The sequence below is a fragment of the Vibrio sp. 10N.261.51.A3 genome, from assembly GCF_041471965.1.
Lineage (GTDB): Bacteria > Pseudomonadota > Gammaproteobacteria > Enterobacterales > Vibrionaceae > Vibrio > Vibrio crassostreae_C.
This window is the reverse complement of record NZ_JBFRPK010000015.1, coordinates 1-57,671: the sequence shown is the minus strand read 5'-3', so window position 1 is coordinate 57,671 and position 57,671 is coordinate 1. Positions and strand designations below refer to the sequence as shown.

At 45.9% G+C, this 57,671-nt stretch carries 35 protein-coding genes and 1 pseudogene (1 of these 36 running past the window's edge); 14 read left to right on the top strand and 22 right to left on the bottom strand.

Going from position 1 to position 57,671, the window contains the following annotated elements:
• The 5 genes and pseudogenes from lon to AB4371_RS04270 all read right to left on the bottom strand — a co-directional run.
• On the bottom strand, positions 1-1,335 hold the 5' portion of the coding sequence (lon, locus tag AB4371_RS04290) for an endopeptidase La (RefSeq protein ID WP_017060619.1). 1,017 nt of this gene lie to the left of the window's left edge; the window shows 1,335 of its 2,352 coding nt (coding positions 1-1,335); the start codon lies at positions 1,333-1,335; its stop codon lies off the left edge, out of view.
• Positions 1,336-1,467: 132 nt separating this feature from the next.
• Complete coding sequence (clpX, locus tag AB4371_RS04285; protein WP_009847283.1) at positions 1,468-2,748, bottom strand: ATP-dependent protease ATP-binding subunit ClpX; 1,281 nt, start codon at positions 2,746-2,748, stop codon at positions 1,468-1,470.
• A gap of 81 nt (positions 2,749-2,829) precedes the next feature.
• The gene (clpP, locus tag AB4371_RS04280) at positions 2,830-3,456 is read right to left on the bottom strand and encodes an ATP-dependent Clp endopeptidase proteolytic subunit ClpP (protein ID WP_004736080.1); all 627 of its coding nucleotides are present in this window, start codon (positions 3,454-3,456) and stop codon (positions 2,830-2,832) included.
• A 105-nt stretch (positions 3,457-3,561) separates the two neighbouring features.
• On the bottom strand, positions 3,562-4,860 hold the full coding sequence (gene tig, locus AB4371_RS04275; protein ID WP_017106221.1) for a trigger factor: 1,299 nt from the start codon (positions 4,858-4,860) through the stop codon (positions 3,562-3,564).
• Between the two features lie 294 nt (positions 4,861-5,154).
• Positions 5,155-5,337: pseudogene (locus AB4371_RS04270) on the bottom strand (hypothetical protein); the annotation flags it as partial.
• Positions 5,338-5,500: 163 nt separating this feature from the next.
• On the opposite strand from AB4371_RS04270, the gene AB4371_RS04265 reads away from it, so the two are divergent.
• The 3 genes from AB4371_RS04265 to AB4371_RS04255 all read left to right on the top strand — a co-directional run bounded on the left by AB4371_RS04265 (position 5,501) and on the right by AB4371_RS04255 (position 8,952).
• Entirely contained in the window at positions 5,501-7,321 is a 1,821-nt protein-coding gene (locus AB4371_RS04265) for an ATP-binding protein (protein WP_372149089.1), read from the top strand.
• Positions 7,322-7,350: 29 nt separating this feature from the next.
• A complete protein-coding gene (locus tag AB4371_RS04260; RefSeq protein ID WP_102393527.1) occupies positions 7,351-8,700 on the top strand; it encodes a sigma-54 dependent transcriptional regulator in 1,350 nt (449 codons plus the stop codon).
• A gap of 78 nt (positions 8,701-8,778) precedes the next feature.
• On the top strand, positions 8,779-8,952 hold the full coding sequence (locus tag AB4371_RS04255; RefSeq protein WP_017060624.1) for a hypothetical protein: 174 nt from the start codon (positions 8,779-8,781) through the stop codon (positions 8,950-8,952).
• Positions 8,953-9,006: 54 nt separating this feature from the next.
• Here AB4371_RS04255 and AB4371_RS04250 read toward each other — a convergent pair whose 3' ends face one another.
• The 3 genes from AB4371_RS04250 to AB4371_RS04240 form a co-directional block, all read right to left on the bottom strand.
• Positions 9,007-10,368: a TRAP transporter large permease gene (locus AB4371_RS04250; RefSeq protein ID WP_017060625.1), complete on the bottom strand. Its 1,362-nt coding sequence runs from the start codon at positions 10,366-10,368 to the stop codon at positions 9,007-9,009.
• 2 nt (positions 10,369-10,370) lie between these two features.
• The gene (locus AB4371_RS04245) at positions 10,371-11,126 is read right to left on the bottom strand and encodes a TRAP transporter small permease (RefSeq protein ID WP_029235189.1); all 756 of its coding nucleotides are present in this window, start codon (positions 11,124-11,126) and stop codon (positions 10,371-10,373) included.
• A 64-nt stretch (positions 11,127-11,190) separates the two neighbouring features.
• On the bottom strand, positions 11,191-12,186 hold the full coding sequence (locus AB4371_RS04240; RefSeq protein ID WP_016788636.1) for a TRAP transporter substrate-binding protein: 996 nt from the start codon (positions 12,184-12,186) through the stop codon (positions 11,191-11,193).
• A gap of 346 nt (positions 12,187-12,532) precedes the next feature.
• Here AB4371_RS04240 and AB4371_RS04235 point away from each other — a divergent pair, with 346 nt between their 5' ends.
• Positions 12,533-12,940, top strand: coding sequence for a thioesterase family protein (locus AB4371_RS04235; protein ID WP_004736070.1), 408 nt, complete (start codon positions 12,533-12,535; stop codon positions 12,938-12,940).
• A 75-nt stretch (positions 12,941-13,015) separates the two neighbouring features.
• Here AB4371_RS04235 and AB4371_RS04230 read toward each other — a convergent pair whose 3' ends face one another.
• Positions 13,016-13,828 (bottom strand): 4'-phosphopantetheinyl transferase superfamily protein, encoded by an 813-nt coding sequence (locus AB4371_RS04230; RefSeq protein ID WP_372102858.1) that lies wholly within the window; start codon positions 13,826-13,828, stop codon positions 13,016-13,018.
• A 709-nt stretch (positions 13,829-14,537) separates the two neighbouring features.
• On the opposite strand from AB4371_RS04230, the gene AB4371_RS04225 reads away from it, so the two are divergent.
• From AB4371_RS04225 to pfaD, 4 genes are read left to right on the top strand one after another with little or no spacing between them, the layout of a single operon-like run.
• Complete coding sequence (locus tag AB4371_RS04225) at positions 14,538-22,412, top strand: phosphopantetheine-binding protein (protein WP_372149088.1); 7,875 nt, start codon at positions 14,538-14,540, stop codon at positions 22,410-22,412.
• Positions 22,412-24,460, top strand: a complete 2,049-nt coding sequence (locus AB4371_RS04220) for a PfaB family protein (RefSeq protein WP_372102817.1) — start codon at positions 22,412-22,414, stop codon at positions 24,458-24,460. The genes AB4371_RS04225 and AB4371_RS04220 overlap by 1 nt, the downstream gene beginning before the upstream one ends.
• A complete protein-coding gene (locus AB4371_RS04215; protein ID WP_372149086.1) occupies positions 24,457-30,417 on the top strand; it encodes a beta-ketoacyl synthase N-terminal-like domain-containing protein in 5,961 nt (1,986 codons plus the stop codon). Before AB4371_RS04220 ends, AB4371_RS04215 begins: the two co-directional genes overlap by 4 nt.
• Before the next feature lie 38 nt (positions 30,418-30,455).
• Positions 30,456-32,093, top strand: a complete 1,638-nt coding sequence (gene pfaD, locus AB4371_RS04210; protein ID WP_372149083.1) for an eicosapentaenoate synthase subunit PfaD — start codon at positions 30,456-30,458, stop codon at positions 32,091-32,093.
• A gap of 108 nt (positions 32,094-32,201) precedes the next feature.
• Here pfaD and hflX read toward each other — a convergent pair whose 3' ends face one another.
• The 10 genes from hflX to prmB form a co-directional block, all read right to left on the bottom strand.
• On the bottom strand, positions 32,202-33,569 hold the full coding sequence (hflX, locus tag AB4371_RS04205) for a GTPase HflX (protein WP_136982091.1): 1,368 nt from the start codon (positions 33,567-33,569) through the stop codon (positions 32,202-32,204).
• Between the two features lie 279 nt (positions 33,570-33,848).
• Positions 33,849-34,961 (bottom strand): ABC transporter ATP-binding protein, encoded by a 1,113-nt coding sequence (locus AB4371_RS04200; RefSeq protein WP_372149080.1) that lies wholly within the window; start codon positions 34,959-34,961, stop codon positions 33,849-33,851.
• Positions 34,962-34,967: 6 nt separating this feature from the next.
• Positions 34,968-35,825 (bottom strand): carbohydrate ABC transporter permease, encoded by an 858-nt coding sequence (locus AB4371_RS04195; RefSeq protein ID WP_372149077.1) that lies wholly within the window; start codon positions 35,823-35,825, stop codon positions 34,968-34,970.
• Positions 35,822-36,760: a carbohydrate ABC transporter permease gene (locus AB4371_RS04190; protein WP_017060634.1), complete on the bottom strand. Its 939-nt coding sequence runs from the start codon at positions 36,758-36,760 to the stop codon at positions 35,822-35,824. Before AB4371_RS04190 ends, AB4371_RS04195 begins: the two co-directional genes overlap by 4 nt.
• 181 nt (positions 36,761-36,941) lie before the next feature.
• A complete protein-coding gene (locus AB4371_RS04185) occupies positions 36,942-38,189 on the bottom strand; it encodes an ABC transporter substrate-binding protein (protein ID WP_017066147.1) in 1,248 nt (415 codons plus the stop codon).
• 111 nt (positions 38,190-38,300) lie between these two features.
• Positions 38,301-39,746, bottom strand: coding sequence for an ATP-binding protein (locus AB4371_RS04180; RefSeq protein ID WP_372149074.1), 1,446 nt, complete (start codon positions 39,744-39,746; stop codon positions 38,301-38,303).
• Between the two features lie 45 nt (positions 39,747-39,791).
• On the bottom strand, positions 39,792-40,520 hold the full coding sequence (locus AB4371_RS04175; RefSeq protein ID WP_372149071.1) for a response regulator: 729 nt from the start codon (positions 40,518-40,520) through the stop codon (positions 39,792-39,794).
• 159 nt (positions 40,521-40,679) lie between these two features.
• On the bottom strand, positions 40,680-42,137 hold the full coding sequence (locus tag AB4371_RS04170; RefSeq protein WP_372149069.1) for a protein adenylyltransferase SelO: 1,458 nt from the start codon (positions 42,135-42,137) through the stop codon (positions 40,680-40,682).
• Positions 42,138-42,672: 535 nt separating this feature from the next.
• Positions 42,673-43,314 (bottom strand): LysE family translocator, encoded by a 642-nt coding sequence (locus AB4371_RS04165; RefSeq protein ID WP_017060639.1) that lies wholly within the window; start codon positions 43,312-43,314, stop codon positions 42,673-42,675.
• 253 nt (positions 43,315-43,567) lie between these two features.
• Positions 43,568-44,500 (bottom strand): 50S ribosomal protein L3 N(5)-glutamine methyltransferase, encoded by a 933-nt coding sequence (gene prmB, locus AB4371_RS04160; protein ID WP_017060640.1) that lies wholly within the window; start codon positions 44,498-44,500, stop codon positions 43,568-43,570.
• Between the two features lie 62 nt (positions 44,501-44,562).
• On the opposite strand from prmB, the gene smrB reads away from it, so the two are divergent.
• Positions 44,563-45,093, top strand: coding sequence for an endonuclease SmrB (gene smrB / locus AB4371_RS04155; protein ID WP_017064096.1), 531 nt, complete (start codon positions 44,563-44,565; stop codon positions 45,091-45,093).
• Positions 45,094-45,204: 111 nt separating this feature from the next.
• Here the strand turns inward: smrB and sixA are convergent, their stop codons facing one another.
• A complete protein-coding gene (sixA, locus tag AB4371_RS04150; protein ID WP_019824826.1) occupies positions 45,205-45,669 on the bottom strand; it encodes a phosphohistidine phosphatase SixA in 465 nt (154 codons plus the stop codon).
• A 305-nt stretch (positions 45,670-45,974) separates the two neighbouring features.
• Between sixA and AB4371_RS04145 the strand changes: the two genes are divergently transcribed.
• On the top strand, positions 45,975-48,752 hold the full coding sequence (locus AB4371_RS04145) for an insulinase family protein (protein WP_102320194.1): 2,778 nt from the start codon (positions 45,975-45,977) through the stop codon (positions 48,750-48,752).
• Positions 48,753-49,055: 303 nt separating this feature from the next.
• On the opposite strand, the gene fadJ is transcribed toward AB4371_RS04145, so the two are convergent.
• Together fadJ and fadI are read right to left on the bottom strand one after the other, a co-directional pair.
• Positions 49,056-51,272, bottom strand: coding sequence for a fatty acid oxidation complex subunit alpha FadJ (gene fadJ / locus AB4371_RS04140; RefSeq protein WP_102332825.1), 2,217 nt, complete (start codon positions 51,270-51,272; stop codon positions 49,056-49,058).
• Positions 51,272-52,579, bottom strand: coding sequence for an acetyl-CoA C-acyltransferase FadI (gene fadI / locus AB4371_RS04135; RefSeq protein ID WP_017060645.1), 1,308 nt, complete (start codon positions 52,577-52,579; stop codon positions 51,272-51,274). The genes fadJ and fadI overlap by 1 nt, the downstream gene beginning before the upstream one ends.
• 552 nt (positions 52,580-53,131) lie before the next feature.
• Between fadI and AB4371_RS04130 the strand changes: the two genes are divergently transcribed.
• The 4 genes from AB4371_RS04130 to AB4371_RS04115 all read left to right on the top strand — a co-directional run bounded on the left by AB4371_RS04130 (position 53,132) and on the right by AB4371_RS04115 (position 57,562).
• Entirely contained in the window at positions 53,132-53,680 is a 549-nt protein-coding gene (locus AB4371_RS04130) for a sigma-70 family RNA polymerase sigma factor (RefSeq protein WP_017060646.1), read from the top strand.
• Entirely contained in the window at positions 53,673-54,401 is a 729-nt protein-coding gene (locus AB4371_RS04125; protein WP_017060647.1) for a DUF3379 domain-containing protein, read from the top strand. Before AB4371_RS04130 ends, AB4371_RS04125 begins: the two co-directional genes overlap by 8 nt.
• A 297-nt stretch (positions 54,402-54,698) precedes the next feature.
• The gene (locus AB4371_RS04120; RefSeq protein ID WP_372149067.1) at positions 54,699-55,961 is read left to right on the top strand and encodes an outer membrane protein transport protein; all 1,263 of its coding nucleotides are present in this window, start codon (positions 54,699-54,701) and stop codon (positions 55,959-55,961) included.
• Positions 55,962-56,257: 296 nt separating this feature from the next.
• On the top strand, positions 56,258-57,562 hold the full coding sequence (locus AB4371_RS04115) for an outer membrane protein transport protein (protein WP_017068971.1): 1,305 nt from the start codon (positions 56,258-56,260) through the stop codon (positions 57,560-57,562).
• The last annotated feature ends 109 nt before the right edge of the window (positions 57,563-57,671 follow it).

Here is a 57,671-nt window from a genome sequence, read left to right as displayed (position 1 = left end):
TGGATCTAGAACTTCTAGAAGTGCTGAAGATGGGTCGCCACGCATATCAGAAGACATCTTATCGATCTCATCTAATAGGAACAGTGGGTTCTTAACACCAACTTTAGACATCTTCTGGATCAGTTTACCCGGAAGTGAACCGATGTACGTACGACGGTGACCACGAATCTCAGCTTCATCACGAACGCCACCAAGTGCCATACGCGTGTACTTACGACCCGTTGCCGCAGCAATCGAACGACCTAGCGAGGTTTTACCTACACCAGGAGGACCAACAAGACAAAGGATTGGGCCTTTTAGCTTGTTGATACGGTTTTGTACTGCCAAGTATTCAAGAATACGTTCTTTAACACGCTCTAAGCCGTAGTGGTCTTCGTTTAAGATCTCTTCCGCTTTCGCTAGATTCTTTTTCACTTTTGAACGCTTAGCCCAAGGAACGCCCACCATCCAATCAATGTAGCTACGTACTACTGTTGCTTCAGCAGACATTGGCGACATCATTTTCAGTTTTTGCAGTTCTTGCTCGGTTTTTTCACGAGCTTCTTGAGGCATCTTAGAGTCTTCGATCTTCTTCTTCAGAGTCTCGAATTCATCAGGAGCGTCGTCCATCTCGCCAAGTTCTTTCTGAATCGCTTTCATTTGCTCATTCAGGTAGTACTCACGCTGAGATTTTTCCATTTGCTTCTTAACGCGGCCACGAATGCGTTTTTCAACTTGCAAGATGTCAATTTCTGACTCCATTTGGCCCATCAAGAATTCCAGACGTTCAGTCACATCTAAGATTTCTAGAACGTGCTGCTTGTCTACCAGTTTAAGTGGCATGTGTGCAGCAATCGTATCAGCAAGGCGAGCTGCCTCATCAATACCGTTCAGAGATGTTAGAACTTCTGGTGGAATCTTTTTGTTCAGCTTAATAAAGCCTTCGAATTGATTGATCGCGCTGCGAACAACCACTTCTTGTTCTTTTTCGTCAAGTTCTGAGGTTACAACGTATTCTGCGTCCGCTAAGAAAAACTCACTTTCTTTGAATTGGTGAATTTTTGCACGCTGCTGACCTTCGACAAGCACTTTAACAGTACCATCAGGGAGCTTTAGTAACTGAAGAATGGTAGCGACAGTTCCTACTTTAAATAGGTCGTCAATTGAAGGCTCATCAGTGTCCGCTTCTTTCTGCGCTACAAGTAGTACTTGTTTGTTAGCTTCCATTGCCGATTCAAGGCAAGTAATCGATTTTTCACGACCAACAAACAATGGAATAACCATGTGTGGGTAAACCACTACATCACGTAGAGGTAGCACGGGGATTTCGATACGCTCGGAACGTTCCAAGTTCATATATTTCTCTCTTCCGCTTTAACTTATAAAGCAGTATATGGGGCTTAAACGACTGGATTCAATGGAAGAATAAAAAAAAGGAGGTAATTGCTTACCTCCTTTTTCAATTTGAGTGACTTGTCTAAAAAAGACCTACTCTGCAACAGCTGCTTGGTTATCTGAGTTGCTGTAAATTAATAGTGGTTCTGACTCACCATTAATTACCGACTCATCAATCACAACCTTGCTTACATCAGTTGAAGATGGCAGTTCGTACATAGTTTCTAGTAGAACACCCTCCAAGATAGAACGTAGACCACGAGCACCTGTTTTACGGTTCATTGCTTTCTTAGCAATGGCACGTAAAGCATCTTCACGGAATTCTAACTCTGTATCCTCAAGCTCAAATAATGCTGCGTACTGTTTTGTAAGTGCATTCTTTGGCTCACATAGGATTTGGATTAGCGCTTCTTCATCAAGCTCTGTCAGTGTTGTTGTCACAGGTAGACGACCAATGAATTCTGGAATCAGACCATATTTCACTAGATCTTCAGGTTCTACTTGAGTGAACAATTCACCGATAGTTTTGGTTTCATCTTTTGAACGCACTTCTGCGCCAAAGCCGATACCTGAACCTGTTTCTACACGCTGTTCAATCACTTTATCTAGGCCTGCAAACGCACCACCACAGATAAATAAGATCTTAGACGTGTCCACTTGCAAGAACTCTTGCTGTGGATGCTTACGACCACCTTGAGGTGGAACTGAAGCTACTGTACCTTCAACAAGTTTTAGTAGAGCTTGCTGTACACCTTCACCAGACACGTCACGCGTGATTGATGGGTTTTCAGCTTTACGAGAAATCTTGTCGATTTCATCGATGTAAACAATGCCGCGTTCCGCTTTCGCTACGTCGTAATCACATTTCTGAAGCAACTTCTGGATGATGTTTTCAACATCTTCGCCCACGTAACCCGCTTCGGTTAGTGTTGTTGCGTCTGCCATTGTGAAAGGAACGTCTAGGAAACGAGCCAATGTTTCAGCCAGTAGTGTTTTACCACTACCAGTAGGACCGATAAGAAGAATGTTACTCTTACCTAGCTCTACGCCTTCAGCTGTCGTATCACCATTACGTAAACGCTTGTAGTGGTTATAAACTGCAACTGCTAGCACTTTCTTCGCGTATTCTTGACCGATTACATAGTCGTCAAGATGCTCACGAATCTCACGCGGCGTTGGCAGCGATTCCGATTCTTTCTTAGGAAGAACATCTTTAATTTCTTCACGAATAATGTCGTTACAAAGATCGACACATTCATCACAAATGTAAACAGAAGGACCTGCGATTAACTTGCGAACTTCGTGTTGGCTTTTGCCACAGAAAGAGCAGTAAAGCAGTTTACCGCTACCACCCTCTTTGCTTTTATCTGTCATTCGCTAACCTCTTAGCCTTAACTCTCTATGCTTGAGTGTATATCAATTTGAATCACTTTGCGTTAAACAATTGCCCTGCAATTATTGACCGCGGTGATTAAGAACTGAATCCACCAAGCCGTATTCTACTGCTTGATCAGCAGACATGAAGTTATCACGATCTGTATCGCGCTCAACAACTTCTAGAGGCTGACCTGTGTGCTCTGCCAATAGTTTGTTTAGCTTTTGTTTGATCGTTAGGATCTCTTGCGCGTGAATTTGAATATCAGACGCTTGGCCTTGGAAGCCGCCAAGTGGCTGGTGAATCATTACACGTGAGTTTGGAAGCACGTGACGCTTACCAGGAGTACCACCCGCTAGTAAGAATGCACCCATAGAGCAAGCTTGACCCATACATACTGTGCTCACGTTTGGCTTGATGAACTGCATTGTGTCGTAGATAGACATGCCTGCTGTTACGCTACCGCCAGGTGAGTTGATGTAAAGATAGATATCTTTGTCTGGGTTTTCTGATTCCAAGAAAAGCAGTTGAGCCACGACAAGATTTGCCATGTGGTCTTCCACTTGACCTGTTAAGAAAATGATACGTTCTTTTAATAGACGAGAATAAATATCGTAAGAACGTTCACCACGGGAAGTCTGTTCAACCACCATAGGAACTAGTGCGTCCATAATCGATGGCATTGTATTTTTTTCTTGGTAGCTCATATTCTTATGTCCCTAAAATAAATGGCCCGAATGATTAAATCATACGGACCATTGTTAGCAGAATTGTTGACCGTACGTCAACCCTCTACGTCAGATATTACTATATTAAGCAGGTTGCTGATTCATTAGCTCGTTGAAGCTAACTTCTTTATCAGAAACTTGAGCTTTAGCGATGATTGCATCAATAGCTTGCTCTTCTAGAGCAACATTGCGCATGTTGTTCATCATTTGCTCGTTTTGCTCGTAGTAAGCAATAACTTCTGTTGGATCTTCGTATGCTGTAGCCATCTCTTCGATGATAGCTTTAACTTTCTCGTCGTCAGCTTTTAGCTCTTCAGTCTTGATTACTTCACCAAGAAGAAGACCTACAACTACGCGACGTTTAGCTTGCTCTTCGAACAGCTCACGTGGAAGTTGGTCAGCAGCTTCAGTGTTGCCACCGAAACGTTGAGCAGCTTGTTGACGTAGAACACCGATTTCTTGATCGATAAGAGCAGAAGGTACGTCGATGTTGTTTTCGTTAACTAGACCGTCGATAGCTTGCTCTTTGATGCGGTTCTTAACAGCTTGCTTAAGCTCACGCTCCATGTTCTTACGAACTTCAGCTTTAAGACCTTCAACGCCGTCAGCAGCGCCGAACTTAGAAACGAATTCTTCGTTTAGTTCTGGAAGTTCACGAGCTTCAACTTTGTTCAGCTTGATAGAGAACTTAGCTGCTTTACCTTTTAGGTTTTCAGCGTGGTAATCTTCTGGGAAGTTTACGTCGATTTCGAATTCCATACCTGCTGTTTTACCAACGATACCGTCTTCGAAGCCAGGGATCATGCGACCAGCGCCCATCTCTAGTGGGAAGTTCTCAGCTTTGCCGCCTTCAAACTCTTCACCGTCGATAGAACCAACGAAGTCGATAGTTGCACGAGAACCAGCGTCAGCAGCAGCTTCAACTTCAGTCCAAGTTGCTTGTTGCTTACGTAGAGTTTCGATCATCTCTTCAACGTCAGCTTCTTTAACTTCTACTGCTGGTTTCTCAACAGTGATGTTTTCTAGACCTTTCAGCTCAACTTCTGGGTAAACTTCAAAAGTTGCGTTGAATACTAGGTCAGCGCCTTCGTTGTTTTCAACTGGTGCGAAAGTAGGTGCGCCAGCTGGGTTGATTTTCTCTTTAACGATCGCTTCGATGAAGTGACGTTGCATTACTTCGCCCATCACGTCTTGACGTACTGCTTTGCCGTACATTTTAGCAACCATCTTCATTGGCACTTTGCCTTTACGGAAACCATCGAAACGACGGTTTTTCGCGATGTTGCGTAGTTCAGCTGTAACTGCATCTTCGATGTTAGCAGCAGGAACAGTAATATTAAGACGGCGCTCTAGGCCTTCTAGCGTTTCAACAGTAACTTGCATTATATAAACCTCAAAACTGGCTCAGTAATCTGAGCATATGAGCCGTAACTTAGCTTTAATTCAAAAGCAGACGTTGTTGGCTGCATCCTTGTGTAGTGCTCTATCCGAACACCTAATTTAAAATCGAGCATTGATGTCTGAATTGATTATTCAACCAAACACCAGACTAATCAGCGATATCTTCGTTCTTCACACGTCGATTAAAACGCAATAAAGCTTGTTTTCAGAAACAAGAAAGGTATCTCCGATTAGCCTCAGGACAGAAATTTTAGACGCGACATTCTAGCGATCTGTTTAATCTCTGTCGAGCCGTTCACCTCTGCATGATGATGAATGCTCTAAATTCGTCCAACTAAGTGATACAAAAACGATCAAATCATCACTTAGCACAACAGAAATGGGGACAATAGCGACTTTTTCAAGGGAATCGAGGGCTTTTTTTGCTAAAAACCTTAAAAAGAGATCTTGCTCTTGTTTTACCCCTCAGAGTCGATAACTTTTTCAACAATCCCCGTTACAAACCCTTAACCTACATCCATCTGTTCACTCTCTGCTTTCAGCAAAAACTACCGCTATTTGCTACCATAAACGAGAGAAGACAGGCTTGATTGTTTACCAAAGAAATCAGCGGAGAGCCTTCATGTTTCAAGCTTTTAAAATCCCAATACTGTTAATGGTCACATACAGTTTACTGATGGTGTTTGGCGGTCATTGGGTGTGGAGCACGAGCCATGAAAGTTTGTTAAATGATCATCAATCTAAGCTGGACCGCTTTTCTGTTCATATTTCAAGCCAATTGGATAAGTTCGCGCACATTCCCGAGCTGCTTTCAAAAGACAAAGAGCTGGTCGATGCCCTGCACTCTCCAAGTAACTCTGCGCAAATCGAACTCACTAATCGTTATCTAGAGCACGTAAACTCGGTGATTCAAGCATCCGACACCTACCTACTAGACAGTATCGGCACCACCATTGCAGCCAGTAACTGGAATCAACCGCGTTCTTTTATTCGTCGTAACTTTGCTTTCCGCCCCTACTTTCAAGAAGCGATTATTGGCAATGAAAATCAATATTTTGCGCTAGGTTCAACCTCTGGAAAGCGAGGCTATTATTATTCTTACCCCGTCTCCTATGCCGCCGAGATTATTGGCGTCATTGTCGTAAAGATGGATTTATCGCTGATTGAAGCAAGTTGGAAAGGCAAACAGAGTTTTTTTGTTGCTGACGATAAAGATCAAATTGTATTTATGTCGAGTAACCCTGAGTGGCTGTTCAAAAGCCTTCAGCCGCTAAGCGAAGTACAACACACTCGAATTCAAGAAAGCAGGCAGTATCTCGATACAAAAATAGAAAGCCTGCACTTCTCCGGCGATTTAGACAGTGCCACCAGTCGTATTGAGTCGCCACACAAACTCGTCCAAGAGCAGTTCTTTAGTTCTTCGCGTTTCCTAGCCGAACCAAGACTCACCATACGGGTATTTTCTCCAACCCACTTAGTTTGGTGGGACTTGGTTGCTTACCTTGTGGTTTTGAGCCTAATCTTTGCGATTATTTATCTAACAATGCAGCTCAACCACCATAGACAACAAAGACGAGCACAGATAGACAGGCTGCAATCCGAAGCCAAGCAAAAACTCGAATTTCAAGTGCTTGAACGTACATCGGAGTTACATGTTGAGATCAAACACCGTATCGAAACCGAGCATGTTCTGAGGCAAACCCAAGACGAGCTCATCCAAGCCGCCAAACTAGCAGTGCTAGGGCAGATGTCAGCGAGCATCAGTCACGAACTGAATAACCCGCTTGCCGCGATTCGCAGTTATGCCGACAACGGCCGATTGTTTCTTGCCAAAGAAAAAACCGATCGTGTCGATGACAATCTATCGCGAATCTCGGCACTCACTGATCGTATGGCGAAAATCAGCCACCAGCTTCGCTCGTTCGCCAAAAAATCTACTGCGGAAGAGCTACACACCTTACAAATACTCCCAGTTTTACATTCATCGAAAGAGCTGATGAAGCCACAACTCAAGAGCGAGCGAGTTAAGGTCAACGAACTCCCTGAGACCTTTGATGCTTGCGTGCTCGCCAACGCCATTCAACTGGAACAGGTGATCATTAACCTGCTGACCAACGCGATTCAGGCGGTGGAACAACAAGATGACAAACAATTAGCTATTCTGTTAGAGATTAGAGAGTCCGACCATCAACAAGCCCAGACCTTGCTGATTCATGTCGATGATAATGGTCCCGGCTTCACCTCCCCTTCGAACGGACACTTTTTTGAACCCTTCCATACCACCAAGAAAAACGGACTTGGACTTGGGCTATCGATTTCTCAACAAATAATCAACGGAATAAATGGCAAGCTCGTTACCGGTAGTAGCCCTCAAGGCGGTGCTCGAATCAGCATAGAGTTGCCCATTGTTGGACATGAACAGCAAACAAAAACTCAGCAATAACCAGAATACAAAGAAGTAAAGGAATCACTATGTGTCACGTCTATTTCATTGATGATGAATCCGATCTAAGAATGGCGATTGAACAGAGCTTCGAGCTCGCCGACATTGATGCCGAATTCTTTCCCGATGCGGAGTCTGCTCTGCTCGCGATTCAAGAAAACGGCTTACCTCACGTGATCATCACTGATATCTGTCTACCAGGTCTATCCGGGCATGATCTGCTCAACACCGTGATGCACAAAGACAAAGAGATCCCCGTGATCATGATTACTGGTCACGGCGATATTTCAATGGCCGTTCAAGCCATCCAATACGGCGCCTATGACTTCATTGAAAAACCTTTCGCTAATGAACGCCTAATCGAAACCACTAAGCGAGCGATAGAAAAACGTCAGCTCACACTAGAGAACCTTGAGTTAAAACGTTCACTCAAAGCCAGCCAAGCGCTCGGCCCTAGAATCATTGGTGATACGCAATCCATGACTGAGCTGCGCTCCATCATCACCCATATTGCCGACACCAATGCCGATATATTATTGTTTGGCGAGACAGGTACAGGTAAAGAGTTAGTAGCACGTTCTCTGCATGAACAAAGCAGCCGTCGAGAGCAAAACTTTGTCGCGGTCAACTGTGGTGCTGTTCCTGAAAACCTGATTGAGAGTGAACTGTATGGCCATGAAAAAGGGGCATTCACGGGCGCAGAAAGCAAGCGAGTGGGTAAATTCGAGTTTGCTCAAGGCGGAACTCTATTCTTAGATGAAGTTGAATCCATGCCGATGCAGGCACAAATTCGCCTATTACGCGTCTTACAAGAACGCGTTATTGAGCGAGTTGGTTCAAACGGTTTAGTGCCACTAGATATTCGAGTGATAGCAGCAACCAAAGTCGACCTAAAGAAAGCCGCTGAAGAAGGCTCTTTCCGCCAAGATCTCTATTATCGACTCAATGTTGTGACCTTAGATTTACCGCCGTTAAGAAGCCGACAAGAAGATATCCCAGCACTCTTCCACCACTTCTTACTGGTCGCTGCGGCGCGTTATGGCAAGACTGCCCCTGCCCTTCCACAAAAGGAGCTGCACGCACTTTTGGCTCATGACTGGCCGGGAAATGTTCGAGAATTACGTAATACTGCAGAGCGTTTTGTACTTTTAGGTAAGCTTTCTCACTTATCAGACAGCGCCACTGAAACTACTCAAGAACTGTCTTTGGCAGAATTGGTATCTGACTTTGAAAAAAACACGTTGAAGCAGGCACTTATTGAATGCAATGGCAGTATAAAAGAGACCATGGAGAGGCTGCAATTACCGAGGAAAACCCTCTACGATAAGATGCAAAAGCACCAGCTAACGAAAGAATCTTATAAGGTAGAACCAAACTAAATTAGATTTGGGAGCAAGATCACCTATACTTATTTCGACAACAGGATGTTATGCAATAAATATTATAAGGAAGTGGTTATGGGTGAGAAAACAAAAGTGCCATCGATTACCGATACTTTCGAGATAGATGGTATTTTTTATGCTGACAATCATGTCGATCTACACACGCCAGAATTAGAGGCAAAACGCGCTTTGTATGAGCAGATAAAGCCTCATTCAAATCGTGGCAGAAATATAGATGAGGAGGTCTAGCGACCTCCTCATTTTTTATGGATTAAATTCCATGTCAGTGAATGACTCAAATAGCTACTTGGTTATGATCTCTGGTCCCATCAAGGTGGTTGGTAACCATGTTGATACCCAAGGTACGTAAGTGACGATAATCAGGAATAAGAACATCACCCCAACCCACGGCAATGCGGCTTTTACCACGTTCATCATCGACATCTTCGCGACACCTGCGGTCACAAACAAATTGAGCCCGACAGGCGGCGTTATCATCCCTATCTCCATGTTCACCACCATCATGATACCTAGGTGAATTGGGTCGATACCGAGCGCAATTGCAATTGGGAATACCAAAGGAGCAACGATGATCAGCAAGCCTGATGGCTCCATGAACTGCCCACCAATCAAGAGTAAAACGTTTACTACAATCAAAAAGGTGATCGGACCCAAGCCCGCAGATAGCATAGACTCAGTGATCATTTGAGGAATGCGTTCTTCGGTCAGTACATGCTTAAGAATCAGAGCATTGGCAATGATAAACAGCAGCATGATCGTCAGCTTGCCTGCATCGTAAAGTGTGTCTTTGGTGTCTTTATGGAAAAACGTTTGGAACACCTTAACCAAAGCAGGCTTTGTATTGTTCTTGTCAGCGAAAGGCCCCATATCTTTATAGATAAAGTTGGCAATGAAGAAGGCATACACCGCAGCCACTGCCGCCGCTTCTGTCGGAGTAAAGATGCCGCCGTAGATACCACCTAGAATGATGACAATCAGCAGCAAGCCCCAGCTCGCATCTTTCGCAGCTGCGAACATCTCGCCCCAGCCCACAAATGGCTGTGCCGGAATCTTCTTAATACGTGCTGCGATGTAGATAGCAATCATCAACATCACACCCGCCAGCAAACCAGGAATAACGCCACCTAAGAACATACGACCTACCGATACATCGGTCGCCGCCGCGTATACCACCATCACGATGGACGGCGGAATCAAGATACCCAAAGTACCCGCGTTACAGATAACCCCTGCCGCGAACTCTTTTGAGTAACCGTTTTTGATCATACCTGCGATAACTATACTACCGATCGCCACTACCGTTGCAGGAGATGAACCAGAAAGGGCTGCGAACATCATACATGCCACAACCGACGCCATCGCCAAGCCGCCGCGGAACCAACCTACCATCGCGATAGCAAAACGGATAATACGTTTCGCCACGCCACCAGTAGACATGAAGCTAGAGGCCAAAATAAAGAAAGGAATCGCTAAGAGTGTGTAGTGGCCTGCAAATGCATTAAACAGCGTTTGTGCGACTGAAGCTAATGACGCATCTGAGTGCATCAATAAGAATATTACGCTCGATAAACCGAGGGAAATTGCAATTGGTACACCGACCAACATGAAAGCAATTACCATTAAAAATAGAAATAACATTGCCATGATTAGTCTTCCTTACCGTTAGATTTTGTACTCGACTCATTCGCTTTGTTCTGCGGAGTCGAATTCAATACCGCTGTTGCATCTTCGTCAGGGCCCGCTAGCACGTCTGCTTTCAGCGCATCCAGCTCTTCTTCGGCTTCGTGTCCTGCAATCATGCGGTCAAGCTTGCCTGTGACGACTTGGTAAGCAACTTGAGCAAAACGGAACGTTAGCATTGCCATACCAATCGGCAGCGCCATATAAGGAATAAAACGTGGCAGTTTCTCGTATCGCTCGCCTTCATTCAGCCAGTCAGCAAGAAACTGAAGCATCTCTGGCATTGGAATATCGTCGGTCTCGTACCATGCGCGATCGGTCGCGAATGGGTACCAATAATTCCAAGAACCGATAAGAAGTAAGATTGAAAATGCTAGGCAGCTTGTCACGGCGATGAGCGCATACACTTTGCGTAGCTTTTCTGGGGCAAGGTTGATGATCACATCAACACCAATGTGGAAGTGTTTTTTAACGCCATAAGATGCGCCCACTAACACCATCCAAGCAAACATGAACACGGTCAGTTCCAGTGCCCATAAGATGTTGTCATTGAATGCGTATCGAAATACCACGTTGGCAAAAGTAAGTAGCGTCATTGCGCCAAGGAAAAATGCGATTAGTGACTCTTCAATCACATCCGTAACTCTTCCGACTTTGGAAAAAAGAGAGGTTTCCAGTGCTGATTCGCTAGAATTTGGTTGTTCCATTTGAGGCTTTTCCATAATTGACTCCGCTTATAATTGTTTTAATAAGGAGTGACGAATACTCGCCACTCCCTTAGCGGTGTTATTGGTTTGAAGCTAACGCTGCATCGATAAGGTCTGAACCGATGTCTTTTTCAAACTTCTTCCATACTGGTTGAAGTGCAGCTACCCATGCTTCACGCTGTTCAGGCGTAAGTGTACGAACCTCACCACCCGCTTCGATGATGTTGTTTTTGTTCGCTAGGTTAACTTTTGAAGATTCTGCGTTACGCGTCTCAGACACTTCTTGAACGATAGTGCCAAGCTGTGTGCGTACATCTTCAGGTAGGTCTTTCCAGAAGTCGTTTGACGTTACAACTAGGTAATCCAAGATACCGTGATTAGTTTCGGTCACGCCGTCTTGTACTTCAAAGAACTTCTTACCGTAGATGTTTGACCATGTGTTCTCTTGACCATCGATAACTTTAGTTTGCAAGCCACCGTACACTTCTTTGAAAGACATCTTCTGTGGGTTAGCGCCTAGTTGTTCAAACTGAGCCACCAATACATCCGATGCTTGAACACGGAATTTCAAACCTTTTGCATCTTCAGGGCTGATAAGAGGTTTGTTCGCCGACATCTGTTTCATGCCATTGTGCCAAAACGCAAGACCTTGCAGGCCACGACGCTTCATCGCGTTCTTCAGCTTTTCACCAGATTCTGAGTTTTGGAAACGGTCAACGGCTTCTACGTCTTCAAATAGGAAAGGAAGGTCAAAAATGCGGTATTTCTTAGTGAACTTCTCAAATTTTGACAGCGATGGCGCCGCCATTTGAACATCACCATTTAACAGGGCTTCCAGTACCTTATTATCATCGTAAAGTGTTGAGTTAGGGAAAACTTGCATACAAGCTTTTCCATTCATTTCTGTGTTTACTCGCTCTTCCAGTAAAGAAGCGGCGATGCCTTTCGGGTGCTTATCGGTATTGGTTACATGACTGAATTTAATCACGATTTCACCAGGGTCACAGTTTGCAGCAGCATTAAAACTTGTGAGCGCCAGAGCAGATACAGACAGCAGGGTAAGAGGCTTAAACATTATTATTCTCCTTAGTAAACAAAGCAGCCCTTCAATGGGAACTGCGTGCTTTCACTAAGGCAATTAGCGCGCCATATTGACACAATTCATTAACAAGCCTTTAACCGCAAGGCTTCATCAGATCTGCCTGCAGTTGTCGCTAACTCGCTACAAAAATTAATGGGTGGAAAATGACACATAGAATATTTGTAAATGGGTGGGAGTTGACCAAAGCATCAGTGATAAATGAGGTCTGACCAAAAGCCCCTTTCACGATGATGCCTTGAAGTAATTTCAACCTATCCTGTAGAGTGCTGCACAACTTAGTCAGATTTACTGATCCACTACTTACCAAGAGTTGCTACCCATGAGTCAGATCTACCATCACCCAGTACAGATTTACTACGAAGATACCGATCACTCAGGTGTGGTTTATCACCCTAACTTTCTTAAATACTTTGAGCGTGCGCGCGAGCATGTGTTGGGCAGCGATAAACTGGCAGAGTTGTGGAATGAACATGGACTGGGGTTTGCGGTGTATAAAGCCAATATGACCTTTCAAGACGGCGTTGAGTTCGCAGAGATCTGCGATATCCGAACCTCTTTTGAGCTCGATGGCAAATACAAAACCTTATGGCGACAAGAGGTATGGCGTAAAGATGCAACCAAACCTGCCGTGATTGGTGATATCGAGATGGTTTGCCTAGATAAAGACAAACAACTTCAGCCTGTACCCGCAGAAGTATTAAAAGCGATGCTTGGCGAAACGAGTTAGCCAATATTACGAATGGCTGAGAGCGAGCCGTGTTCAAGATTAGAAGCTAAAGGTTCTAGTGTAACGAACGTAAACTCAGCCAAGTAGCTTCGATTTGGGGAAGCACTTAATCTCTAATTGCATAGGAAGCGTTGCACCACCAAGCGTCACGGCAAATCGAAACTGGTTATCCAGCCTTCCTAAACTGCATTGCCAATCTGTTGAAGTATTGTCATTTTCAGCAGCATCCAACCCTACACCGTTATGGACAATGATTCCTCCATGTAACTCTGGTCGTAAACCCGACGAATGAACTGGCAGCGTTTGTTGAGTTAGATTGGAAAAATCGAACGAAAAACTTTTCAATGATGTGGCCAACCCCTTACCTGTCGCTTTGATATACGACTCCTTCAGCGCCCAAAGATCGAAAAAACGCTCTCTCTGCAGCTCTTTACTAAGTTCAAGTAAATCCGCCAATTCTTTATCTGAAAAATAGTGCTTCATGATCGAGTCGATATTGGTCGAGCTTCTTGCATGTTCGATATCGACACCCAGTTGGACTGGCTTCCCTTCTCGTTGGCAAACTGCAATCAACAAATGTTCTTTGCTATGACTGATATTGAAGTTTAACCCCGTCATGAGTTGCTGTTCGGCGACTAAACTGGGCTTTCCTTTCTCGCCATATTCAAAGCACCACGCTTCGGGCATTAAATCAGAATAGCTAGACAACACCTTTCTTAGGTAGTTGCGAACATATAGGGCTTGAACTTGAGATGAGGGCATTCGATACCGCTCGACCTTCGCTATTTCATCAGCTGTGAGTGTCTGTTTGAGGTGTGACTTACTGCCTACATCATCACGCAAATTACTCAAAGAACATAGCCACAAATCAACGATTGGATTTTCCAATTTACTCACGCTCACTTCTTCAAACCACTTATCAAAAAACCATCAAAACGAACAAATTTAAGTCACCTATGATTTGAGATAAACATAGAGAATCTGCGCAGGAAACACCCTTCATATGCGGACTTAAAACTAATTTTTCAAATAATAACAAATTAAAACACAGATCACACTTAGCCTTACAGAACAGGCATCTATTAAATGTTACTTACAAAAATCTGACATAGATCTCACCAAGTCAAAAAATAGAGCATAAACACTAAAAAATCACTCGTACCCATTAATTATCAATAAGTTAATTCCATTAAAAATACAAAAAACAAAAGTTCCGTGAAATCATCTGGTCTGAACAGATCATAGTGGCCTCTGGGAGCATTGTATCGGCCACTCACCTCGGGTAGCCTGCTCAACCATTAAACAAATTCACACGTTTTTATTGCGGATACCTGCTTTGCATAAAGCAGTACTTTGGACAGGATTTAAATGGACATTAACCTCACATTCGAATGCCCTCTTCTCGCATGAAAAACGTAATCAACCCCTGCAAGTCACTGTACTTCGCACCCCCTATTTCAGTCAGGTGGCCGACTTTCGGTAGCCTTACTCTTAAGCTGCGTTTGCCCAAATCTGTCTCAGATTTATTTTCGATTTATTTAAAAGCGCAGCCTCAAAACACGACATCGCCCTCAGTGATTTCAAGTGGAGACTCATAATGAGCCAACCCGAAAAAAATACACCGGAATCAGTCGACGACACTCGACTTAATAAACGCCTAAAAGACATGCCAATTGCTATCGTTGGTATGGCAAGCATGTTTGCGAACTCTCGCTACCTAAACAAATTCTGGGATTTGATCAGCGAAAAGATCGATGCAATTACCGAAGTGCCTAATACACACTGGCGCCCAGAAGATTACTACGATTCAGATCGTACTACGCCAGACAAGTCTTACTGTAAGCGCGGCGGTTTCATCCCAGAAGTTGACTTCAACCCAATGGAGTTCGGCCTTCCGCCAAATATCCTTGAACTGACTGATACGTCACAGCTGCTATCTCTGATCGTGGCAAAAGAAGTACTTGAAGATGCGAAACTTCCTGAAGGTTACGATCGCGATAAGATCGGTATCACACTCGGTGTTGGCGGTGGTCAGAAGATCGCTCAAAGCTTGAATGCTCGTCTCCAATACCCTGTTTTGAAAAAAGTCTTCAAGAGCAGTGGCATCAACGATGAAGACAGCGAAATGCTGATCAAAAAATTCCAAGACCAATACATCCACTGGGAAGAGAACTCATTCCCTGGTTCATTGGGTAACGTAATTTCAGGTCGTATCGCTAACCGCTTTGACCTTGGTGGCATCAACTGTGTGGTAGACGCTGCGTGTGCTGGTTCTCTAGCCGCAATGCGCATGGCACTGAGCGAGCTGGTTGAAGGCCGCAGTGAAATGATGATTACAGGTGGTGTGTGTACTGATAACTCACCAACCATGTACATGAGCTTCTCTAAAACCCCAGCATTCACTACCAATGAAACCATTCAACCTTTCGACATCGATTCAAAAGGCATGATGATTGGTGAAGGCATCGGCATGGTTGCTCTTAAGCGCCTTGAAGATGCTGAACGTGACGGCGACAGAATCTACTCAGTGATTAAAGGTGTCGGTTCTTCTTCGGATGGTAAGTTCAAGAGTATTTACGCGCCTCGCCCTGAAGGACAAGCAAAAGCACTCAAACGTGCTTATGATGATGCAGGTTTCGCACCGCACACGCTTGGACTACTAGAAGCGCACGGTACAGGTACTGCAGCAGGGGATGTTGCTGAATTTGGTGGCTTGAACTCGGTATTCAGCGAGAACAATGAAGAGAAGCAACACATTGCGTTAGGCTCTGTGAAATCTCAGATTGGTCACACCAAATCAACTGCGGGTACTGCAGGTTTAATCAAAGCTGCGTTGGCACTGCACCACAAAGTACTGCCGCCAACGATCAACGTATCGGCTCCGAATCCTAAACTGGATATCGAGAACTCTCCATTCTACCTAAACACACAAACTCGTCCTTGGATGAAACGTGTCGACGGCACACCACGCCGTGCAGGTATTAGCTCATTTGGTTTTGGTGGCACTAACTTCCACGTTGTATTGGAAGAGTACACGCCAGAGCACGCTCGCGGTGACAAATACCGCCAACGCCAAGTGCCGCAAACTCTGTTATTCAGCGCAGAATCTCGTCAAGCATTGATCAATGAATTGAAGCAGGTTTCGACTCAAGTTACCGATGCTGCGTTCAAATTAGAAGCGCTTGTTGAGCAACACGCTCTACGCGAAGTTGACGCTAAGCACGCTCGTCTTGGTTTAGTTGTCACTGACCAAGCAGACCTTCAAGCGCAACTGACTCAAGCGGTTTCTATGCTTGAGAGCCAAACCAAAACACATTGGCAAATGCCAAACGGTACTAGCTACCGTGAGTCAGCACTGATTGCTGAAAACGGCACTGGTAAAGTGGCTGCATTATTTGCTGGTCAAGGTTCACAATACCTAAACATGGGTCGCGAGCTTGCTTGTCATTACCCAGAAATGCGCCAACAGCTTGCTCAAGCGGATCAAGTATTTGGTCAGCACAAGAAAACGGCTCTGTCGCAAATTCTGTTCCCAATTCCAACCTTCACACCAGAAGCAACCAAAGCTCAAGAAGCGGTGTTAACCAACACGGCCAATGCGCAAAGTGCAATTGGTACTGTGTCTATGGGTCAGTTCGACATCATGACTCAAGCTGGCTTCAAGGCCGACATGGTCGCAGGTCATAGCTTTGGTGAACTAAGCGCACTATGTGCTTCGGGTGTTATCTCGCAAGACGATTACTACCAACTAGCTTTCGCTCGTGGCGATGCGATGGCGGCGACACCTGAACAAGGCGACAGCGGTACTATGTTTGCGGTCATTCTAGACGCAGACAAACTTCCAGCCGTTGAAAGCTGCATCAGCCAATTCGAAGGCGTGAGCATTGCCAACTACAACGCTCCGACTCAATTGGTTATTGCTGGTCCAACAGCAACCGTTCAGCAGGCAGCCCAAGCGCTAACTGAGCAAGGCTTCAAAGCAATTGCTCTGCCAGTATCTGGTGCTTTCCACACCCCGCTTGTTGCTCATGCTCAAAAGCCATTTGCAGCTGCAATTGATAAAGCTTCATTTAGCGCTCCAACGCTGCCGCTTTACTCAAACGCAACGGGCAAACTGCACAGCAAAGACGCTAAAGCGATTAAGAAAGCATTCAAACAACACATGCTGCAATCGGTTCGTTTCAGCGAGCAAATTGAAGCGATGTATGAAGCAGGCGCGCGCGTATTCGTTGAGTTCGGTCCGAAAAACATTCTTCAAAAGCTGGTTGAGAAAACACTGGCTGATAAAAACGAAGAACTTTACGCAATCAGCATCAACCCAAGCCCTAAAGGAGACAGTGACCAACAGCTTCGTTTAGCTGCGGTTCAACTGTGCGTGACAGGTGTTTCATTAGACAACATTGACCCTTACCAAGCTGACATTGCTGAACCTGCAAAGGCATCACCAATGAACATCAAGCTGAATGCAACCAACTACATCAGCCCTGCTACTCGTAAGAAAATGGATCAATCATTGGCTTCGGGCAACGTCACCGAAAAGACTGAGATTGTTGAAGTGAAAGTTGAAGTCGAGAAAATCGTGGAAAAAGAAGTGATTAAAACAGAAATCGTTGAAGTACCTGTGGCTGCTCCTCAAGCTTCAAATGTACAACAGTCAGTTGCAGCAGCGCCAAGTGCACAAGCAGCTCAGCAACCTCAAGTGGCACAACCTGCATCGGCGACTATTCAACCAACAGCTTCAGTAACGGTTGATGAGTCTTCACTGCAATCATTCTTCAATGCTCAACAACAAGCAGCAGAAGTACATCAGCAGTTCCTTGCAATTCCTCAGCAATACGGTGACACGTTCAACACCCTAATGTCTGAGCAAGCGAAAATGGCAACAGCAGGCGTAGCAATTCCTGAGAACCTACAGCGTTCTATGGAAATGTTCCACCAGCACCAAGCTGAAACGCTAAAAGCTCACGCTCATTACCTAGAGATGCAAGCACACAGCAACAACTCAGCACTTAATATGCTGACGCAAGGTTCAGTGCAAACGGCACAACCAACCTTCGTTGCGTCTGTAAATGCTCAGCCAGTAATTCAAGCTCCAGCTGCTCCAACTACTACTCCAGCAGCTATCGTTCAACAGCCTGTAGCTCAAGTACAGTCGGCTCAAGTACAGTCGGCTCCTGTACAAGCCGCACCAGTTCAAGCTCAGTCTGTTCAAGTTACGCCAGTACAGAAAGCCGTTCCTGCACCACAAGTAGCGGCTCAAGCAGCAGCACCTGTTGCAGCTCAGCCTGTGCCAGTAAAAGCACAACCAGCTCCTGTGGCTGCACCAGTAGCAGTACAATCAGCCGATGCTGAAAAAGTGATGCTAGAAGTGGTCGCTGAGAAAACGGGTTACCCAACGGAAATGCTTGATCTAGAAATGGACATGGAAGCAGACCTTGGTATCGACTCAATCAAGCGCGTAGAGATCCTTGGTACCGTTCAAGACGAAATGCCAAACCTACCTGAGCTGAACCCTGAAGATTTAGCTGAGTGTCGTACTCTTGGCGAAATCGTCGGCTACATGAACAGTAAAAGCATGAACAGCAAGATGCCAGCATCAGCGCCTGTGGCAGCACAACCAAGCGCAACTGCTCCTGTTCAAGCCGCTAACGGTCTTGATGCGAAAGTCGTTCAACAAACCATGCTAGAAGTGGTTGCTGAGAAGACAGGTTACCCAACGGAAATGCTTGATCTAGAAATGGATATGGAAGCAGACCTTGGTATCGACTCAATCAAGCGTGTTGAGATTCTTGGTACGGTTCAAGATGAACTGCCTACTCTTCCAGAGCTAAACCCTGAAGACTTAGCTGAGTGTCGCACTCTTGGCGAAATTGTTGCTTACATGAATACTAAAAGCATGAACAGTAAACTTCCGACTTCTGCACCAGTTGCAGCAAAAACGGAAGTAGTGGCGCCAGCAGCAGCTAACAATGGACTAGATGCAGCTGTTGTTCAGAAGACGATGTTAGAAGTGGTAGCAGAGAAGACGGGCTACCCGACTGAAATGCTAGATCTAGCAATGGGTATGGAAGCCGACCTTGGTATCGATTCAATCAAGCGTGTTGAGATTCTTGGTACGGTTCAAGATGAACTACCGACTCTTCCAGAACTAAACCCTGAAGACTTAGCTGAATGTCGCACTCTAGGCGAAATCGTAGCCTACATGAACAGCAAGCTTCCAGCTTCTGCTCCAGTAGCAGCTCAAGCATCTGTGCCAGCAGTATCAAACGGTTTAAACGCAGAACAAGTTCAAAGCACAATGTTGAGCGTAGTAGCGGATAAAACGGGCTACCCAACAGAAATGCTCGACCTAGCAATGGACATGGAAGCTGACCTTGGCATCGACTCAATCAAACGTGTTGAGATCCTTGGTACGGTTCAAGACCAACTACCAACCTTGCCAGAGCTAAACCCTGAAGACCTAGCTGAGTGTCGTACTCTGGGTGAAATTGTAGACTACATGAACAGCAAGCTAGCTCCGAATTCGGAAGCAGCGACAGTAGCTCCTGCTCCAGAAGCCGCTGTAGAAAGCACGAGCAACGACCTAAACCCTGCTCACGTTCAATCAACTATGATGGAAGTGGTTGCCGACAAAACAGGCTACCCAGCAGAAATGCTCGACCTAGCGATGGACATGGAAGCTGACCTTGGTATCGATTCGATTAAACGCGTTGAGATCTTGGGTACGGTTCAAGACCAGCTACCAACGCTGCCAGAGCTAAACCCTGAAGACTTAGCTGAGTGTCGTACTCTTGGTGAAATCGTTACCTACATGCAAAGCAAGCTATCCGTTGCTGCACCTGTAGCGACTGCTAAAGCTGAATCAGTAACGCCTATCGCAGAAACAGCGACAGCGGAACTTCCTCCACACAATGAGGTAGCGCTAAAAAAGCTACCAGCGGCAGATAAACTCGTCGATTGTTTCTCAAAAGACGCTTGTGTCGTGATCACAGATGATGGTCACAACGCCGGTGTTCTAGCAGAAAAGTTGACCGCTAACGGCATTCAAGTTGCTGTAGTGCGTAGTGCTCTTTCTGCCGCGTCACCTTTAAACAGTGAAATCGCAAGCTACACACTCAACAGCGTCGATGATGCTGGTGTGACTGCAGTTATTAACGACATCGAAGCAGACCTTAAAACGTCGAACAAAGTGATTGCTGGCTTCATTCACCTACAAGCTATCGTTGATGCTAAACAAAGCAACGAGCAAGCGGTTAACTTGAATGCAGACTCAAGAGCTTCACTGACGACAGCGTTCTTATTCGCCAAGCACCTAAATGGCCAACTGAATGCCGTTTCTGGTCGTAGCGTGTTCTTCACACTAAGCCGTATCGATGGTGGCTTTGGTTACCTAGATACTAAGCAATTAGCGAATGCAGAACTTAACCAAGCGGCTCTATCTGGTCTAACTAAGACACTTAGCCATGAATGGTCAAACGTATTCTGCCGTGCATTGGATGCTGACGCTTCTATTGATGCTCGTCACCTAGCTGAAGCTATCACAGGTGAACTGTTCGATATCGATACCAACACGGTTGAAATCGGCCTTAGCCATACGGAAAACGGTGAATCTGGTCGTGCAACACTGATTGCGACAACACCAGGCGCTGCACAAACTAAAAACACAGGCGCTCAACTCACCAAGAGCGACAAAGTTCTCGTAACTGGTGGCGCTAAAGGCGTGACGTTTGAATGTGCACTGACGCTTGCTAAGCAATGTAAATCTCATTTCGTTCTTGCAGGTCGTAGTAAGCATATTACTTCAGTTGAGCTACCTCAGTGGGCACAAGGTAAGCAAGAGAAAGAGCTAAAACCAGCGGCTATCGCTCACCTACAAGCAACAGGTGACAAACCAACGCCGAAGAAAGTAGATGCCTTGCTAAAACCTGTATTGAGCAGCCTTGAAATCAACGCAGCACTTGCCGCTTTCAATGAGATCGGCGCGAGCGCTGAATACCTAAGCCTAGATGTATCGAACCATGAGTCAGTAGCAAAAACACTGGCAAACTTCGAAGGCATCACAGGTCTTATCCACGGTGCAGGTGTACTGGCTGACAAGCATATTCAAGACAAAACGCTTGATGAACTGAACATGGTTTACGGCACCAAAGTGGGCGGACTAGAAGCGGTTCTTGGTGGTCTTGATAGCAGCAAGCTAAAACTGATTGCGATGTTCTCTTCGGCGGCGGGTTTCTACGGAAACACAGGCCAAAGCGATTACTCAATGTCCAACGAGATCCTGAACAAAGCGGCTCTACAGCTGTCTGCTCGTAACCCTCAAGCGAAAGTGATGAGCTTCAACTGGGGACCGTGGGACGGTGGCATGGTCAACGCAGCACTGAAACGTATGTTTACAGAGCGCGGTGTGTACGTAATTCCTCTTCAGGCGGGTGCAGAGCTATTTAGTTCTCAACTACTGAACGAAACTGGCATTCAACTGCTGGTTGGTACGAGCATGCAAGGTTCTGACAACAAGGAAGCTGCTGTAAAAAAGCTTAATGCGGAGTCTGTGCACCTTGCAGAGAGTCCGCTGAATACAAGCATTACTGTGACACGTCATCTTGATCCAAAGGCATTGCCTTTCATTCAAGATCACTGCATTGCCGGTAACCCAGTGTTACCGACAGTGTGTGCCATCCAATGGATGCGTGAAGTCGCAGAGCAACTGTTAGGGGTGAACGTTAGCGTTCACAACTACAAACTGCTGAAAGGTGTGATTTTTGATACTGATGAAGTGAAAGAGCTGAAACTGGTTCTTTCCTCTGATGCTAAATCAAAAGATCAGCTAAAAGCAGTAATCAGCTGCCAAGGACGACCACAGTATCAAGCTCAGTTGCAAGTTGCCTCTGTGCAAATGTCTGAAGATGTTCAACAAGCGTCAACAAAACGCTTTGAAGCCAGCACTTCAGCACCTGTAACAACGGCACAAGCTCTATACAGTGACGGCACTCTGTTTCATGGACCAAGATTGCAAGGTATTACCTCAGTTGAGCGCTTTGACGACTTAGGCTTATTGGCTCAGTGCCAGTTGCCTCAGATTGAAAACAGCGACTGCGGATCATTTATTCCTAAGCAAGGCTTTGGCGATAGCCAACCATTTGCTGAAGATTATCTGTTGCAAGCCATGTTGGTATGGGCTCGATTGAAATACGGCGCGGCAAGCCTACCGTCTGCAATCGGTGAGTTTGTGTGTTACGCACCGATGCACAATGGTGACCAAGGTTGGCTAGAACTGAGCGTGATAAAAAGCACGACTCGTTCACTGCAAGCTGATATCTCGCTTTACCACCAAGATGGTCGTTTAAGCGCAGTAATGAAAGGTGCCAAAGTCACCATCAGTAAGAGCTTAAATGACGCATTTTTGCCAAAATCTAGCTCAGCAGTGCCGAAGAAAGAAGCGACTAAGAACCCAGAAAAGGAGCAATTGTCATAGTGACTGTTCCTACTAATAAAGCGATGCCATTGCGCATCGCTCTTTTAGCTCAGCCAGCAAACGCGGCTGAGCTTTCTGCCGACTTATTTCCCTCGTTCCCAGAGATGATAACTGTTGTGGTTGATGGCAATTTTAATCAAGCACTTGCTCACGCCATCGAGACAGTCAATCAAGGTAATGTCGTTAAGCTCTGTTTGGATCATCACTCACCATCATTGTTGATGTTAAGTGCGCTGAATGCTGCTCAGAATAAGATTCACCCACACGCGAATTTGGCGAGCTTTGTAGATACAGCTACCGGAAATAGCATTCAGCTAGCTCTGGATATTGCACGCCGCCCCGCTTCAGATTTAAGTCATCAACAGCAACACTCTGACTTATCGGCTTCGCAGCAGTTTGATGAATTGTTGAATATAGTTAATGCGATATCGAGCCGTTCATTACCGAGCCATTCATTACCTAACCATTACTGGTTCACTGAGCCAAACAAAGCACGTGTTGCTGCGTTAACTTTCAGTGACGATAGCCCAAAAGCCACCAGCCTGATATTGACTCAAGCGACCGGTTTGCATGAGCCAAAGCCCTTGCTATCCAGCGAGCGTTTGATGTTTGTAGTTTCTGGCAATGACCAAGCCGAACTGGTTTCTCAGTTAACCTCGTTAAGAGAAGAGCTTAAATGCGTTAACGAATCGGCAGACCATGAACTTGCTATCGCCAGCGTGATGCATTCAAACCTAAGCCACTTTCAAAGCGTTCAACACCATGCTGGCCGTGGTGCGAACATCGTGATTCAAGCCGCTTCAATTGAGGCTGCACTACAAGAGATCACCGCGATAGAAAATGCGTTGCCAAAAGTAGTGGGTGACAATAGCCACTACAAAACGCCAGCAGGCAGTTGTTTCTCACCGATGTCTCAAAGCAAAGGTGGCGTTGCATTTGTTTACCCTGGTGTTGGCACGGTTTATCCCGGCATGTTGCGCGAATTTCACCACCATTTCCCACAGTTATTTGCTCGCTTAGAACGCGAAGGTAACTTGAAAGAGATGCTGCAGGCTGACAAAACCTACGCAGAAAACTCGCAAGAAATGTCGCTCAGTGAATTGGCAATTGCAGGTGTCGGCAGTAGTTATTTACTAACGCAGCTCTTGTGTGATGAATTCAAAGTGCAGCCAGATTTCGCTTTGGGTTACTCCAAGGGTGAAGCCTCCATGTGGGCCAGCTTAAATGTTTGGAAAAATCCGCATGCGCTGATTGAGATGACTCAAACCAGTCCTATCTTCACCACGGCTATTTCTGGCGAACTCACCGCAGTACGTCAAGATTGGCAGCTGAACGGCGACGAAAGCATCCAATGGAATAGCTTTGTGGTTCGCAGTGATGCGCAAGCGATTGAGGCTCTGTTACCAGAGTTTCCACGTGCTTACCTTGCCATTATCCAAGGTGACACTTGCGTACTGGCAGGCTGTGAAAGCACCTGTCGTGCTCTGCTCAAGAAACTGGGTAAACGTGGCATTGCCGCGAATCGTGTTACCGCAATGCACACCACACCGGCATTGAGCCAACATAGCCAAGTGCGTGAGTTTTACACACAACCACTGTTCGACGAATTGCCAAAGCATATCCGCTTTATCAGCGCAGCAGGTCTACCGACTGGCGAACCAATCAATATAGACAGCGACAGCATCGCCCTTTCGATTGCCGACACTTTCTGTTCGACGCTGGATTTCACCGCGTTGATCCAGAGTGCGCGTCAACAAGGTGCTCGCCTGTTTGTTGAAGTGGGTGCCGATCGTCAAACCAGCACATTGATCGACAAGATCAATCGTAGCGACAACGTAGCAGACCAGTACTGCTCAATCGCTTCCAATGCCAAAGGCGGTGATGATGTTGTCACGCTCATCAAATGCATTGGTCAGCTCATTACTCATCAAATTCCACTGTCTGTCGAGCCACTTATTCAAGGGCTAGAACAACAGATCACCACCGCTAAGCAATTAAGTGGTGTGTCTCAATGCAGCGCAGTGAATCATCAAGGAGAGCTAGTATGAGTTCTCAATCGAAGCCATCTCAATATCAAGCTCAAGCTCAAACTCAAACTCAAACTAAGAATAAGCAGCAAGTAAAGTGCAATAAGATCGCGATTGTCGGTATTGCTAACCAATACCCAGAAGCGGATACGCCAAAAGACTTTTGGCAAAACTTGCTAGATAAAAAAGATTCTCGAACCACATTAAGCGCTGAAAAGTTAGGTGCTAAACCTGAAAGCTATCAGGGCGTGCAAGGTGAGTCAGACCGCTTTTACTGCGATAAAGGCGGCTACATCGAAAACTTCAATTTCGATAGCAATGGCTACCGCTTAACAGCAGAATCATTCAACGGTGTTGACCAGAGTTTCCTATGGGCTTTGGATACCAGCCGCAAGGCGTTAGTCGACGTTGGTATTGATCTGAATGCCAATATTTTAGAGCGCACAGGCGTGATTATGGGTGCCCTTTCGTTCCCAACAACACGCTCAAACGACTTGTTTCTGCCGATGTATCACTCAGTGGTCGAGAAAGCACTTAAAGATAAATTGGCTAATGACCAGTTTTCACTGCTGCCAACCAATGAAACCGCGCAAGACCTCAACCCTATCAATGGTGCTGCAGCACATAACGCCTCTAAGTTAGTGGCTGATGCGCTAGGTTTAGGCAACGTGCAACTTAGCCTAGATGCGGCATGCGCAAGCTCAGTGTATTCATTGAAGTTAGCGTGTGATTACTTGAACACGGGCAAAGCCGACATGATGTTGGCAGGTGCGGTATCCGGTGCTGACCCATTCTTTATCAACATGGGTTTCTCCATCTTCCACGCTTACCCAGACCACGGTGTGTCGGTTCCGTTTGATAGCAACAGTAAAGGTCTATTTGCTGGCGAAGGTGCGGGGGTTTTAGTCCTAAAACGCTTAGCCGATGCAGAGCGTGATGGCGATAACATTTACGCAGTCGTCAGCGGTATTGGCTTGTCGAACGATGGCCGTGGCCAGTTCGTATTAAGCCCAAATAGCAAAGGACAAGTACAAGCCTTTGAACGCGCTTACGAAGCTTCTAACCTAACACCAGACAGCATCGAAGTAATTGAGTGTCACGCAACCGGCACACCGTTAGGTGACAAGGTTGAGCTAACCTCAATGGAACGTTTCTTTGCTGACAAACTGAATGGTTCTAACCCGCCATTGATTGGCTCTGCGAAGTCCAACCTCGGTCACTTACTGACTGCGGCGGGTATGCCGGGGATCATGAAGATGATTTTTGCGATGAAAGAAGGTGTTCTTCCGCCAAGTATTAATTTGGACAAGCCACTATCGTCGCCTGAAGGTTTATTTGGCCCACAGACTCTGCCAACGCAGGTTCAACCTTGGCCAAGTAAAGCGGGTAACTCAGAGCGCTGCGCGGGTGTTTCTGTATTTGGTTTCGGTGGTTGTAACGCTCACTTACTGCTTGAAGCGTATTCAGACACGAGTCATGTAAACCAGATTCCAGAATCAGTATCTCCAAGCCTACAACCGTCTAATTTAAGCATTACTGGTCTCGCGTCTCACTTCGGCTCTCTGCAAAGCATCAATGCGCTAAGCACTGCGATTGAAACCAACAACGATGCTTTCATTGCTTTGCCTAAGAAACGCTGGAAAGGCTTAGACCAACATCCAGAACTACTGAATCAGTTTGGTTTACACGGCATTCCAAACGGAGCCTATATCGATCAGTTCGATCTCGACTTCCTGCGCTTTAAAGTGCCGCCTAATGAAGATGACCGTTTGATCTCTCAGCAATTGCTACTGATGAAAGTTGCAGACGAAGCCATCAAAGATGCCAAGCTTATTGCAGGCCAAAAGGTTGCGGTTTTAGTTGCGATGGAAACAGAGCTTGAGATGCACCAATTCCGTGGACGCGTAAACCTGCATAGCCAATTGGCTGACAGCTTTGCCAACATGGGTATCGAACTAACTCAAGACGAATACCAAGCGCTAGAAACCATCGCGATGGACAGTGTGATGGACGCAGCCAAGCTGAACCAATACACCAGTTTCATCGGCAACATCATGGCTTCGCGCATCTCTTCGTTGTGGGACTTTAACGGCCCTGCCTTTACGATTTCAGCCGCTGAACAGTCGGTTGCTCGTTGTATCGATGTCGCGCAAAACCTAATGTCGCAAGAATCGATGGATGCAGTCGTAATTGCAGCCGTCGACCTAAGCGGCAGTGCGGAACATGTGATTCTGAAGAACAGCGTGAGCCCAGTGTCGCTTGATCCAAAATTCGGACAACCGCAAGACGGCAGTTGGAATGTGGGCGAAGGCGCAGGTGCAATTGTTCTTGTGGAAGAAGGTCGAGTAGCGAGCAACCAAGATACGGCTTACGGCAGCATCAACGCATTGGCCTTTGGCTCAAGCGAGCGTAACAACGCCGTTGCTGATGAGTTACTGACTCAAGTCGGTATGAGCTCAAACGATGTTTCTCTGCTTGAGCTTAACCATGCACCTGAGTCTTTGTCACACGAGCTTGTATCTCTCAACTTAGAAGTTACCAAGACCACTCAAGCGAGCCAACGTGTTGGTCACTGCTCTGCAGCTTCTGGCATGGCAAGCCTGCTACACGGTCTCCTCAACCTGAACCTTGAGTCTCTGAATCCAAATATCAGCTCTAAGAGCGCGATTGTTGCCAACATCAGCGAAGGACAATGTTCACAGCTGCTACTAAGCCAGTCGAGTGTTGAATCTCAGTCACTTTCCGTTCGTTTAAGCAATGAACTGGCGAGCGATGCTAAACGTCAATTGGTTAAGCAAGTGACTCTTGGTGGTCGCGATATCTATCAACATATTGCCCAAACCCCAGTGACTAACTTGGCAACGATTCAGCAGAAAGCTTCTGGCAAACAAGCAGCAAAAGTGGCGTCGATTCCAACGACAGCAAACATCAAAGCAGCCCTTGCGCAAAAAGAGTTAGAGAAGAAGGCATTAGCGCAGAACGCGGTAGAGCCAGTCATCGAAACTCCTACATCAGTATCCCCTACTCTGGCGCCAACTCGCCACAGTCAGCTAACAGGTAACCACAGCAATATGACTCATGTCCTATCCGCTAAAAATGGCGTATCAAATATCGACGCTAATACGGATGCAGCATCACAGCCGTCTGTAACACCACACAACCAAGCTTTTGCTCAAAATCAGCAAGCAGCTCAACAGGTACACAAAGCATTCCTGCACACTCGAGCCCAAGGCATGCAGATGGCTGATGCGCTATTAAAAGCACAGTTAAACGCAATTACGTCTGGTTTAGATAGCTCAGCCGAAACATCAACTCAGCCTGTGCAAGCTCAACCAGCTCAGGTTCAGTCAGCGCCAGTAAACGCACTTGCGACACCAGCACCAGTAAAACCTATCCGTAAACCATGTATCTGGGATTACGATGATCTGGTTGAATACGCTGAAGGCGACATCGCCAATGTATTTGGCCCTGACTACGCGATCATCGATAGCTACTCGCGCCGCGTTCGCCTACCAACCACAGACTACCTATTGGTATCTCGTGTAACCAAGCTCAACGCGACAGTGAACGAGTACAAGCCAAGCACCATGACCACAGAGTACGACATCCCAGTTGATGCGCCGTATCTTGTCGATGATCAGATCCCTTGGGCTGTAGCGGTAGAATCCGGTCAGTGTGACCTAATGCTGATCAGCTACCTAGGTATCGATTTTGAAAACAAAGGCGAGCGTGTTTATCGCTTACTTGACTGTACGCTGACCTTCCTTGGCGACTTGCCTCGTGGTGGCGATACGCTGCGTTACGACATCTCAATCAACAGCTTTGCTCGCAATGGCGACACGCTACTGTTCTTCTTCTCGTACGAATGTTTCGTTGGCGACAAGATGATCCTGAAAATGGATAACGGTTGTGCAGGCTTCTTCACTGACGAAGAGCTAGCAGACGGCAAAGGTGTGATTCACACTGAAGATGAAATCAAGGCTCGTAAGCTTGCGACTAAGCAACGTTTCGACCCTATGTTACATTGCCCTAAAACGCAGTTTAACCACCAAGAACTGCGCCACCTACTGACTGCCAACATCGCAGAGTGTTTTGGCCCGACTCACCAATCTGATCGCCACCAGCCTTCTTTGTGCTTCAGCGCAGAGAAGTTCATGATGATCGAAAAGGTTAGCCGTGTTGAACCGCAAGGTGGCACATGGGGACTTGGTCTGATTGAAGGTCACAAACAGCTAGAGCCTGAGCACTGGTACTTCCCTTGTCACTTCAAAGATGACTCAGTAATGGCTGGCTCTTTGATGGCAGAAGGTTGTGGTCAACTGCTGCAATTCTTCATGATGCACCTTGGCATGCACACGCTTGTTCAAAATGGTCGTTTCCAACCGCTTGAAAATGCCCCTCAACAAGTACGCTGTCGTGGTCAAGTTCTACCACAATCGGCAGAACTGACGTACCGCATGGAAGTGACTGAGATTGGTCTAAGCCCTCGCCCATACGCGAAAGCTAACATCGATATTTTGCTGAACGGCAAAGTGATTGTTGATTTCCAAAACTTAGGTGTGATGATCAAAGAAGACGACGAATGTACTCGTTACCTGCCTTCTTTAGAAACAGCTGTCGCGACCCCTGTTATCGAAAGCTTGGACCATAAAAGCTTGGGCCATACGCCAGCGGTGAACCAACAAGCTTCAGCAAATGCGCCATTGATGGCTCAAATTGAAGACCTAGAAACTGCACCAAACAAAGGTGTCGTTCCTCTTCAACACGTTGAAGCGCCGGTGACTCCTGATTACCCGAACCGCACACCCGATACGGTTCCATTCACGCCTTATCACATGTTCGAATTCGCGACTGGCGATATCGAGAAATGTTTCGGTCCTGATTTCTCTATCTACCGTGGCATGATTCCACCACGTACTCCGTGTGGCGACCTACAGCTAACCACTCGTGTTGTTGAGATCGACGGTAAGCGTGGCGACTTCAAGAAGCCTTCATCGTGTATCGCTGAATACGAAGTGCCAGAAAATGCATGGTACTTTGATGAAAACAGCCACCACTCCTTAATGCCTTACTCGGTGTTGATGGAGATTTCACTGCAGCCAAACGGCTTCATCTCAGGCTACATGGGCACCACACTGGGCTTCCCAGGTGAAGAACTGTTTTTCCGTAACCTAGACGGCAGCGGAAAAATGTTGCGTAACGTCGACTTACGCGGCAAAACGATCACCAACGATTCTCGTCTGCTTTCAACGGTAATGATGGGCACCAACATCGTACAGAGCTTCAGCTTCGAACTGAGCACTGACGGCGTACCTTTCTACCAAGGTACAGCGGTATTTGGTTACTTCAAAGGCGCAGCCCTGAAAGATCAGCTGGGTTTGGACAACGGTAAAGTAACTCACCCTTGGCACGTTGATAACAACCGCACGCCGGATGTAAACATCAACCTACTAGACAAAACGACGCGTTACTTCAATGCACCTGTTTCTGCTACTGGTGAAGTACAAGAGCACTACCAACTGGCTGGCGGTCGCTTGAACTTTATCGATACGGTGCAGATCACCAGCGATGGTGGTAAAGACGGTCTGGGTTACCTATACGCTGAGCGTACGATTGACCCAAGCGATTGGTTCTTCCAGTTCCACTTCCATCAAGATCCGGTAATGCCAGGTTCTCTTGGTGTCGAAGCAATCATCGAACTAATGCAAACCTATGCGCTAAACAAAGATCTTGGCGCTGGCTTCCGCAATCCTAAGTTTGGTCAAATCCAATCGGAAGTGAAATGGAAATATCGTGGTCAGATTAACCCTCTGAACAAACAGATGTCTCTGGATGTACACATCACTGCGATTAAAGACGAAGACGGCAAATGTATCATCGTTGGCGACGCAAACCTGAGCAAAGATGGTTTGCGTATTTACGAAGTGAAAGACATCGCAATTTGTATCGAAGAAGCTCCTGCTATCGATAAAGCATAAGCCGCCATTAGAGACAGAGAATTAGGAAAGAATTTAGTATGACAACTCAAACTACAATCAATAATGAAAAGCTATCTCCGTGGCCTTGGCAGATCGAAGAGAACACAACGCGTTTCGATAACGCTGCAATGTCGACAATCTTGAAAGATTTAAGCCTTGCTTGTTACGTAGTGAACCACCCAGAAAAAGGCCTAGGAGTAAGCCAACAAGCTGAGATTGCATCAGGCGATTCAGCAAGCTCTGCGAACAGCCAACCTGTTAGCGCATTTGCTCCGGCTCTTGGTACACAAAGCCTAGGCGACGAAGATTTTCGTCGCTGCCACGGCGTGAAATACGCTTACTACGCTGGCGCAATGGCAAATGGCATTTCATCTGAAGAGTTGGTGATTGCGCTTGGCCAAGCTGGCATTCTTTGTTCATTTGGCGCGGCGGGTTTAATCCCGTCTCGTGTTGAGCAAGCGATTAACCGCATTCAAGCAGCACTGCCAAACGGTCCTTACGCGTTTAACCTGATTCACAGCCCAAGCGAACCCGCACTAGAGCGCGGCAGTGTTGAGCTGTTTTTGAAGCATAAAGTAAAAACGGTTGAGGCTTCTGCTTTCTTAGGTCTAACACCGCAAATCGTTCACTACCGTGCAGCGGGCCTTAGCCGCGATGCACAAGGTGAGATTCAGATTGGCAACAAGGTTATTGCTAAAGTAAGCCGTACTGAAGTCGCAAGTAAATTCATGCAACCTGCTCCTGTGAAAATGCTGCAAGCTTTAGTGGATGAAGGCCGAATCACAGCAGAACAGATGGAGCTAGCACAGCTTGTTCCTATGGCGGACGACATCACTGCAGAAGCCGATTCTGGTGGTCACACCGATAACCGTCCGCTGGTTACCTTACTACCAACGATTCTTGCCCTGAAAGAGCAAATCCAAGCTCAGTACCAATTTAAAACACCGCTACGTGTCGGTTGTGGTGGTGGCGTAGGTACGCCTGACGCGGCTCTAGCAACGTTTAACATGGGCGCGGCATACATTGTTACCGGTTCTATCAACCAAGCGTGTGTTGAGGCTGGCGCGAGCGAGCACACTCGTAAGCTACTTTCGACAACCGAAATGGCTGACGTGACTATGGCTCCGGCAGCAGACATGTTCGAAATGGGCGTAAAACTGCAAGTGGTTAAGCGCGGTACTTTATTCCCAATGCGTGCGAACAAGCTGTACGAGATCTACACACGTTACGACTCGATTAAAGCGATTCCAGCTGAAGAGCGTCAAAAGCTAGAGAAGCAAGTATTCCGTTCAACACTGGATGACATTTGGGCTGGCACTGTGGCGCACTTTAACGAGCGCGACCCTAAACAGATCGAACGTGCTGAAGGCAATCCAAAACGTAAAATGGCGTTGATCTTCCGTTGGTACTTGGGTCTTTCTAGCCGTTGGTCAAACACGGGCGAACAAGGTCGTGAGATGGATTATCAAGTATGGGCTGGTCCTGCACTTGGCGCATTCAACGCATGGGCGAAAGACAGCTACCTAGACGATTACCAACAGCGTAATGCGGTCGACCTTGCTAAGCATTTGATGCACGGTGCTGCGTACTTGGCTCGTGTTAACTTGCTGACCTCACAAGGTATCAAGCTTGATCCAGAGCTAGCACGTTGGAAGCCAACGCAAAGAATGGCGTAAGTAACTCATGAGTTAGCTAAACTTAGATTAGCTAGGCTCAACCAATAAAAAAAGCGACCACTTAGGTCGCTTTTTCTTTAGGCGTTCTTATCTAAACTAGATAGACGATCAAGATTTCTGCATACGCTTTTTCAGTCGAGCTAAGTCAATTTCACTAGAGCGAACGGTCAACTTAATACACTCGTAGTCGTATTCTTCTTTAACCACACTCATGTTTGAGCGAATCTCACCGATGATGCCTTGTCCAGAATAAGGAATCGTGATCTCTTCTTCGATCATGCCTTCTTCAGCAACACCAACGATGTACTTGTGCAGTTTCGTTATATCTAACGGATCACGAGTCGACGTTAGCATCGCGTCTGGGAATTCTTCAATCAGCGCTAACTGATCTTCTTCACTCAGTCTATCGCACTTATTCAGCACTAATAGTTTTTCGCTACCTTCAACGCCCACTTGTGCTAATACGTCGTGTACCACATCAAGCTGAGCTCGGAATGAAACGTCAGAAGCATCAACGACATAAAGCAGCAATGAAGCATCATGCGCTTCTGCTAGTGTTGAGTGGAACGAAGCAACCAGATCGTGTGGCAATTTCTTGATGAAACCCACTGTATCTGAAACCAGAATACGCGGTTGAGTGATTGGTTGAAGCGCACGAACCGTGGTGTCTAGCGTTGCGAACAGTTTATCTTCACCCACCACTTCGGTTGCGGTCATTGCACGCATCATCGAAGACTTACCGGCATTGGTGTAGCCAACTAAAGCAACAGTGAAAAGCTCCGCGCGTCTTGTGCGTCGGGTCTTCATTTCATCTTGTACGCTTACTAGCTCACGCTTAAGCGCAGCAATTTGGTCACGTACGTTACGACGGTCTAGCTCTAGTGAAGTTTCACCAGCGCCCTGACCCATTTGACGCTCTTTATCACCCTCAGCCGTTTCACGAAGTCGAGGCACTAAGTAGTTTAGACGAGCGATATCAACTTGCAGGCGAGCAGTACGAGTACGAGCGTGACGGCTGAAGATTTCGATGATGATGCCAGTACGGTCAAATACTTCCACACCCAAACTAGCCTCAACAGTACGCAGTTGAGATGGGCTTAAATCACAGTCAAAGACCACAACATCAGCGGCGCCGTATTGGAAATTGCCCGTTGGAAGATCATCAAAATCTAGCTCGTCGATTTCTGAATCAAATAGACCTGATTCATCAAGGAAGTCTTCATCCTCTGCTTCTTCAATCGAACCTTGGTAACCGGTTAGATGAGCAATTTCCGCAAGCTTACCAGCACCCAACACGTTTTGTCGTTGAGCTGAACTGTGGTGCTGCGATTGTGTACCGACGACTTTAAACCCTAGGGTTGTTACTAAGCGAGCAAGTTCGGCAAGAGACTCTTTTGCTTCGTCACCTTTGAAGTCCGGTGTCGTAATAGAAATAAGTAAAGCGTTACTAGCTGAGGGTTTTGCTGTTAGTTTCATGTATTCTTCTGTTTATGCACCAAAGTGCAACCTAGTATTTGGTCTAAAGTTGAGTCGATCCTACGCTGTTCTACGTCAGCTTTATAGAGCTAAGAGATACTAAATCGCGATATTATTGCTGTTAAAGCATTTAACTTGGTTATCCCTCTGTTTTTGTGAGGAATAAAAAGCGGCTAAAACAACAAAAAAGGCAGCATCACCTTACTTATTACTCGTTGGTGATACTACCTTTGGTTTTGACATGAACTTTGATTGTTAAACTAACTCAGCAACTAGAAGTTAGAAGTCGATTCTCGCTTCCGTCTGAGCATCGAAGAATACGGCTTTGGATAGGTCAAAATGCAGCGGCGCCATTTGCCCAACCGACACCTCAAATTCCGGAGACAAGCGACACGCGACTTCTTGGTCATTCACTTTGACCATAGCGATAGTATCTGGCCCTGTCGGTTCCAATACCTCCAGCTGTAAGTCTAGCTTTGTGGAGGCAGAAACATCATCGCCTTCCTGTTCAGTAATGTGTTCTGGACGCAGCCCAATCACCAACTCTTTGCCGTCTTGGTCACGCATACTTTGTGGCAAACGAATGTGGTGCTCTTGCTCAGCTGTACCCGTTACTTTGATGATCGGATTCTGCTCATCATCCAAATCCACCATGGTCTTAATGAAGTTCATAGATGGTGAACCCATAAAGCCCGCCACGAACATGTTATTTGGCTTGGTGTAGATCTCTTGCGGCGTACCGAGTTGCTGCAGTTCACCATCTTTCATCACCGCAATACGGTCAGCCAAGGTCATCGCCTCGATTTGGTCATGGGTCACGTAGACAATGGTGGTGTTCAGCTTTTGGTGCAGACGTTTGATCTGGTGTCGCATCTCGACACGTAGCTTGGCATCCAAGTTAGAAAGCGGCTCATCGAACAGATACAGCTTAGGACGACGCGCCAAAGCGCGCCCCATAGCGACACGTTGACGCTGACCACCAGATAGCTGCGATGGTTTACGATCAAGCAGTTGTTCGATTTGCAGCATTTCAGCCACTCGATTAACCTCAGCATCGATCTCTTGTTGCGGCATCTTGCGGATCTTCAAACCGAAAGCGATATTGCCGCGTACCGTCATGTTTGGATAAAGCGCGTACGACTGGAATACCATCGCGATATCGCGATCTTTAGGTTCAACCTGCGCCACGTCTATGCCATCAATTACAATCTCACCCGAGCTAATACTCTCTAGCCCAGCGATGGTGTTCATCAAGGTGGATTTCCCACACCCCGAAGGGCCGACAAGTATCAAAAATTCCCCCGAATCGATACTGATGTCGATGCCCTTTAACGTTTCGTTGTCCGCGTTGCGATAGGTTTTACGGATCTGTTTTAAATCTAATGTTGCCATGGGTAATTATCCTTTTACTGATCCTGCCGTTAGGCCACGAACAAAATATTTTCCTGCGAAGACATACACCAACAGCGTTGGCAGTGCGGCGATGATCGCGGCAGCCATGTCGACGTTGTATTCTTTAACGCCCGTGCTGGTGTTGACTAAGTTATTTAATGCTACGGTGATTGGCAGAGTCTCTGAGCCGGAATACACCACCCCGAACAAGAAATCGTTCCAGATTGCGGTGAACTGCCAGATCACCGTCACCATGATGATAGGCGTAGAGATCGGTAATAAGATCTTGAAGAAAATCGTAAAGAAGCCTGCACCATCCAGTTTTGCTGCTTTGATCAATTCATCCGGAATCGAGATGTAGAAGTTACGGAAAAACAGAGTTGTAAACGCCATGCCGTAGATAACGTGCACAATCACCAAGCCGATGGTTGTGTTCGCTAGCCCCATCTTGCCGAGCATGGTTGCCATTGGTAGTAGCACCACTTGGAACGGAATGAAGCAACCAAACAACAGTAAGCTGAAGAACAGATTCGAGCCTCGGAATTGCCATTTCGTCACTACATAACCATTGAATGCACCGAGCAATGTTGAAATCGCAACCGCAGGAATCACCATTTGGAACGAGTTCCAGAAGTAGCCTTTGATGCCTTCACATTTCACGCCCGTACAGGCGGTGTCCCACGCTTTATACCAAGCATCAAACACCCACTCTTTCGGTAAGCTCATCAAGTTACCTGCCTTGATGTCTGGCAGAGTTTTGAATGAGGTCAGCGCCATGACAAACAATGGCATTAGATACACCAAGCAGAAGAAAAGCAGTGCTGAATAAATAAAGATTCGAGCAAAATTGATGTTATTCATCATGACTTTTTCTCCCTAAGTTCAGAGTAAAGATAAGGCACGAGAATCGCTAAGATACCAGCAAGCATCATCATGGCACTGGCAGCACCAAGGCCGATTTGTCCACGCGTAAATGAGTGTGCGTACATGAATAGCGCAGGAAGATCCGATGAATAACCTGGGCCACCCGCTGTCATCGCGGTCACAAGGTCGAAACTCTTAATCGCAATGTGTGAGGTGATGATCACCGCGCTGAAAACCACAGGGCGCAAGCAAGGTAGAATGATTTTCAGATAAATAGTGGGTAAGCTTGCCCCATCAATTTGAGCGGCTTTGATGATTGAAGAATCAATGCCACGAAGGCCGGCTAAGAACATCGCCATCACGAAGCCTGACGACTGCCAAAGTGCTGCGATAACCAAGGTATAGACCGACATTTCAGAGTCGACTAACCAATCGAATTTGAAGTCGGTAAAGCCCCAATCTTGCATCAGTTTTTCAATGCCAAGGCCCGGATTGAGAATCCATTTCCAAGCGGTACCCGTCACGATGAATGACAAGGCCATTGGGTATAAATAAATGGTACGAATCGCGCCTTCTTGACGGATGTTCTGGTCAAGCAATACCGCCAAACCCACACCCAACAAGATAGCAATCGCCATGAACAGAAAACCAAACACACCGAGGTTGGTGATTGAGGTGATCCAGCGATCGTTGTCCATCAGCTTTTCATATTGAGCTAAACCAACAAAGTTGAAGCTCGGTAAAAATCGAGAATTCGTAAACGACAGCGCCGCCGTCCAGAATATATAGCCGTAGATACACACCACGGTCACTAACGCGGTCGGCGCCAGTACAATCTTGGGTAACCAATGTTGCAACCTGTCAGCAAAGCTAGGCTTGGGCGCAGGCTGGCTCCTTGTGGGTTTTGGAGTCGACTCAGTCAAAACATGCTCCATAACTTATCCTTGTTGCACAATCGAGCCAATGGCTTACCTTTCGGCACCACATCAGCATCACGCATATCAGAATTGGGAGTGAAGAGTAGATAGGCTCCCTACGAGCCTACCCACCCTGGGGGTTTGGTAAAGCAACACAACCCGTCACTCACGTGCGTTGTGTGTCGCTTATCAAGTTATATTAGATAGCCGCTTTCACAGCTTTCGCTAACTTAGCCGCCGCTTGTTTTGGATCGGCATCTTTTTCGTTGAAGAAGTTGGTTACCACGTCGTAAATCGCGCCTTGAGCGTAGCTTGTTGTCGCTAGGCCGTGAGCCATACTCGGAACAAGATCGCCAGATTTCGCACTCGCTTTGAAGGTTGCCATTGAATCCAACGCACATTGGTCGAACTTAGACATGTCCATATCTAGACGTACAGGGATAGAACCCTTGTTAAGGTTGAAGACTTCTTGGAAATCTTTGGTAAGAATGGTTTTCGCTAGGTCTTGCTGCGCTTTTTGGTTCTCTTTGTCACTCAGCTCAAAGAACGCAAAGCTATCGATGTTGAAAGTGAATTGGCCATCAGTGCCCGGTGCTGGTGCACAGATGTAATCTTTACCCGGTACTTTGCCTGCCGCAGTAAATTCACCTTTCGCCCAGTCACCCATGATCTGCATTGCCGCTTCGCCATTGATAACCATCGAAGTTGCTACGTTCCAATCACGACCCGGAGAGTTGCTGTCGATGTAATCACGCATCTTTTTGAACTTGGTGAATACTTCCACCATTTTGTCACCAGACAACACGTCCATATCCAGGTCAACGAACGCTTTGTTGTAGTCTTCACTGCCTAGCACATCAAGTGCCACCGCTTCGAATACCGTCGCGTCTTGCCAAGGTTGACCACCGTGAGCCAGTGGAATGAAGCCAGCCGCTTTAATCTTGTCTGCGGCAACAAAGAACTCATCTAACGTAGTTGGAACCGTCACTCCTGATTTTTCTAAAACAACAGGGTTAGCCCAAAGCCAGTTAACACGGTGAACGTTGACAGGAACTGCGACATATTCGCCATCCCACTTCATCACTTTAGTGACCACTTCTGGCAGTAGCTCATCCCATTTTTCTTGTTTCGCAGTTGCATCGAGAGACGTTAGAAAACCTAAACCACCCCACTCTTGAATATCATGACCTTTAATCTGCGCCGCAGATGGAGGATTGCCCGACACTGCTCGAGTTTTCAAAACAGTCATCGCACTTTCACCGCCGCCACCAGCAACAGCGAAATCTTTCCAAGTATGGCCTTGTTCTTCAATCATCTCTTTCAGTACAGCTGCGGATTTCGCTTCGCCACCGGCAGTCCACCAGTGAAGCACTTCCACTTCACCAGCTTGAGAAAATGTTGAGGCAGCAAGAAGAGATAGAGTAAGTAGGGTTTTATTGATTTTCATTATTATCTTCCATGTTTTAGCGGACTCGACGTCCGGTTCAATACAGAGTCTACTTATTCTGATTTGTAAGATTGAAACAAAAGGTAAGCTCAATGTAACACAATTGTTACATTAAACTTCTAGGCCGCGTGGAATATAGACTTTAGCTTCTAAGCCGCCTTGAGGGGAGTTACGAATAATGAGATCTCCGCCGTGTCCGTGTAGGATGTTTCGACAGATTCCAAGCCCTAAACCGTGTCCTTGGTCGTCAGTGGCGAGCCTGAAGTAAGGTTCAAACACCAACTCTAACTTGTCTTCAGGAATACCTTTTCCGTGATCTTGAATAGTCACGATAACCCACACCGAATCACTGTTAATATCGACTTCAGCTGATGTCCCATATTTCACAGCGTTGTCGATAAGATTGGTGAGCACGCGTTTAATCGCTAAAGGTTTAGCGACTAACGGTTCAATCACAGCAGGTTCAAACTCGACCTTAGTTTGGTATTGGTTGTGCAGTTCAATCACGGAGAGCATCATCTCATTGAGGTCGATAATGGCGTTGTTTTCGTGAAGGTCGGTATCTCTTACCGCTTGTAAAGCGCCTTTAACCATCATCTCAAGCTCATCGAGATCTTTGTTGAATTTGTCTTTCTTTACTTCACTCTCCAACAACTCTGCACGCAATCTAAGCCGTGTTATTGGTGTCTTTAAATCATGTGAGATTGCAGAGAAAAGGTGCTCACGGTCGGCAACATAGCGACGAATCCGTTGCTGCATTCGATTAAACGCTCGGGTCGCCGTCACCAGCTCAGTAGCCCCCTCTTCGTTAAGTGGCGGCTGCTGAATATCCATACTCATCTCATTGGCCGCTCTTGCTAATTTTTTAAGAGGGCGTACTTGCCGACGAATCATCAAGTAAGTCAAAACCAAAAGAATGAGGGTCGAGGAAACTAAGAAGATCACCTGTTCTCTGCCGAGAATCGTATCGTCGAGTTTGACGTAAGGCGCAGGCAACAACGCGGCGATATACACCCATTCATGACTGGCTAATTCTATCTGAACAACCAGAATAGGAGGGTTAAGAGGTTCTAAGGTTAAAGTATGATGTGCCCACGATCGTGGGAGATCGCTCAAGTAGATATCATTTTTAAGCAAACGAAGATGTTCAGGGCGAGAGAAATCAACCCGCACTGATTCGACTTTATTGAGCTTGCTACTCAAAACACTTTCTATCGCTTCAATCGAGGCGGTTTTTAAACGGGTATCAGGGATCGGTTCGACAATCAACGCCTCTTTATTGAAAGAAACGAAGAAGCGCGTACCGCCCATATTGCGGATTTGATCCAACACGATATGGCGATATTTAACGGGCAGAGACTGGAAGAAAGTCACCGTCGAGGCAAACATATTGGCCATGCTTGAAGAGGCAGAACGAATCCCCTCCAGTTCTTTGTGTTTGGATTCGCTATACCAAATAGACGTTGCGATACCTTGAGCTATCACCACAGCTAACAAGGTCAGTAACAATGTTCTGGCAACCAAAGAGTTTGGCTTTAACCGACTCAACACGTTCATAGGAAATACTTCATTGCCGAGGTGCTCATTAACATCACTTGATTATCAGTGTTCATACTGAACAGGCACAGCGAGGATATAGCCATTACCGCGCATGGTTTTGATGTAGTGAGGATACTTGCCACTGTCGCCCAATCGGCTTCTCAGACGACTAAGCTGCACATCAATGCCTCGCTCAAAAGGCAACGCTTCACGGCCTCTGGTCGCGAATGAGATAGTGTCACGGTCGAGAACTTCGTTAGGGCGAGTTAAGAACAACATCAACAGAGAAAAATCACTGCCCGACAAATCCATCTCTTCGGCGCTTTCATTGTGTGAGATTCGGTGCGCAAGTGTATCGAGAGTCCAATCACCAAAGATGATCTGTTTAGGCAATGCATCCCTTGGCTTGTCGTCAACCACTTGAACACGGCGTAACAGAGCTTTGATGCGAGCCATTAATTGGCGCGGACTGAACGGTTTGGCAATGTAATCATCTGCACCAATTTCCAAACCAATGATCTGATCGGTTTCATCCGATACGGCAGTCAGCATGATGATAGGCACATTCGATTGCTTACGGACGCGTTGACACAAGGTAAAACCATCGTCACCGGGTAGCATCACATCAAGCAGAATCAGATCTGGATAACCTTGGTTTTGCAGATGAGCTTCTAGTTCAACACCATCTCCCACAGAAGAAACATCGAAACCAGATTTTGTGAGGTACTCTTCCAGCAGCTCGCGGATTTCTTGATCATCATCCACCACGAGAATTCGAGTATTTGTTGGCATCGCCCAAACCTATTAAATTTACAACTTATTCACATAGTGTATAGGCTGGCCGATTGTTTGATTATTGACATGTTTGTAAAGTTAGAAGAACAAACAGATAAAGATCACAACTTAGTGACCTCTATCTGAATCTTTAGGGCTTAATCCGCTATTGGTTGGTTATGAAGAGCAGCTGATCTCCATGGCTTTACCCCACTCAGGAGGTAAAGCCGCAAGGTGCTCATAATCCGGGTGTTCCGCGTAAGGGTCTGCCAGTACCACCATCAAAGCATCAATGTCGCTGCTATCACCGCGCTCTGCTTTGTCTATCGCCAGTTGAGCTAGGTAGTTTCTGAGGATGAATTTCGGGTTTGCCTGCCTCATCTTTTCGCAGCGCTCTGCCACTGAGCTCTCTTCCAGTTCACAGCGTTGTAAGTAGTTATCTACCCACAGCTTTGCTGCCTCTCGGTCGATAACCAAATCAATCACTTCTTGCGGCTGCAAGGTATCCAAATTCGACAACGTTCTAAAAAATCTTGGGTAGTCGACTTTGTTTTGCGACATCAGCTCGAACATAGATTCAAACAAACGACTGTCACCTTCTTGTTTCGAAAGTAGCCCCAACTTACGACGCATCATCTGACTAAAGTAACCGTTCATTTGCGGTTCGTACTGCTCTAAAGCCGCCTCTAAGTCGGCCTTATCCACCAGCGGAGAAAGTGAGTGAGCCAGTGCCGACAGGTTCCAAAGCCCTATTCTTGGCTGCTGGTTAAAAGCATAACGACCTTGGTAATCCGAGTGATTACAGATCAATCTTGGGTCATATTCATCAAGAAACGCGAACGGACCATAATCGAAAGTTTGCCCGATGATCGACATGTTATCGGTGTTCATCACGCCATGAGCAAAACCATTCGCTTGCCACAACGCAATCATCTCCGCGGTACGGTCAACAATCTGATTAAACATAGCAGCGTAGGGTTTCTCTTCATCGAGACACTCAGGGAAGTGCCATTCAATGACTTTATCGGCCAGCAACTTATGCTCAGCCAACTGATTGGTATAAAACAGATGTTCAAAGTGACCGAAACGGATGTGTGATTCGGCAGCACGCACCAACAATGCGCCCCACTCTTGCTTCTCTCGATATACCGGTGTGTCGCTGGTCATCATAGCCAACGCGCGAGTGGTTGGGATATTGAGCCCTGCCATCGCTTCGCTACATAAGTACTCACGAACGGTTGATCGAATAACAGCGCGTCCATCGCCCATACGTGAATAGGGCGTTTTACCGGCACCTTTAAGGTGTAAATCGAACGTTTCGCCACTTTTCGCGACAATTTGAGCTAATAACAGCCCTCTTCCATCACCTAAATCCGGGTTATAAGAACCAAACTGGTGGCCTGCGTATTTCATCGATAACGGAGAAAATTGCTCTGGTTCCACATTGCCAGACAAGGTATCTAGCAATTCTTCTGAAGCGCTCTCAAATGACGGAAAGCCAAGGTCAGTTGCAAGGGTTTGATTCCAGGCGAGCCATTGGACATTGCTTAACGGAGTTGGTTGGATTGGGGTATAGAACAGTCGAGGTAATGCAGTAAATCGATTGTTAAATGAAATAGAATCCCAGACAGACATGAGAGATACACTGTAGATAAAAGATAACTTAAGATTATCACAGTTTCGTAACAACTTCAGAAGTGCGATGGCGCTTGTTTATAGAGGTAAGGTGATAAACCATTCCACAAGAAGAAAGTGGTGACTAGGAGTAAATTACTGGGGGATGCTTGCTAGAAGAAGATGACTAAGAAAAAGTTAAGTGGCTAGCCTGATGAGAAAAGCCACATTTATAAGAGAAAGAGTTCTGACTTTGAAGACTTTTTAACAAGTGATTTCATAATAAAAACTAAAACTATAGAGCCATGAAGCTGACTACATTAGAGCAAGAATACCCACTAGAGAAAGGGTAGAGAAAATCCAAGTACGACTGATTACGCCAAAGTTACTGTGTTGAATCATTTCTTGATGCTGCATATGTCTCTCCTTGAGAACGTGATGGTGTAACTACAATATATCGGCTTTTCGCCAAAAGCAGCAAGCACATTAATATTAACCTTTTATGACAGCATCAAGAATATTCTGTAACCATTCACCTCTCTGATAAAACAGAAAGTTATGCTCGACTGGTCGTCGAAAGCAGTGCGCCAGCCCCAATAAAGACACCTCCAGTGACACGATTAAAGACCTTGGCTCGACCTTTCGCAAACAACCAATTTGACGACTTCGCCCCCAAGTAGGCATACACCAATAACCAAGACAATTCCATCACTGCGAAGGTAAAAGCAAACACGGTAAACTGTGGTAATAGCGCAATTGAGGGATCAATAAACTGTGGGAAAAGTGCAGTAAAAAACAAGATAGCTTTGGGGTTACTCGCGCCAACAATAAAGCCACTTAAGTAATGTTGCGCAGCGCTTTCTTTGACAGATTGAGCACCGCCTTGTTGATCCGATAACTTGTCATAATCTTGTTGGCTAGAGCGCAGAGACTTCCAACCGAGGAAGATCAGATAAGCTGCACCAGTCCATTTTATGACATTAAATACCACTTCAGACGAAGCAATAATTACCCCTAGCCCGGTAAACGATAAAGTTAAAATACCAGTAATCGCAGTTAAGCTCCCCAAGGCAGTAAATATCGATAATTTAAAGCCAGATTGCACACCTTTGGTCATGCACAATAAAGAACTTGGGCCTGGTGATGCCGTTAAAATTAGCACCGCTAATAAATAATAAATCCATGTATCAAAGCTCATCGTGAATCCTCCTTAACTCACTAAAACGACTAAATATTAAACACCAATATGTAATAAGCCCTCATATTAATCAACTAAATATTGCGCTTAACGTCTTCGATATAAATGCAAACATCTTTAATCTAGGCAATAAAAAACGCCATGCATTGCTGCATGGCGTTTAAATAAAAACGTTTCAAATCGAACGTCTTACTAGATGTCAGGTTCTAAGCTTACAGCCCTAAGATAGGGGCACTAACCTAATAATTGAAACCTAGTCTTTGTAGATAGAGAACTCATCAGCGCAAGCAACAAGCTGCTCACGAGTGATCATGAATACGCCATGACCACCGTTAGAGAATTCAATCCAAGTGAATGGAATCTCTGGGTACTGATCCATCATATGAACCATTGAGTTACCAACTTCACAGATAAGAATACCGTCGTCAGTTAGGTAGTCTGGTGCATTAGCTAAGATGCGACGAACCAATTTCAGACCGTCTGTACCCGCTGCTAGGCCAAGTTCTGGCTCGTGAGTAAACTCATCTGGCAGGCTGTTCATATCTTCTTCGTCCACGTAAGGTGGGTTAGATACGATCAGGTTGTATTTCTCTTTTGGCAAATCACGGAAAAGATCTGAACGGATTGGGAACACTTGCTGCTCCATGCCGTGATCTTGAACGTTCTGCTCTGCAACTTGCAATGCGTCAGTAGAGATATCAATCGCATCTACTTCAGCGTCTGGGAATGCGTGAGCACAAGCAATAGCGATACAACCACTACCCGTACACATATCCATGATGCGAGTTGGCTCTTCAGTTAACCAAGGTTGGAATTGAGCTTCGATCAGCTCACCAATTGGAGAACGAGGCACAAGAACGCGCTCATCAACGAAGAACTCAAGACCACAGAACCAAGCTTTGTTGGTTAGGTAAGCCGTTGGTGTACGATCATTAATACGCTTGATTACGCGCTCAACAATACGTAGACGTTCGCTGCTCGTTAGACGAGAGTTCATCACATGCGAAGGAACATCAATCGGCAGATAAAGAGTAGGTAAGATAAGTTGTACTGCCTCATCCCACGCGTTATCAGTACCGTGACCATAAAATAGGCCCGCTGCGTTAAAGCGGCTAACAGTCCAACGAATCACATCTTGAAGCGTGTGTAGTTCTGATACCGCTTCTTCTACAAAAATCTTATCCAAAATTGTCTCCGAAAAGCGCTACAATACTGCTAATTACGTTTCTAATTAGAATTCATAACCTGATGAGCAAAAAAGACACCGACTTCGATGACGATTTCGCCCTGTTCAACGATGCAGTAAAGGGCGTTAAAAAGTTGCAACAGGATACCATAGTCCAGCAGCCAAAAAGAAATGCCAAGCAAAAAGAAATTACTCGAACGGCAAGACAAGCCAGTGATAGCGAGTTTTATTTCTCGGATGAGTTCATTCCGCATCTTAGCGAAGACGGTCCGACGCGTTATGCGCGTGATGATGTCTCTAAATATGAGGTCAAGCGCCTCCGTCGTGGTGTCTACGTGCCTGACGTGTATCTCGATATGCATGGTATGACTCAACAAGAAGCCAAACGTGAGCTTGGCGCGATGATTGCGCACTGCGTGAAAGAGAGCGTGGCGTGTGCCTGTGTTCAACACGGTATCGGTAAACACATCCTTAAACAGAAGGTGCCTTTGTGGTTAGCACAGCACCCAGACGTGATGGCTTTCCACCAAGCACCGTTAGAGTTTGGCGGCAATGGCGCGCTGTTAGTCTTGCTTTCGGTTCCTGAGAAGTAATTCTGGTTAACAAACTCTCTCTCACCAAAAAACAACAAAGGGCATCCCAATCATATTGAGATGCCCTTTCTAATTGTCTGCAACTTTGTCATCAAACAGAGCTCAACGAGCTTATGGATTGATGTTCCAAAGCAACTCACCTTTTTGTGTCTCAAGGTTGAAGTCGATACACGCTAGGCCCGAAGTGGGAAACATAGGCGGCGCCATGCCTGTTGCAAACTCTGCAGTTAGGTAGCCAACTAGAGGTAAATGAGAAACAAATAAAATGGTCTCTAGTTTTTCTACTTCAGCCATTGCTAAGGTCAAATCAAACACATCGTCGGACATTCCATAAGGCGTAATATCATCACAGGTTTCTACTTTCTTTCCAGAAAACGCCTGAGAGATCTCTAACCACGTTTCTTGTGCCCTTAAATATGGGCTCACCAGCACTTTATCGAATTGACTAATCCCCTGCTCATTTGCAGCTTGTGCCACGGCAAGAGAAGCCATTTTCCCGCGCTTGGTCAACGCTCGTTCTGCATCCGAATCCGCAAAATGCTCTGCTTCACCGTGGCGCATAATGAATATTTTCATGTTCAATCCTGTCTTCGTAACATGTCGAAAGTCGATATATCCCATATATCAGCGAAACGCTACTTAGGTTTGGCTCTCAATCCAGAGAAACCGCAGTCAATATAAATAATTATATCAAGTCACTTGCCAAAGAGTTCGACTTTCTTAACAATCTTGTTAAAAGAAAATAAATTACTGATAAAAATCGATAAAAGTGATTTAGAAATCGCCAAAAAGCACTTCATATCCCAAAATATGATTACAAGGTTTGCACGCCGAATCATCGGGTACATAATTTAAAAACCACCTTCTCTGGAGATGCTCCTGTGCACTTAAGCCCAAATGATGAACATCAATACCGCTACATAACCTTAAATAACGGGTTACGTGTACTGTTAGTTCAGGATCAAAATGCTCAAAAAGCAGCAGCCGCATTAGCCGTCAATGTGGGGCATTTTGATGACCCTACAGACCGAGAGGGTTTAGCTCACTACTTAGAGCATATGCTATTTTTGGGAACTGAAAAGTATCCAAAGGTCGGAGAGTTCCAAAGTTTTATCAGCCAGCATGGCGGTAGCAACAACGCTTGGACAGGAACCGAGCACACCTGCTTCTTTTTTGATGTTGAATTGAATGCCTTTGAAACCGCACTCGATCGCTTCAGCCAATTTTTCACTGCTCCCCTGTTCAACGAAGAAGCATTAGATAAAGAACGCCAAGCCGTTGACTCCGAATACAAGATGAAACTCAACGACGACTCACGACGCTTGTACCAAGTTACCAAAGAACTGGTGAATCACAATCACCCATTCTCGAAGTTTTCTGTCGGTAATATCGATACGTTGGGCGACAGAAACGGCGAGACGATTCGACAAGAGATTTTAGCTTTCCACCAGCAACAATACTCTGCTGACTTGATGACACTGACACTGTCTGGCAATCAGTCGTTAGATGAGATGCAAAGCTGGGTTGAGGATCGCTTTAGCTCAATCACCAATCACAACCTACAAGGCAAAAAGGTTGAAGTTCCGATTGTCGGCGAGTTAAGTACGGGTGTACAAGTCCGCGTTGAGCCGATTAAAGAAGTGCGCAAACTGATCTTAACCTTCCCGATGCCAAGCATGGACGAACACTACGGCGTTAAGCCTTTGTCGTTCTTTGCCCACCTTTTAGGTTACGAAGGTGAAGGCAGTTTGATGATGCAACTCAAAGAGAAAGGCTGGATAACATCTCTCTCTGCAGGTGGTGGCGCGAGTGGCAGTAACTACCGTGATTTCACAGTCAGTTGCTCATTGACCATAGAAGGTTTAACCAAAACCGATAACATCATCCAAGCGATATTTCAGTACATCAAGTTAGTCGAACAACAAGGCATAGAAGAGTGGCGCTACCTAGAAAAACGCGCCGTTTTAGAGTCTGCTTTCCGCTTTCAAGAGCCAGCAAGACCGCTTGATGTCGTCAGCCACCTCGTCATCAACATGCAGCACTACCAAGAGCAAGATGTGGTGTATGGCGATTACAAAATGTCGCATTTCGATGACGAATTACAGCGTTCTTTGCTGCCTTACTTAACCGTAGACAACATGCGAGCGACCATTGTTGCTCAGGGATTCGAGTATGACAGGGAAGCGAAGTGGTACTTTACTCCCTACTCGGTCACACCTTTTAGCGCTGAACAAGTTCAATGCTTTACGTGCATTAACCCCGGTTGGCAGTTTGAACTCCCAAGCAAAAACCCGTTTATTTGCTACGATCTAGACCCGACTGAACTGGAAGGTGACGCTAAGTTCCCACAACTGTTAGAAGAGCTCGACGGCTTTAAGCTGTGGCACCTGCAAGACCATCAATTTCGAGTTCCTAAAGGTGTGGTGTATGTCGCTATCGATAGCCCGCACTCAGTTGCTAGCCCAAGAAATATCGTTAAAACACGCTTGTGCGTAGAGATGTTCTTAGACTCACTCGAAAAAGATACGTATCAGGCTGAAATCGCCGGAATGGGCTACAACATGTACACCCATCAGGGCGGTGTAACGCTCACTCTGTCCGGGTTTAGCGAGAAACAGCCACAACTGCTCAATATGATTCTTGAACGTTTCCAAGCACGCGACTTTAGTCCAACACGCTTCGAAACCATCAAGCATCAATTGCTCAGAAACTGGAACAACGCGTCGCAAGATCGCCCTATTTCGCAGTTGTTTAATGCAATGACTGGGATACTTCAACCAAATAACCCGCCTTATTCCGTGTTAATTGAAGCCCTAGAAACGATAGAGGTCGATGAGCTCTCCTCTTTTGTTCAAGCAATCTTGGCGGAACTTCATGTTGAGATGTTTGTGTATGGCGACTGGAAAAAAGCCGATGCACACAAGATGGCTGAAACGCTAAAAGATGCACTGCGTGTTCAAGATCAGGCTTACGAAGAATCACTGCGTCCGCTCATCATGCTCGGTGAAAACGGCAGCTTCCAACGTGAAGTGGTGTGTAACCAAGATGATTCAGCAATTGTGGTTTATTACCAATGCCCTGATATTTCACCTAAAAATATCGCGCTGTATTCATTGGCAAACCATTTGATGTCGGCCACTTTCTTCCATGAGATACGAACCAAGCAGCAGCTAGGTTACATGGTCGGTACTGGCAATATGCCGCTCAACCGACACCCTGGTATTGTGTTGTATGTGCAATCACCGAATGCCGCCCCTGCTGACTTGTTAGCTTCAATAGATGAGTTCCTCAATGCCTTTTACATGGTGCTGTTGGAGCTTAACGACTATCAATGGCACAGCAGTAAGCGCGGTCTCTGGAATCAGATTTCGGCACCAGATACGACTTTGCGAGGGCGAGCTCAGCGCTTATGGGTTGCGATAGGCAATAAGGATGTTGAGTTCAACCAAAGAGAGCGCGTATTGGAAGACCTTAAGGGGTTAACTCGCTCAGACATGATGCGTTTTGTGGTTAGCCAGCTAAAACCACGCACGGCAAATCGCCTGATTATGCATGCTCACGGTAATGCTCATAATGAGGAAGAGAAGCTGTCAGCAGGTGTTGAAATTGGCTCTATTGATGAGTTTCAGTTACGCCCGAAAGATACTGAGCTAGGCTGATAAAGCTGGAATGAAAATCATAAGGTTGATGTGAAAGCATCAACCTTTTTTATTGGATGCAGCCCAAAAGCAGATCTCCTATTACGCTCCTTCGTCGCTTTAGGAGATGACGGTAGTTTTGATTGACGTGTGTTTGACCACCTTTCTAATCAACGCAATAACTTACTTTTTATCTCTCAATCATCATTCCCGAGAAGGAGGAACGACTGAGTCGGGAATCTCATTCCTTTCACACTCGTTCATAAAACAGAAAAGCCCGCATCAATTGCTTGATATGGGCTTCTTAATCAATGAGTTAGAGAGTTACTTGTAGAAAGACTCACCCAATCCAGCACGTGTCAGTAGGCCATCACATGGCGCGAAACGATCACCGTACTTCTTAGCGAAATCGTTCATCATCTCAACCAGTGACTTAATGCCGATTTGATCCATATAACGGAACGGACCACCTAGGAATGGCGGGAAACCGATACCGAAAATCGCACCGATATCACCATCACGAGGGCTGCGGATAATGCCGTCGTCTAGACAACGAACCGCTTCGTTTAGCATAGGTAACACACAGCGCATCGCGATATCGTTATCGCTCAACTTAGGATCTGGTTGCAGCTTAAGCAGCTTGTAAACTGACTTATCCACTTCCTTCTTCTTGCCTTTGTAAGTGTAGAAACCTTTACCACTCTTGCGGCCTTTACGATTGTCATTCAAAAGAATATCGAACACATCAGGACCTTGGAAACGATCGCCAAGCTCATTCACTAAAATCGGAATGATCTTCGCACCGATATCAACACCCACCTCATCTAATAAAGTGATAGGACCAACCGGGAAACCGAAGTCCAATAACGTGCTGTCGAGCTTTTCAATCGGCTCGTTCGCTAGCAGTAAATGCGCTGCTTCGTTCATGTACGGAGCAAGAATACGGTTCACATAAAAACCAGCCGTGTCTTTCACAACAATCGGCGTTTTACCTTGCTTCTTCGCTAATGCAACAACCGTAGAAATCGTCTCTTCTGACGTAGTTTCATGAGGGATAACTTCTACTAGCGGCATTTTTTCGGCTGGGCTGAAGTAGTGAAGACCGACAACGTTTTCTGGTCGCTGCGCCTTCTCCGCAATCTTATGGATCGGCAATGAAGACGTATTCGTCGCGAAAATAGTCTCTGGCTTGGCATTGGCTTCGATGTCCGCAACCATTGACTGCTTAAGGTCGAGGTCTTCAAATACCGCTTCAATCACCACATCGGTGTGATTAAAGCTCGTAAAGTCGATACCACCAGACAGTTGAAGCATCTTACTTTCAAGGCCCGCTCGGCTCAGAATGCGACGCTTACGCTGCTTATCGAACAACTTGAAGTTGTAGTTAAGCGCGTTCAGTACACCTTCATTTGATACGTCTTTAATGCGTACAGGCACTTTCGCCTTAGCAACACTGACATGGCTGATGCCTGCGCCCATAAGACCACCGCCTAGCACACCAACACGCTTAACCGCTTTGGGTTCTGCGTCTGCGCCGTGTTCTTTTTTCATTTCCGTGGTTGCAAAGAAAATCGAACGAAGGGCTTTAGACTCTGAAGTCATAACCAGTTCTGAGAAACGCTTCGCTTCATACTGAAGACCTTTATCAAAGCCGTTCTCAAGGCCATAACGAATCACGTCTAAAATCGCATCCGCTGCTGGGTAATTGCCGCGTGTTTTCTGATTGGTCTTCTTAGAAGCTTGTTCAAAAATCACTTTACGACCAAGGCCGTTACGTGAAATCAGCTTTTCTTTGGTCGACGCTTGGCTTTTCGACGCAAGGCGCTTACCTTTTTTACTGCCCGTATTCTTTTCAACAAAGCTTTTAGCGACTTCAAGCAGGATAGTTTCAGGCACACAAGCATCGACAACACCGAGCGATTTCGCTTTCTTAGCGCGCAGTTGCTTACCCGTAAGGATTAGGTCAAGAGATGGCAGCAAACCAATAAGGCGAGGTAGACGCTGTGTACCGCCAGAGCCTGGTAACAGACCTAACTGTACTTCTGGCAGACCAACGCGAGTCTTATCTGAATCGGTACATACACGGTAATCACACGCCAGTGCAAGCTCTAAACCACCACCTAAACATGGGCCGTGAATCGCTGCGACTACTGGGTACGGTAGTTCAGAAAGCGTTTGGAACATCTCCTGCCCTTGGCGAGCCAGAGACTGTGCTTCGTCAGCCGTTTTACACGCATCAAGCATTCTTACATCAGCACCAGCGATAAAGTTATCTGGCTTAAGAGAATGAACGATTAGGCCCTTAACTCGGCTTTGCTTTTCTTTGAGTTGCTCGAAGATGGCTTTCATTTCTTCAGCAAAAGCCGCTTGCAGCGTGTTCATTTTCTCGTTTGGTACATCAATCGCTAACCAAGCAATATCTTGCTCATCGATATTGAGAGTAAATGCTGTCGCTTTCTTTTTGGTTGATTCAGTCGCAGAGGTTGAATCTGGTTGAGCGACTGTTTCTTTTTCTGTTGTTGCATCAAGAGTCGTAGACATTATTCTACCTCCAAGATCATTGCTGCACCTAAACCACCAGCCGCACACGCTGTGTTCAGTGCCAAGCCGCCACCGCGACGTTTCAGTTCACGTAATGTTTGAGTCATCATGCGTGCGCCAGTCGCTGCAAACGGATGTCCGTAAGCAATCGAGCTACCCAGCACGTTGAACTTCTCCATATCAATCTCACCGATCGCTTTATCGCGGCCAAGATTCTTCTGTGCAAACTCATCGCTTGCGAACATTTTCACGTTAGCCAAAACTTGGGCAGCGAATGCTTCGTGCATTTCGATCAGTGTTAGGTCTGACAACTCTAAACCGGTGTTCTTTAATACTTGTGAGGTCGCGTAAGTCGGGCCCATCAGCATATCTGTTTCAACACCAATCGCTGAGAACGCATAACCACGAATATAACCAAGCACTTCTAAGCCTAGTTCTTTCGCTTTACCTTCGCGCATCAACATCACTGCTGCACCGCCATCGGTAAGAGGCGTAGCATTGGCTGCCGTTACACTGCCGTACTTTCTATCAAAAGCAGGACGTAGCTTGGCGTATCCTTCAACCGTTGAGTCGTGGCGAATGTTGTTGTCTTCCGCTAGATACTTTTTGTAAGGTGCCGGGAATGCCGTCATCACTTCGTCTTTAATCTTGCCTTCTTTCCATGCCTGAGAAGCCAAAGAGTGAGAACGGTGAGCAAGTGCATCTTGAGCTTCGCGAGTAATACCATGCGTCTTAGCCATTTGCTCAGCCGTTTGTCCCATGGATAAACCGGTCGAGTATTCAGCAACTGCAGGTGGTACTGGCATCAAATCTTTTACGGAAAGTGTTTTAAGAATTTTCAGCTTTTGACCCATAGTTTTCGTTTTACTCAGCGCTAATAGATTTGCCGCTAACTTTTTCGAAACACCGATAGGCAATACAGAAGAAGAGTCCGCACCGCCCGCAATACCGATATCAATCGTGCCAGCCATAATGCTTTCGGTCACGTTAACTGCCGCTTGGAAGCTGGTCGCACATGCTCGTGTGACACTGTAGGCATCGGTATTGATGTTCATGCCTGTGCCCAACACGATTTCACGCGCAATGTTCGGCGCTTCTGGCATTTGCACTACTTGGCCGAACACAACTTGTTCGATAAGCGCAGGATCGACATCCGTTCTTGCAAGCATTTCGCTCACAACCATTTTGCCTAGGTCAACCGCAGGCACTTGGCTAAATTCTGTGCTCTGACGAGCAAATGGGGTTCGTAATCCAGCGACAACGGCAACACGTTCTCCAGAACGCGTTTTGACTTCCTGTTTGCCCATGGTTTCTCCTTAAAGTTAAGAGGTCTGACCTGAAGCATTGTAAAGAAGTTGTTAATTAAATCAAACGAGCGTTTAAATAAACGTGATACGAGTATCTCACTGTTTGAAAATATAACTGCGCATTCAGGCGAACCTTTTGGGGGGAAAGGTTGTCGTAAGAGACTAAACTATTGTAAGCAAAGACTGTTATCGCTGTGTAGGGAATGGTTTTCTTGAGGCAAAAAAAAACCACACAAAGCTGTGTGGTCGGAATGTATATAAAGCAATTAACTTAGCGCCAATTGAAATAATCAGTTTCCTGATTAGGAGAAAGTAAAGTCAGCCTTCAAAAGGAAGTGTCGTCTTGCTCAACATGCTAGCCACGAATGACTAACTAGACGACAAGGTGTACTATAACGGGTTCGAGGCCTTAGATTTTGAAGTAGATCAATTTTAATGTGATTTTACGATTTCCTGCCGATCGTTAGCTCTAAAAATATAAAAACGAAGCACAACGTATAGAGGACAGCTATACGCAGAGCAATTATGGAGGCTCGTGTGTCAATAATAAAAATGTTTGGAAAGAAAACAGCCAAGCGTCCGGTCAACTCTGATATGGACAAACAAAGAAAATACGAAGCACTTGTGCGCGCCTATCATCGTGACCTCTTTCGCTACGCCTATTGGTTATGCAAAGACAAAAGCATTGCCGAAGACTTAGTTCAAGAAACTTGCCTTCGTGCATGGAAATCACTCGATAGCCTTCAAGATGAAAAAGCCGCCAAATCTTGGCTGATTACCATCTTGAGACGCGAGAACGCTCGACGTTTTGAACGCAAACAGTTTGATCTGGTTGATATCGACGATCACGGTAACGATGCTAGTGTCAGTGATGACCCGCACCATCAGCATCAGTGGTTGCAAGCCCAGATCATGAAACTTGAAATTGATTACCGTGAACCTCTCTTCTTGCAAGTGATTGGTGGTTTTAGTGGTGATGAGATTGCCGATATTCTCGATCTCAACAAAAACACGGTGATGACACGTTTATTCAGAGCTCGAAATCAGTTGAAAGAGTTGTTGGATACAGAAGAGGCAGAGAGGGGGCAACATAATGGATGATTTGGAATTTCGTCGTCGTGTATTGTCGGAACCTAAACAACGTACACAAGATATTGTTGATGCGACCGCGAATAGCGAAGCCAATAGTAACTTCTTAGACGATGTACTAGCGCTTGATAAACAGATCCACTCTGCGATGAATGTGGATGTGCCAGACGATCTTGCTGATCGTATTCTGTTCAATCAGACCTCAAGCGAAGAAAGCAAAGTAGTAAGGCCAACGTTTGCGAGACGAGCAATGGCAATGGCCGCCTCAGTAGCATTCGTTGCAGGTTTATTAGTTGGCCAAGTGAATTGGGGAAATGCATTCGTTTCACCTGCGCAAGCTAGTTTAGTTGATACAGCGATGAAGCATGTTGTTGATGAGAAGAGCTTTGTTAGTAGCATCGATGAACAGGTTACATCGCAGCAGATCAACGCAAAAATGAACCCATTTGCTTTTCAGTTTGATGACGCTTTCCCTTACCATGTTTATTACCTAAACCACTGTGGCTTTGGTAAATCCAACGCAGTACATATGGTCTTCCAAGGCGCAAAAGGCAAAGTAACACTGTTTTTAACCGGTATTCCAACAGACAAACCTATCGATTTTGATGAAAAAGGCATGTCCGGCTCGGTAACACCCGTAGATGGCAGCAGCTTAATCCTTGTGGGTGAAAATGGTGAGGATGTTTCCAAAATCGCCGAAAAGCTGACAAAAATGATCAAACCAATGAGCTGATTCGCTCTTAAAGCCCCGTCACAAAAGGCCCAGCAATTATATTACTGATATTGCTGGGCTTTATTTATAAATAAGCCGCAAAATCATTCACCACACCAATACCTCTAGAGTTAAAACTCTAAAAAACAGCATTTCACACCATTTTCGTGCCAGATAGGCGTCATTTCCATAATTTTACCCTCAAAATGTCCAATGGTCGGATTTGTATATCGTATACTTGCGAATAGGATCAGCCACCATTGAGCAATTGCTCAAATTAATCGCCCTGTAGAGGCGGATATATAAAGGAATAAATGAATGACTACCAACAACACGCGTCTGTTTAAAAAGTCTCTTTTAGCAGTAACAATCACACTGGCGTCTTCGCAAGCGATGGCAGCAGGTTTTCAAATTAACGCACAATCAGCAACTGGCATCGGCCGCGCTTTCGCTGGTGACGCAGTAATCGCAGATAACGCGTCAGTAATGGCACGTAACCCTGCAGCAATGGCACTATTTGACAAAACTGAACTATCTCTTGGTTTTGAAAGCATCACTTCTATGATTGAAGTCAAGGATGCTACTTACACAGGCTTCATGGGCGGTAATTCTAGCAATGCTGACTATGACGATGCTGGCGATACTTCGATTGCACCAAACATTCATCTAATCGTCCCAGTAAATGATAAATTTGCATGGGGTGTAAATGCTTATTCTAACTTCGGTACAAAAACTGAATTCAGCGATAGCTATGTGGGTGGTGAATACGGCGGCCTAACAGATGTAAAAAGTGTTAACTTTGGTTTAGCTGGTTCATACCGTCTAAACAAACAGTGGAGCTTTGGTGCAGGCCTTGACCTTATTTACGGTAAAGGCGAACTGAAACGAACAATGAGCTCGGAAGTTAATACTCCGCCAATCCCAGGCTTGCCACAAGCAGGTCAAACAGTTCTTGATGCTGAAGCGGATGGTTGGGCTGTGGGCTTTAACCTTGGTACTGTTTTCGAGTTAAATGAAAATAACCGTTTTGGTTTGGCTTACCACTACTCTCCGAAACTTGAAGCTGAAGGCGATATCAGCTACCAAGGCACTGAATATAAAGATGATACCCTTCATATGCCTCTACCTGATATGGTTGAGTTCTCTGGTTTCCACAAGATTGAAGATACTAAATTCGCAGTTCATTACTCAGTGCAATGGATTGGTTGGAGCTCATTTGACAAGCTAGAAGCAGACAAAGCAGGTGTTCTAAACAATTACGAATGGCAGAATGGTATGCACTACTCTCTAGGTGGTACATATTACATGAATCGCGATTGGACACTTCGTGCCGGCTACATGTATGACACAAGTGCACAAGATGAAGTCACTTCAGTTTCAGTTCCAGATTCAGATCGCCAATGGTTCTCAGCTGGTTTCACATACCACATCAACGAAGCGTCAAACGTAGACTTTGGTTTCACATACTTAATGGGCGACGATGTTAAAGTTAATGAATCAACTTCTGTTGTTTCGTCAATTTCAGCAACAACTCGTGCAGATGCAATCCTAATGGGTCTACAGTACAGCCGTAGCTTCTAATAAAAGCTAGGTTATAAACCTCAAAGGGTCGCATAATGCGACCCTTTTTTATTGCCTAAACCACTGACCTACATCAATTTAAGCTTACAACTGTAGCCTGCAAGGTCAATATATGACTACAAGTGTACGCTCAAACTTCGCAACACAGCAGAAACATTTAGATTATTTCTCTAATAATTAAACACATTTACTCATTAAATCCCTAAAACACTGTTTTATTCGAATTTCATTTTTAAAGTAATGACTCTAAACGTAGAATCACGCCACTAAATACTTATGATTCAGCGAACATAATAATGAAAATGAATAAGACTCTTCTATCTGCTGCAGTGGCAGTTGGACTACTTTCGACTTCTACCGTCACTCACGCGGCAGGTTTTCAACTAGCAGAATACTCAGCAACAGGCCTTGGCCGCGCATACGCTGGTGAAGCTGCAATGGCTGACGGCGCAGACGCACAATGGCGTAACCCTGCCATGCTGACTTACCTAGAAGGTACTCAGGTTTCTGTTGGTGCTATCTATGTTGACCCTAACATCGATATCGACGGTACTTCTACGTCCATGATGGGACAATCTACTTCGTCAAATTCTAGCGATTTTGCGCACAGTGCAGTAATCCCAAACTTTTATGTTTCTCATAAGTACAACGACAAGTTCGCATTAGGCTTTGCTGCTGGCACTAACTACGGTATGGAAACAGACCTAGGTAAAGACTTTGGTGGCGCAAACCACGGTAACGAAGCAAGTGTTACTACGATGGAGCTAAACCTAAACGCGGCTTACCAAGTACTTGAAAGCGTATCTATTGGTGGTGGTATTCGTTACATCATGGCTGAAGGTAGCTTTGGAGCGGTATCTACAGTTAACTCTCTAGTTCCTATGCCTCAAGGTACAGCTTTAAAATACATGGAAGGTGATGACACAGCGTGGGGCTGGCAAGTTGGTACCGCTTGGCAGATCAATGAAAACAACCGCCTTGGTTTTACCTACAAGTCAGAAGTAGACCTAACGCTTGAGGGCCACGCAAATGGTGTCGCTTTTGATGCTGTTGCTGGCGCTTTAGGTACTCCTGTGAAGTCAAAATATAACGGCTCAATGCAACTTGCATTGCCAGCAACCGCCGAGCTTGCAAGCTTCCATCAACTATCAGATAAAGTCGCTGTACATGCGAGCGTTAACTGGACTAATTGGAGTAGCTTTGAAGAACTAGTAGCTGACATCCCTGAATTCGGTCCTGCTCGAACTCAAGATATCAAGCAAGAGAACTGGGAAGACAACTACCGCTTTGCGATCGGTACAACTTACCAAATGACACCTAAGTTAGCTCTGCGCTCTGGTATTGCGTACGACACTTCAGCGGTAAGCGATGAACACCGTACTGCGACGATTCCGGAAACAGACCGCACTTGGTTGAGTATTGGTGCTGGCTACCAATGGTCTGAGCAACTAACACTAGACGCTGGTTTCACTTACATCCTAGCGAAAGACGCAAAAATGGTTGAAGATGACGCAAGTTCTGCGCCATTTGGTGGTGACTTCGAAGGTGAAGTGACTGGTAGCATCTGGTTAGTGGGCATCCAAGCGAACTACCGCTTCTAATCTACCGCCCTAAAAGTAGTAAATATTAAAAAGGCTCAATGTTGCATCAACATCGAGCCTGTCTTTTATCGGTTTTCTAAATCGTGTTTCTAGGGCGTGTTGATCTTTC

Bases quoted from the DNA above. Each gene is read 5' to 3' on its own strand.
- AB4371_RS04165 (WP_017060639.1), bottom strand. From the start codon at position 43,314: ATGAGCTTTGATACATGGATTTATTATTTATTAGCGGTGCTAATTTTA.
- AB4371_RS04245 (WP_029235189.1), bottom strand. From the start codon at position 11,126: ATGGAAAAGCCTCAAATGGAACAACCAAATTCTAGCGAATCAGCACTG.
- AB4371_RS04115 (WP_017068971.1), top strand. From the start codon at position 56,258: ATGAAAATGAATAAGACTCTTCTATCTGCTGCAGTGGCAGTTGGACTA.
- AB4371_RS04215 (WP_372149086.1), top strand. From the start codon at position 24,457: ATGAGTTCTCAATCGAAGCCATCTCAATATCAAGCTCAAGCTCAAACT.
- AB4371_RS04120 (WP_372149067.1), top strand. From the start codon at position 54,699: ATGACTACCAACAACACGCGTCTGTTTAAAAAGTCTCTTTTAGCAGTA.
- pfaD (WP_372149083.1), top strand. From the start codon at position 30,456: ATGACAACTCAAACTACAATCAATAATGAAAAGCTATCTCCGTGGCCT.
- AB4371_RS04125 (WP_017060647.1), top strand. From the start codon at position 53,673: ATGGATGATTTGGAATTTCGTCGTCGTGTATTGTCGGAACCTAAACAA.
- clpP (WP_004736080.1), bottom strand. From the start codon at position 3,456: ATGAGCTACCAAGAAAAAAATACAATGCCATCGATTATGGACGCACTA.
- AB4371_RS04265 (WP_372149089.1), top strand. From the start codon at position 5,501: ATGTTTCAAGCTTTTAAAATCCCAATACTGTTAATGGTCACATACAGT.
- AB4371_RS04180 (WP_372149074.1), bottom strand. From the start codon at position 39,746: ATGAACGTGTTGAGTCGGTTAAAGCCAAACTCTTTGGTTGCCAGAACA.
- tig (WP_017106221.1), bottom strand. From the start codon at position 4,860: ATGCAAGTTACTGTTGAAACGCTAGAAGGCCTAGAGCGCCGTCTTAAT.
- fadJ (WP_102332825.1), bottom strand. From the start codon at position 51,272: ATGTCTACGACTCTTGATGCAACAACAGAAAAAGAAACAGTCGCTCAA.
- AB4371_RS04195 (WP_372149077.1), bottom strand. From the start codon at position 35,825: ATGATGAATAACATCAATTTTGCTCGAATCTTTATTTATTCAGCACTG.
- AB4371_RS04170 (WP_372149069.1), bottom strand. From the start codon at position 42,137: ATGTCTGTCTGGGATTCTATTTCATTTAACAATCGATTTACTGCATTA.
- sixA (WP_019824826.1), bottom strand. From the start codon at position 45,669: ATGAAAATATTCATTATGCGCCACGGTGAAGCAGAGCATTTTGCGGAT.
- clpX (WP_009847283.1), bottom strand. From the start codon at position 2,748: ATGACAGATAAAAGCAAAGAGGGTGGTAGCGGTAAACTGCTTTACTGC.
- hflX (WP_136982091.1), bottom strand. From the start codon at position 33,569: ATGAAACTAACAGCAAAACCCTCAGCTAGTAACGCTTTACTTATTTCT.
- AB4371_RS04260 (WP_102393527.1), top strand. From the start codon at position 7,351: ATGTGTCACGTCTATTTCATTGATGATGAATCCGATCTAAGAATGGCG.
- fadI (WP_017060645.1), bottom strand. From the start codon at position 52,579: ATGGGCAAACAGGAAGTCAAAACGCGTTCTGGAGAACGTGTTGCCGTT.
- AB4371_RS04255 (WP_017060624.1), top strand. From the start codon at position 8,779: ATGGGTGAGAAAACAAAAGTGCCATCGATTACCGATACTTTCGAGATA.
- AB4371_RS04185 (WP_017066147.1), bottom strand. From the start codon at position 38,189: ATGAAAATCAATAAAACCCTACTTACTCTATCTCTTCTTGCTGCCTCA.
- AB4371_RS04175 (WP_372149071.1), bottom strand. From the start codon at position 40,520: ATGCCAACAAATACTCGAATTCTCGTGGTGGATGATGATCAAGAAATC.
- AB4371_RS04250 (WP_017060625.1), bottom strand. From the start codon at position 10,368: ATGGCAATGTTATTTCTATTTTTAATGGTAATTGCTTTCATGTTGGTC.
- AB4371_RS04240 (WP_016788636.1), bottom strand. From the start codon at position 12,186: ATGTTTAAGCCTCTTACCCTGCTGTCTGTATCTGCTCTGGCGCTCACA.
- AB4371_RS04130 (WP_017060646.1), top strand. From the start codon at position 53,132: ATGTTTGGAAAGAAAACAGCCAAGCGTCCGGTCAACTCTGATATGGAC.
- AB4371_RS04190 (WP_017060634.1), bottom strand. From the start codon at position 36,760: ATGGAGCATGTTTTGACTGAGTCGACTCCAAAACCCACAAGGAGCCAG.
- AB4371_RS04235 (WP_004736070.1), top strand. From the start codon at position 12,533: ATGAGTCAGATCTACCATCACCCAGTACAGATTTACTACGAAGATACC.
- AB4371_RS04200 (WP_372149080.1), bottom strand. From the start codon at position 34,961: ATGGCAACATTAGATTTAAAACAGATCCGTAAAACCTATCGCAACGCG.
- AB4371_RS04225 (WP_372149088.1), top strand. From the start codon at position 14,538: ATGAGCCAACCCGAAAAAAATACACCGGAATCAGTCGACGACACTCGA.
- smrB (WP_017064096.1), top strand. From the start codon at position 44,563: ATGAGCAAAAAAGACACCGACTTCGATGACGATTTCGCCCTGTTCAAC.